Here is a 57,671-nt window from a genome sequence, read left to right as displayed (position 1 = left end):
TCTCGATCCCACAAAGAAAGCGCGCACCTATTCGAAAGGTAATCGGCAAAAGGTCGCGTTGATCGCTGCTTTTTCCCAGGACGCCGATTTCTATATCTTCGACGAACCCACCTCTGGACTCGATCCCCTGAATGAACGCCAATTTCAATTAGCCGTTCTGGCGCTTAAACAGCAGGGCAAGGCCGTTCTCCTCTCCAGTCACATTCTGTCCGAGGTTGAGCGTATGTGTGACCGAATCGCCATTATCCGCGAGGGCAGTATCATTGAAACGGGGAGCCTTGAAGAGATGCGCCACCTCACGCGAACCGTCATTAACGTGACGCTCAAGACGCCACTCGATGTCACCCAACTCACTGGCGTTCATAACGCCGAGCCGGGACAGCACGCCAACGAATGGCAGTTTTCCGTTGAGGCCAAGTCCTTACCCGCCGTCATGACGGCCCTCACCGAGCATCACATCATGGCCTTGCAAAGCACACCGCCAACTTTGGAAGATCTCTTCATGCACTATTACACGACGGAAAAGGAGTGAGCGCTATGACATCACGTTTTGCCCGCACTGGTCGCTTGACCGGGCTTGCACTGCGCCGCGACCGCTTTCGCATTCTGATCTGGGTTCTCATTCTCGCCGGCTTGATGGTCGGTGTGGCCTTCAAATTCACCGATATTTTCGGCACGCAACACGAGATTGCCGCCATCAAGGAGACGTTAAAGAGCCCCGCCATGGTCGCCCTCTTAGGCGCCTTCAAGTTCACGAACAATCCGTCGACGGCTCAAATCTTTTCTACCGAAATGGTGGTCTTCATGGCGATCACCCAAATTGTCATGAACCTTATGCTTGGTATTCACGCCACCCGTGGTGAAGAAGATCAAGGCATCACCGAACTGGTGCGTTCGCGGGCGGTGGGCCAACTGGCTCCCCTGAGCGCAGCGGCCCTGGAATTAGTCATCGTTAACGCTCTCATTGCCATCTTATATGGTGTCGGGCTGAGTTTCTCCAACATGCAGGGCATGACTGCTGACGGTAACTGGGCGGTGGCCATCGGCTTGGCCGCAGTCAGTCTGGTCTTTGGCTTTCTCGGCTTGCTGACGGCACAGCTGGCCGACCATTCCGCGAGTGCCACGGGCCTCGCCTACATGCTCTTTGGCCTAACCTATATCGTGCGCATGATGACCGATGTTCAAAATCCAGATTACACGTGGTGGTCACCCTTGGGCTGGGTAGAGAAGATCTCACCCTACCATCACCCGAATTGGTTGCCCATCCTTCTCTCGCTAGTAACGGCACTGATACTCTTTATTCTAGCCGCAACCATTAATTGGCACCGCGACCTAAATGCCGGCGCAATTGCGACGCGGCCCGGTCGACGAACGGCTTCACGCTTTCTCCGTGGTCCCGCCTCACTTCTCTGGCGCCGCGAACACAACGTGATCATCGGTTGGATCATCGGCCTGGCGATCCTCGCCATGACCTATGGGAGCATCTACAATAGTGTTGGTGATATGCTCAAGACCAATCCAACGATGCAACAGGTCTTTGGCGCAAACGTCATTCATGAGGCCAACCACGCGATGCTCGTCAGTTTTACCTCTACCTTAGTCATTCTCATGGCTGCGATGGCCGCGATTCCCGGCATCCAGTTGGTCTATAAACTCTACAGCGATGAAACCAATGGCTGGTTGGAATCCCTGTACGCCCGGCCACTTTCCCGCACGCGGCTGTTCTTCAGCTATGTCTGCACGGGGATCCTCACCAGCCTCGTGGCATACGGTGTTGCCATTAGTAGCCTCATCTTCGTGGGAAATGCCACGTTAAGTCACCCTAAAGACGGCCTCACGATCTTCGAATTCTGGCAATCAATTTGGGGGCAACTGCCCGCCATCCTAGTCTTCATCGGCATTGCGACGGCCATTATTGGGTGGTGGCCACGGATCAGAAGCCTCAACTGGCTATACTTGGGCATCGGTTTTATCTCGATCTACATGGGCGGCATGTTGAAGTTGCCGAAATGGGCCCAACATGTGTCCCCACTAGGTTGGATGAATAAGGTGCCGAGTCACGACGTCCAGTGGACCAACTTCGGCTGGCTCATCGCGTTAAGCGTTGGACTCATCCTCCTCGGGTGGTGGGGTTACCGCCGCCGCGACCTGCACATGAGCTAACATCATCTACTTTAAACATTACCGATACGGCACCCGCCACTGGGTACCGTATTTTTTTCGTAGACTAAGCATACGGGATTTTTCAATTTGGGTCAAGGGTTAACTATTTATAACGTTATTTATATTTAAATTAATCGCCTCATCATCACGGACAATCATTAGCTGACCGACGAAAAAGAGTCTGGCACAAGACGCCCAGACTCTTGGTGTTGCCGACTATAGATTGAATCGTGGGCCGGCAAACAGTCGATTCCGTTTAAAATTAATTACTGTCTATCGTAGCGTCTACGTCGTCAACCGCGCCACGTCACGCACAATCATCAATTCTTCATTGGTGGGTACCACGAGCACCTTAACCCGGCTATCATCCGGACTAATGACCCGTTCTTGGCCGCGGAAATCATTCTTGGTGGGATCAATCGTGATCCCCAAGTAGGCCAATTTATCCGCAATGGCTTGGCGCATGTCAATGCCATTTTCACCCGATCCCGCGGTAAAGACTACCGCGTCCACGCCGCCCAGTTCGGCAACGTAGCTCCCCACATACCGCACCACGCGATTGACGAACATCTCCAAGGCCAGCTTGGACTTCGGCCGGTCCGCCTGCGTCTGTTCCAAATCACGTTGGTCCGGGGAGAGTTCGGAAATCCCGAGCAATCCGGATTCGTGGTTAAGCACCGTAATCATCTCCGGCATCGTTTTATGTAACTTTTCCGCCAGAAAGGCCACCAGCGAGGCATCAATATCGCCCGAACGCGTCCCCATCATGACCCCCGCCAGTGGCGTAAAGCCCATCGACGTATCCAAGGCTTGCCCCCGGTCAAACGCCGTGATCGAAGCGCCTGAGCCCAGATGTAACGTGATTAGCTTAAGTTCGTTGAGCGGCCGGTCCAAAATCTCTGCGGTCCGCGTCGCAACGTAGCGATGGCTCGTCCCATGCGCCCCGTACTTACGCGCGCCAAAGTCTTCATAATACCGGTACGGAATGCTATACATGTAGTTCACCGCCGGCATCTGCGTGTACAGCGACGTGTCAAAAACGGCGACCTGTTGTGCCCGGGGCAATAACTGCGTGAACACCTCAATGTAGTAGGCCTGAACCGGATTGTGTAACGGCGCATAGTCTTTGAGGGCCTTGATCTGGGCCAATACGGTTGGCGTGATGACGGCAGAATCCTTAAACACTTCGCCGCCCGCAACGATCCGGTGACCTACGCCCGTAATCTCACTAAGATGGTGTAAAATGCCATACGACTTTAGCCGCGTCAACACCATTGCCGCTGCGAGTTTGTTCGTGATATTATCCTGCGTCTCTGAAATTTTTTCACCGTTGGCCAGCTTAACCTTAAAAATCGATCCCGGTAAATTCAGGCGATCGACCAATCCCGAGGCAATCACCCGCTCCTCAGGCATGGCGAATAGCTGCCATTTCAGCGTGGAACTTCCTGCGTTGATTGCTAACACTTTTGTCATAATCCATCCTCCCACTCAGTCGTTAAGTCACAGTTTATCGAAGAATGGAACCGTTTACAATTAAAACATCGCACAACTTTCCCCGCCTGTTTAGCCATTCCGTGCAAGACCGGCTGTCGCGTTGGGCTTCATACTGTCCGCCTTGCCGTTCGCCAAATTTGGTCTGGAACGCGGTGGGCAGGACGGGAAAAGCCAAACCCCTGTCTTTTCCCTCGCTTTGAGCCGAAAAGTTCGCGTCTCAAAGTCGCCAGTTTTCAAGTAAAAGCGCTTGAAAACTCCCACGGCTGAGACCAAATTTGACTCACTCTCGGCTACATAGAATGTAAGAAAATGCGTGATAACATTGCCATTCCAGCAATATTATCACGCATTTAGAGGGTCATAACCTGTGTAACTGAACGTGACCGCCGGATGTTCCGCTTCTAAGGCCACAAATGGGTCTCCACAGCGCCGGGATCTCTAGCAGGCTCAAATGACCAGCGATGCCTAATGTAATCGCACCAAATCCTATCAGCCGGAAACTAATCAGCATTCCGGACCTTCACCGCCTGATTCTTCTAAAAAAAGGATGTGACATCAGCCACATCCTTTTACCACTACCGCAGATATCGAAAACCATCTTCGACCATCCGCGTAGCCGTCTTTATTTAAACGTTAAAACCAGCCATAAGCCAACCAATGACTCTTAGCCCGTACCCAACTGCCGTAGCGGCTATGCGCATACCGATCAGCTGTCTTTTCTTGATTGGCTTTACTGTAGTCCCCCTTCAAGTATGAGCGGGTCAACTGATATTTCCCATAGTACCGGCCGTTCTTCGCCCGGTAGTTTCCCCCGGATTCCTTATTGGCAATCCAAGCTTTGGCCTTCTTCTCCGTCTTAGACAGCGTGCAAACATACTTCACGCTTGCTTCCGCCGTCGTGATACTGGCCACCGAACTGACGCTAGGCAGGATCATTGAAACGACCATTAACATAACCATGAACAGTGCTTTTAGTTTCAACGTGAGGCCCCCTAGCGAATTTGTTAAGAATAGCATAACGTTCTTAAGTTACAGGAAAGTTGTCCGAATGTTACGAAGCTGTGACAGCCAACCCCATTTTAGCTTGGGTGGGGTAAAAAACGCCCTTTTTCGCGGCTTCGTGGACGCAAAAACGACGGTCTACCCAACTTGGGGTTTACCGTCGTTTCTTCTCTTAGTTTATAAACTGATTTAATCCGAGGTTAATTCGGTTTAGTACCAGCCATTTGCTTGCCAGAAAGCCTTGGCAGCTGCCCATGACCCGTAACGAGAGGTCACATAGTTGTTGGCAACCTTTTCCTGGTTAGCGGCGGAGTAGTCCCCGTTCAAGTAAGACTTGCTCAGTTGATACTTCCCATAGTAGTTCCCGTTAGATGCGGAGTATGACCCACCGGATTCCTTGTTGGCAATCCAAGCCTTGGCTGAAGAGTCAGAGCTAGACGTTGTGGACGTACTCGTGGAAGCACTACTGGTTGTTCCAGTTGACGCTGCGGCGGTGTTGCTGGTCCCCGCATTAGCAGTGGTCGTTGACGTGCTTGGCGTCGTGGATTGAGTTGATTGCGTGGTCGTTGAAGTTGTGGTGCCAGTAGAACTTGGAACCACTAAGGATTCACCAACGTAAATCAAATTGACGTTCTTTAAACTGTTGGCCTTTTCGATTGAAGAAACGCTAGAACTGTATTGCTTAGCAATCTTTGCGACAGTGTCTCCCGACTTCACCGTTACCCGGACGTCGGCGTTAGCGGAAGTGGTGCCAGCAAATAACCCAGCACCCAACACTGCAGCAGTACCTAAAGTAGAAACTAAAACTTTTTTGATATTCATAAAAACGAATGTCCTCCTTTGACTTAAGTGAAGCGGTTTGTCTATCAATTACTTAACGAGACCTATCATAACCTGTGGACGTTACATCACCGTTGTCCCTGAGTTACACCCGCGTTAAGAAAAACCAGGTTAAATGACAAACTGTAACATGGTTAACGGTATCGCAACATTAAGCCGATTTTCGCGGGCTTCATTGCTGGGAAATGACGATTTTGACTAAATTTGCGCGCTAATTTGGCATATTTGCGGACAATTTCTCACAATAAATATCAGATTTTTCTAGTTTTTTCGACTTTTGGCCCGCACCACGGTCCGTGTTCCCCTGAATTAATTCACGCTCGACCATCTGACGAAGCGCTTCACGGCAATCTTTTAGTGACATTCTCTGCTTTTTCTCTTCTATAGGTATAGAAGGAAACCAATTTAACACGCAATCGGACGGCTAGCCTTGTATCCGTAGTCGCATTAAATCTTATCTTGGTGACCACCGTCTTCGCGCCAGGACCATTACTGGTAGTTTCTCTAAGAGGCCCAGCAAAAAAGCCCCCACGGACCTGCATCCGTGAGAGCTTACTTGATTTAAACGATTAATTTACTTTGGTTTTAGTACCAGCCGTTTGCTTGCCAGAATGATTGGGCAGCAGACCATGAACCGTAACGGGAAGTCACGTAGTTGTTGGCAACCTTTTCTTGGTTAGCGGCAGAGTAGTCCCCATTCAAGTAGGAAGCGCTCAATTGGTACTTACCGACATATTGGCCGTTCCGTGCTGAGTAAGAACCACCGGATTCCTTACCCGCGATCCAAGCCTTGGCGCTGGCTTCGGAGCCAGAAACACCAGTAGAAGCAGTCGTGTTGCTGCTCGTGGAAGCTTGGTTAGAGTATGACGTGGTTGCTTGACTAGTCGTGGATTGGCTAGCTTGGGCAGTCGTGTCGTTGCTGTAGTTTTGGCTAGCAACGTTAGCAGAAGTCGTGGACGTCGTCGTGCTGGTTGGCACGTTTAACGTTTGACCCACGTAGATCAAGCTACTGTTGGCAAGGCTGTTGGCCTTTTCAATGGCATTGACTGACGTGTTGTACGTGTTAGCTAATGACCAAACAGAATCCCCCTGCTTGACCGTAACCGTATCGGCGTTAGCCGTTTGCGTTGAAGCGAAGAGACCGGCACCGACAACGGCAACCGTCCCTAAAGTCGTAACTAAAGCTTTTTTGATATTCATAATAAATGAATGTCCTCCTTTGTTTGCTTAACGGGTATTAGAATAACTGATGGGTATTACATTCAAATTGATGTTAGATTACACGGAGGTTAAGAAAAATATTACATTATGACATTCCGTAATATTTGTAACACTCCAGTAACATAAAACGCTTTAATTAGCCATTTTTTGCCCATTTTAGCCCAAAAGGGGGAGAAATATCAGTGCGTTTTGCACTGAAAATCACGGCTTTTTTACGTTTTCAGATGATAATTTAATGAAAATTCGGTCATTTTTCGAAAAATCGGCTACTTTTTGCCGATATGCCGTCTAAAAAAAGCAGTTTTCACGGCTAAACGTATCCCTTTAACCGCAAAAACTGCTGCAAATTTTTTAACTTATAGGGGGAAATCATCCTTTAATCCCGCCGCAATCTCGTCCGGATTATTCGCCGTGAAACCCTCGCCCAGCGAAAAGTTGCCGTCGGCTGCCCATTTTTCGAGGTAAGGTAAGCTTTCGGTCACCCGACTGCTGGCGCTGGTGACAAAGGGAATCACCGTCATCCCCGTCAAATCCGTTGTCGTTAGAAAGTTCTGAATAATCCGTGGCGGCTGATGATACCACGTGGGAAACCCCAGATAGAGGGTCTGCGTATCCCCCAACGCCACGGGGTCAAATTCCGGTAATTGCGACTGCGTATTCTCGGCATCGGTTCGCGCAACCAATTGCTGAAAGCCCGTCGTCGGATACGGCTGTGCCGCCGTCAGCGCGATCGGTGTTAACTGAAGATAGCGGCCAACGGTTTCTGCGGCCGTTTGCGTATGTCCCGAGACTGAGAAATAGATCAGAGCTGTTTTCGTTTGTACCATCATGATTCCTCCTTAGATTAGTTTGCCACCTTAAGCATACGCCTTCTGCCGACCGCACGTCAGCATTATCTATATATTATAGAAGAAACCGACAAAAAAAGGCCGCCCTTCTCAGAGCGACCGTCCTGGGTTAACCGTTATTTTTCAACGTTCTTCCCATCGTATTCATCAATCATGATCTGCTTCAATTCTGAAACTAGCGGTTCCTTCGGGTTAGCGGTCGTGCATTGGTCTTCAAAGGCCAATTCTGCCAAGTGATCAACCACCTTATCAAAGTGAGCTTTGTCCACGCCGTTAGCCTTCAAGCTCAAGGTGACACCGACTGAATGAGCCAGGTCAATGACCTTCTTGACTAAGGCTTCCTTCAATTCTTCCTTGGTGCTCCCTGGCAAGCCGAGGTAACGGGCAATCTGTGCGTAATCTTCGTCGGCACGGAAGTATTCGTATTTCGGCCACATTGCCAGCTTCGTTGGTTCCTTGAAGTTGTACCGAATAACGTGTGGCAAGGTGATGGCAATCGCCAAGCCATGAGGTAAGCCGAATTCGCCACCCAGCTTATGGGCGATGGAGTGATCCACACCGAGGAAGGCATTGGCAAAGGCCATCCCAGCCAACGTTGACGCGTTGTGCATTTCTTCTCTAGCCGTGGCGTCCCCATTGTAGGAGTTGGTCAGGTTGTCCATGACCAGCTTGATGGCTTGCAAGGACCATGGCCGCGTGTAATCGGAAGCCATCGCTGACACGTAGGATTCAATGGCGTGGGTCAAGACGTCCAACCCGGAGTAAGCCACCGTCTTCTTTGGCACCGTTTGGATAAATTGTGAATCCACGATCGCCACGTCTGGCGTCAAAGCGTAGTCAGCCAACGGGTATTTCACGTGGGTCTTGGAATCGGTAATCACGGAGAATGGCGTTACTTCGGACCCAGTCCCAGACGTTGTTGGAATGGCCACGAATTGCGCCTTGTGTGGCTTGTGGAACTTATAAGTCCGCTTCCGAATGTCCAGGAACTTCTGCTTAGCCCCAAAGAAACTAGCATTCGGATCTTCGTAGAATAACCACATGTTCTTGGCGGCATCGATTGGTGAGCCCCCACCTAAGGCCACGATGGTATCCGGCTTAAACGTCCGCATCTGCGCGACCCCACGGTTAACTGTATCCGTGGTTGGGTCGGGTTCAACGTCGGAGAACAGGGAGTATTCGATCCCATCTGGTTGGCGTTTCAGTTCGTTCAAGACCGTGTCAACGTAACCCAATTCCACCATGGATGGGCTGGTTACCAGGAAGACCCGCTTGATGCCAGGCATATCGTCGAGGTAACGGACAGATGTCTTTTCAAAGTAAACTCGAGGTAATTTAATCCATTGCATATTATTTCGCCGCTTTGCAATCGTTTTGATGTTCAACAGGTCAAATGAGGAGACGTTGTGGGAAACGGAGTTCTTGCCCCATGAGCCAGTCCCCAAAGTTAATGAAGGAATCATTTCGTTGTAGAGGTTCCCAATCCCACCGATAGCGGATGGCGTGTTAACCAGTACCCGACTTGCCTTCATCTTAATACCAAATTCCGTAGCCAAGTCATCGTCCATCGTGTGGATACCGGCCGTGTGACCCAACCCGCCAAAGTGGAGGAGTTCATCACAGATCTTGAAGGCATCTTCGTGGCTCTTAGCCTTGAAGACGGACAGTACGGGTGACAGCTTTTCTTGAGAAAGTGGGAACTTAGGACCCACGCCCTTCAATTCAGCCGCCAAGACCTTCGTCGTTGCGGGAACCTTAATCCCGGCAATCTCCGCAATCTTTTGCGCGGACATCCCGGCGATAGGGCCCTTCACGCCGCCTTCCGGACGGAACATCGCGTCGGCCAGAGCCTTTTCGTCACTCTTCTTAATGAAGAAGACGCCACGATCTTCCATTTCTTGCTTAACCGTGTCGTAGATTTCTTGGTCAATCACGGCACTGTTTTCAGAGGCACACACCATCCCGTTGTCAAACGTCTTCGACAATACGATGTCGTAGACGGAACGCTTGATGTTAGCCGTCTTTTCAATGTAAGCTGGGCCGTTACCAGGACCAACCCCTAAGGCTGGCTTCCCAGTGGAGTAAGCGGCCTTAACCATGCCAGGACCCCCGGTAGCCAAGACACTGGCTACCATTGGGTGATTCATCAGCGCCGTCGTGGCTTCCAGGCTAGGCTTGTCGATCCATTGGATGACGCCCTCTGGTGCTCCGGCAGCAATTGCGGCGTCCCGGACGACCTTGGCAGCCATCACGGAAGACTTCTGCGCCTGTGGGTGAAAGGCGAAGATGATGGGGTTTCGCGTCTTAACGGCGATCAAGGACTTAAACATTGCCGTTGAGGTTGGGTTGGTCACGGGGGTTACCCCGGCTAAGATTCCGAGGGGTTCTGCGACGGTGATCAGTTGACGTTCGCGGTCATCTTTGATGATACCGACCGTCTTGTCATGCTTGATGGAGTGCCAGATTTCTTCGGTCGCGAACATGTTCTTCACAGCCTTGTCTTCCATCACGCCCCGGCCGGTTTCTTCGTAAGCGGCCTTGGCCAATTCCATATGGTGATCCAGACCAGCGATCGCCATTTGGTGCACGATGTGGTCCACTTTTTCTTGGGTAAAATCGTCCATGGCGCACAGGGCGTCGTGGGCCTTGGCGGTTAACCGGTCGATCATTTGGTCAACCGTTTCGCCGTTTTCTTCTTTTTTAGCTTTTGGATTTTCTTTCACGTTTTTTAACATGCTTATGCCTCCATTTGAAAACATCTTGTTAAGTTCTTCACGAGTTAAATCATATCACCTTTTCAAAATTCTGCAAGAGGTTTATGTTAAAAAAATCACAACTAATTGGTTTGGCGAACAAACCCGATAGCAACGCGGCTTACAGACATCAGTAATGTAAGCGCATACATATGTTTTTGGAATTTTTTTGCTGTTTTTAATGTGTGCTTTAAATCACAACCGTCGCTTTTTCTTTCATAACAGCGGCAACTATCGGCCTATTTAGGTCGTGTTCCCCGGCTTTTTGCCATAACGACCCTTTTTTCAGCCCCCGGATCACGTAGACTATGCTAAAGTAGGTTTATATCGTGTTTAGGTCGAGTTTGACCAATTATCTGCTGGAACACCTAACCTTATTAATCAGAAAGCGTGATTCTTTTATGCGGCCTTGGGCTTTTTGGCGCGATGCCAACCACCACTTCTTCAGTCATTGGGGGAGCTACGTGACCCTCGTCTTCTTGACGAACCTCGTGGTCAGTTACATTGCCGTCCCCGTCTTTACGTGGCTGACTTCGGCACTCATGCGGTGGCAGCACGTCCCCTACGTTTCTTACACCAACATTGGGTCCCTCGTTCTTAAGCATCCCCTAGCCATCGTGGGGCTAGTGTTGATTCTCCTGGCGATCGTGACCCTCATTTACTGGCAATTTGCCTACCTGTTACTGGGAATTACCAACATTCGCCACGGGCGACCGCAGACGATGCTCAGCATTCTGGGGGACACCATTCGAAGCATTGCCGGCGCCTCCCCCAGTACGTTTCTCTTCTTTATTGGTTATTTTATTATCATCATGCCATTCGGGAGTGAGCTCTTCACCACCCCCCTGCTCAACAAGGCCAAGATTCCCGCCTTTATTGTTAGCTACCTCATGGACAACAATATCTTCGCGGTGCTTCTCAGCATCTTCTATGTTGGCGCGGCCTATCTGGGGATTCGGCTCATCGCCGTCTTACCCCTGATGATGATCGACCACTACCATAGCCGCGAAGCCATTCGCCTCAGTTGGCAACGGACGCGCGGTCACTTCTGGAACTACTTTTTTAAAATTATCGTGACCCTGATCATGGTCAGTATTGTCGTGGCGTTCATTTACGCCGCACTATACGTCGGCCAGGTCTTCTTCGACAAAACCCACGTGGCATTGGTCGCGGCCACCATTAATCTATTTTTGATGGAAGTCATTACGGAATTCATCGTCTGCTACGCCACCGTGATCTTCATGATGGTGATTCTCAGTAGTCACGATATCCATCAGGCCACGCCATCCATGCTCTTTAGCTTCCGCGAACCCGCCAAGACGCGGCTCCGGACCCGCGCTTTGATTGTCAGCGGCCTCGTCATCATTAGTGCCGCGCTGGTTGGGTTCAATCTGATTTATCTCAACGGTCTCGCCATGAGCAAGCCGCTGACCATTGCTCACCGGGGCGTGGACAACGGCAATGGCGTACAGAACACGATTCCTGCCATGGTCAAGACCAGCCGAGAGAAGCCGGACTACGTCGAGATGGACATTCGGATGACTAAGGACCACCAATTCGTGGTTATGCACGATGGGAATCTAAAGACGCTGGCCGGCCTCAATCGCAAGGTCTCCTCGCTGACGCTCAAGCAGCTCACCAAAATTACCGTGACCGAAAATGGCTATCAGGCCAAGATTCCCAGCTTTGACCACTACCTCAATTCGGCCATCCAACACCATCAGAAACTCCTCATCGAGATTAAAACCGGTGGTGCCGACACCAAGGACTTACCGGAACGATTCTACCGGCAGTTTGGGGCCCGCATCCTAGCCAACCACGAGCAGGTGCATACGTTAAGCTACACCATCATGAACCGGCTGAAGGAAGACCATCCCGAGTTGTTCGTCAGCTATATCATGCCGTACAATCTCACCTTCCCCCACACGCGGGCCAACGCCTACACCATGGAGGAAACCACGCTCAACGACACCTTCATCGAACAGGCCGACCGCGAACATAAGAAGGTCTATGCCTGGGACATTGACGACGTCACCAGCATGGATCAGATGATGTTTATTGGCGTCAACGGCGTCATCACCAACAATCTCCACCTGATTCAACAAGAAATCAAAGACAACACGGATCACCCGAGCTACGCCAATTTGTTGCTGACGTTTATGAATGATTTAACGTTGGAAACACAGACGCAGTAGTCACCGAGAGAGTCAAAGGACGCGCCAACACAACTGTGCTGGCGCGTCCTTTTTGTGACCAATTCACTTATTTCTTCTCAATCTTACGAATTGGCCGCTTGATTAAGTGCAAGAGTTTTTCAGATTGCAGGCGGGCCACGACGGCATCCACCGCCACCTGCATCAACTTTTCGTTGAGATCCTTAGCCGCTGGTTGGACCTGTTCTTCACCTAAGTGATGGAGCCGGTCTTCCAATTGGCCAATAAAGTTATCGTAGGCTTGCTTGGGATAATCCCCAGCCGTAATCTGGTCGATCCCCGAACGGACCGTATCCGTTTGGAACATGGGCTTCAGGAGGCTGATCATCAAAATATCCGTTAGCTGCATCGTTTGATACTTCTTCTTGACGGGTGCCAAAATGACATGGTGCTTCACGTAGTTATTAATCATTGCCGGCGTGATGGTATCGATCCCGAGAGGTCCCAGAATGTCGTTAATCAGCGCGGTAACCTGGTCCATATAGAGGTCAAACTTCGGTAAATCGTCCCACCGTGGTAACTTTGCCTTATGCATCTGGTTTTCCCAGCGGGTGTATTGATTGTAATCAGCCATATTTCTTCCCTACCCTTCCGTTTATACCTTTCATTATAGCATATTACCTAGTTATAATGACTAGATACGGATGAATATCTCAATTTCAGCTAGCGTGTTGACGAGTTCTCTCGCAATGCCTTTAGCGCCAGCGAATACGACTCAGGATACGCTTCCCCAAAATCTCCTGTACCAGGATAAAGATGGGTTGCACACTCAGCATGAGTGGCAGGTAAATCAAGGCCAACTTCCAATTGATCAGGCTGACCAGCGAGAAAATGGGGCCCAAGAACAGGAAGATGACCGCAAACAGGCCCGCCATCAACGCAATCAGACCAATTTTGAAGCGGTTGAGCGGTCGGGCGACCATGACCAGAGCATTGAGACTAATCAGCCCGGTCATCAGGACGCTCAGCGTGGAGGTCGTCGCAAAGCTCAGGTTAAACTGCGTCCCTAGCCCCATGATGACCAGGATATAACCCACTACACAGACGGCGGCCGGGGCGGCAATCTCCATCACCTGCTTCATGAAACGGTCGGCAATCCGCGCATAATTGGGCTGCAACGCCAGGAAGAACGTGGGAATCCCGACCATCAACGAGGAGATTGGCGTCAATTGAATGGGTTCAAACGGGTAGCTCCGACTCATGAAGATGAAAATCAGCGTTAACACTACGGAATACATGGTTTTAATCAGGTAGAGTGACGCCACCCGTTCGATGTTGTTGATGACCCGGCGGCCTTCATTGAGGACGTTAATCATCGCGTCAAAGTTCGAATCGACGAGGACAAAATCGGCCAAACTCTTGGTGGCCTCACTACCGGAAGCCATCGCAATGCTACAATCCGATTGCCGCAGGGCCAGCAGGTCATTCACCCCATCCCCCGTCATGGCGACGGTGTGGCCCGCCGTTTGATAGGCCTTGATTAGCCCCTGCTTCTGCTGCGGTGTAACCCGGCCAAAGACGTTGTAAGTCGCCACCAGCTGATCGTAATCCGGTTCGGCGCCGACCTGACTCATATCGACTAACTGTTTGGCGCCGGCAATCCCCGCGCGTTCAGCGATGCTGGCGACCGTGACCGGATTATCTCCGGAAATAACCTTGAGGGCCACGTCCTGATTGGCAAAGAAACTAAACGTATCCTTGGCCCGTGGCCGCAACTCATCCGTAATTAAGATCAGGCCAATGGCTTCCGGCGCAGTCGGCTTCGGTGTGGTCAATGCGGCCACCCTCGCCAGCAGGAGGACCCGATAACCTTGTGCGGCCAACGTTTGAATTCGCTGTTGTACCGTAGCGGGTACCGTTTCAAAGATAAACTCCGGTGCCCCCATGACGTAGGCACCATCCGCCAACTGGGCGCCACTCCATTTCCGACCGGATGAGAATGGCAATACTTGGGACGCATCAACGGTCGGTGTTCCCAACGCCTGCTTGACGGCCGTGGCGGTCTCGTTATCGTCCCCCGTCGCGGCGACCAACCGAGCCAACACGGCGTTCAACTGCTCCGGCGACTGTTTCCCCACGGCTTCAACCTTTTCCAAAACCAACTTTCCGTTCGTAATCGTCCCGGTCTTATCCAGACAGAGAACATCCACGCGGGCCAACGCCTCGATCGCGGGGAGTTCCCGCACCAAAACGTGCCGGCGACCCAGGGTAAACGCCCCGGCGGCCAAGGCCACCGAGGTCAACAGGACTAACCCCTCGGGAATCATGCCGACCATCGAGGCCACGGTTCCCAGAATGGCGCGGTTCTGATCCTGACCCCGCATTAAGGCGGCAATGAATAGCCCGGCACCCAACGGAATGATGGCAAACGTTAACACTTTAATAATCCGATTAATAATGAGGAGCAATTGACTAGCCGACCGGCGTTTCTGCTTCGCGGAGTGGGCCAATTGCTTCACAAAACTGCCCTTCCCCACTGTAGTTGCCTGAACAATGGCCTTGCCGCCCAGAATGACACTGCCGGAAACCAGCCGATCGTTGGTATTCTTCACGATGGGCGTCGACTCCCCGGTAATCTGCGACTCGTCGACTTCCATCCCCACGGTCTGCCGAATGAGGCCGTCCACGGGCAACTGATCTCCCCGCCCAATGGCCATGAGATCGTCTTGAACCAGCTCGTCTTGGTGGCGCGGCGTCAAGCTTCCCTCACGCAGGACATTAATCTTGCCCTCTGATAACAGGGCTAACTTATCCACCTGCCGCTTGGACCGAATTTCCTGAAAAATCCCGATTCCTGTATTAAAGACCACAACACCTAAAAAGAGCAAATTTTTGTAGCTGCCTGTGAGCAGGACGAGGCCGCCCAGAAGCACGTTAATTAAGTTAAATAGCGTTAGTAAATTGTCCCGAAATATTTGTTTGACACTCCGCGTTAGTGGCGGTAACGGGTCATTTTTTAAGCCATCCGCCACGCGTTGCTGCACCTCATCTGCCGTGAGGCCTTGGTTTAAGGGCGGTAGGTAACGGTCTGTCATTTGGGCGTCCTCCTTTACCGATTCGTTACCCATATTGTAACCGATAATCCGCTTTCATAACGATTAATCTATTGGTTTTTTGTCGATTCTTAAGCGAAACGTTAGTCCTTAACAGCACCTGTCAGTCGTGGTTAAATAAAGAGGGAACACATTATCCAAGGGAGGTTTTATGATGAATCATAAATCATCAGCGGTTATTCTGTTCATTCTTTACATTATTTTACTCGGTTGCATGTTAGCCCACCAAGACATGTTGGCCATGTGGCTCATGACGGCCGGCATGCTGATTGAGGCGTCGATTAACCTATACGATCAGTTCAAAACCAAAAAGTAAGCGTTGCCAGTTTGACTAAATTGGCTTAACATATTATTTATATGCAGTGTTACGGATTGACCCGCAACGCCAAGGAGGAAAAATAATGACACTTACCAGTCTTGCAGATACGATCAAACTCGCCGATGGCCATGAGATCCCCGGTTTCGGCTTTGGGACTTACCTCATCAGCGACCAGGAAGCCATGGACACCACCATTAAAACGGCTTGGGATCAGGGTTACCGGTTATTTGACACGGCGATGCTCTATCGGAACGAGGACATCTTGGGTGAAACCCTGCACCGCCTCGAAATCCCCCGCCAGGAACTCTATTTGACGACTAAAGTCGCCGAAGAAGTCCAGGGCTACGATCAAACCTTGAAGTCCGTGGAAGGCTCTCTGAAACGCTTAAAGCTGGACTATCTGGACCTCTTACTCGTCCACTGGCCGGTTCGCGAACACTTCTTCGATACGTGGCGGGCCTTTGAAGAACTCAAGGCAGACGGTAAGGTCAAGTCCATCGGGGTCTCCAATTACACCGCCGCTCACTTGGATTTATTGGCAACCAAGGCTAAGGAGATGCCCGTGGTCGATCAGGTGGAATATCACCCCTACCTCAATCAGTTGGCCTTGTTAGACTACAACCAACAACACCACATCGTTACCGAGGCCTGGAGTCCCCTGGGCCGGCGCGCCGTATTGGGCGACTCCATGATCGCCAAGATTGGTCAGCACCACAACAAGTCCGTGGCTCAGACCATCCTGCGTTGGGAGCTCCAACACGGGATCTTACCGATTCCCAAGTCCCAACACGCGGAGCGGATTACGGAAAATGCGCAGGTCTTTGACTTCTCCTTGAGCGAAGATGAGATGTCCACCATCGACCTGTTGAACAAGTACCAACGAACCGGAAATGAACCGGAAATCGTTTACGAAACGGGCAAACAATACTAGTCCCCTGAGGCTCACGCGTCACCGCATCGTCGGTGACGCGGGGGCCTTTTTAAATTTCAGCTACCGTCGTAAGAATCGGGGGAAAGCCACACAGCGATTCTGCTCAACATTGGCCCAACAAAAAACGCGCGTTCCGGGAAATCCCCAGAACGCGCGCCACAGTATGATTAATTGGTATTAGTCAATATTGATTTCATGATGATCCGCAACGTCAGCTTGCTTTGGCAAGGTCAACGTCAAGATGCCATCGGTGAAGCCGGCCTTAACCTGCTTCAAATCGATATTTGGCAGGTAGAAGGAACGGGCCACATTTTGACTACGACGTTCTTGCCGTAAGATCCGACCGTTGTCGTCCTTGGCCGCTTGGCTAACTTCGGACTTCCCGGTAATCCGCAACGTATTGTCACGGTAGTCCACGTGGATATCATCCTTCTTGAAGCCTGGCAATTCAGCCGTGACCACGTAATCCTTATCGTGTTCGACGACATCCGTCTTCATCTCATTATCACCATTGAACATATCGTGACCTAAGTTGCCCACTTCATTAAAGAAATTCATTGGATCAAAGAAATCAAAGTTCCGACTCATAACATCATTAGCCATAATCAAATTCCCCTTTCTGCTTTTCTGTTTTACTTGATTACATTTTCTATAATAGTCAGTATTGGTCAGAAATGCAAATAATTAGCACTCGGTTTTTAGAGTGCTAATTTTGATGGCTTAATCCCAGCAAATCAGCATTAATTAGAATGCCAGAGTAATCGCTTAATTGTCAAAGGTCAAAAAGCTCGTCTAAAGGTCAAACTTTTTTTAAACGTCCCGATACACTTAATCACGTCAAAATTAGCGTTTTCGTTGCCCATCTTCCCTAGTCTTATCCAAACCCTTAAGCATCAAAAAAGGCTTCCAACATCTCTGCTGGAAGCCCATTACCCGAAGATCGGGATTTAATAAGTTGTTTGATCATTATCCTTAGGGACAACAACCTTTTCACCCAACGCGTCGGCTAAATCTTGCAAAGCTTCTTCACGGGTTGGCACGATGTCCATGTTAAAGAGAATGGAATCGATGTCTCCACCGGCGAAGTCAAATTGTTCGAAGTAAACGTAAGGATCGTGATCATCGTCATTTTCCAAGAAATGCTTTGTCACAGCCTTTGAAAGTGCAGTTGCCCAGGCTAAGTCATCCATCTTTGGTAGATCGCGCTTGGTCACATATCCCGTCGTCAAAATTAACTTTGCCGCCTTTTCCACGTCATCCGTTGGAATCTCAATAGTCGGTTCAATCTTTTCGTCCTTTGGTGTATCTGCCATAATCCAAATCTCCTTTGATGTTACTACATTTAGTCTAATCCTTTTCGGCGAAAACGTTAAGTATGTCATTCCCCAAAGTTAATCCAACTATTTTCCGTTGTTCGGTTGCCAGATGACCGCTTTGAGCGTAGAATTTGATTCAATCTACTCACTATAAAAAGGCGTGCAGACGCGCTATAATAAAGAGATAGAATTAATGAAATGAGGAATGATGTGTGGATAGCGGTCAGATAGTTGTGAACCTAATTATTATTTTAATTACCTTCTTCTTTGCAGCTTTCTTTGTTGCTTGTGAATTTGCCCTAGTTCAGACGCGTCCCAGTGCCCTCGAAGAAAAGATCGAGGAACTGGACAAACCGTCGACTAAGCTCAACCGGGCCATGAAAATGGTCACCAATTTAAATGAATATTTATCAACGACGCAGGTGGGGGTTTCCCTGGCCGGCATCATCTTAGGGTGGATCGGGGAATCATTCTTCGTCGATCTCCTGTTAGACGGCCTAGCACCCGCCCACCTGAACACGGCAACCACGCATACGATTAGCGTGATTGTCGGGGTGCTGCTCTTGACCTATCTTGAAGTGGTCTTCACGGAAATCGTGCCAAAGAACATTTCCATTGATATGCCCATGAAGGTCTTGATGCTAATCGTCACGCCATTGCATTACTGCCACATCCTGTTCTACCCGTTCGTCTGGTTACTCAATACCAGCGCCTCGGGTGTCGTTCGTCTAATGGGCTTGAAGGTCGCTAACGAAAGTGACGAGGTCTTCTCCCAAGCCGAAATCCTTAACCTTTCACGAAGTGCCGTGGAGGGTGGCGAACTGGAAAAGAATGACTTGGTCTACATGCAACGGGCTTTCGAGCTGAATGACAAGGTGGCCAAGGACATTATGATTGACCGGACGCAGCTGGAAGTCATTGACATCACGGCAAGCGTGAAGGAAGCCCTGAACGTTTACCTGCAGGAGCGCTTCAGCCGACTTCCTGTTGTGGCCGATGGGGATAAGGATAAGATCCTCGGCTACGTCTACAACTACGACTTGATTCGCCAGCAACAGGTGGATTCCAAGGTGCGGGTCGACAAGCTGATTCGGGATATCTCCACGACGCCCGAGACCACGCCCATCACCGAAGTTCTCCAACAGATGATTAAGAAACGGACGCCAATCGTGGTGGTCGTCGACGAATACGGGGGAACTTCCGGGATTATCACCGATAAGGATATCTACGAGGAACTCTTCGGCACGGTCCGCGATGAGATTGACGATGCCAACGACCAATACATCTTCAAACAACCTAATGGCACCTTCCAAGTCAATGGGAAGATGACGACTTACGACTTTGAACGGTATTTCAACACTGATATTAAGGGATTTGAGACGACTGAAACGGTCACGATGGCCGGCTTTATCATCGATAACTACCCGAACGTCAAGGTCAACGATGTCATTCACCTGAAGAACTTTGATCTTAAAGTGTTAGATTACGAAAACTCATTTATTAACTGGTTGGAAGTCACGGTCAATCCGCCACAGAAACAGATTACCACGACCGAAAATCAGGACGATGATCACAAGTAAAGTTGTCACGAGAAAAGCCGCCGCCCATTTCGGGTGACGGCTTTTTTCTACCGACGCTGAACGAAGCCCGCCAGCGCGTAGCCGCCGCCCCCGACCAAACAAGCCAGTGAGACCCACCAGAAGACGCTGGTTAGGCTGACCGAGATAACATTAGGCAACATAAGGCCGATGACGACTAACCCGCTCCAGAAGCGGATAGTCCGGTAAAAATGACGATTAAAAGACATCCCTTGTTCCTCCTGCGACTTAAACTTCTTCCTCACCATTGTAAGCCCACTGTCCGGTGAATGCACCGGCTAATTGACAGTGACCCCCACCTATTCTCATAATGAATGGATAGCTTTACTCAGAAAGGAAGCGTACCACCCATGGCTATTGGCCAACTCACGAATCAAATCATTTTAATGTTTCTCCTGATGGGCGTCGGCCTCCTCACCAACAAATTGGGCTTCATGCACGGTCAGACCGCGACCGATCTCACCAATATTCTGCTCTATATCGTCTCACCATGTCTGATTGTCAACGCTTTTGAACAACGTTTCTCGACCAGTCGTCTCCAAAGTCTGGGCCTGGTTCTGTTGGGGATTCTGCTGACTTATGGTTTGATGGTTCTCATCACAAATTTAGCGTTCAAACGCGTCGCCGATCCCAACTTACAACGCATCATGCGATTCGGCGCCGTCTACTCTAATGCCGGCTTCATGGGTGTTCCCTTAGCCAGTGCCCTCTTTGGCAACACCGGCGTCTTCTTCGCCGTGGCCTCACTGGCCGCCTTTAACATCTTCTGTTGGACCTACGGTATCGCACTGTTCACGCCGCGAAAACAAGGGACGCCCATCAATTGGCGCCAGATTCTCCTGAATCCCAACATTGTGGCTATCGTGGTGGGCCTGGCGATCTTCGTTAGCGGCGTTCACCTCCCCAACCTGCTCAATCACACCATCACCTACGTCAGTTCGATCAACACGCCACTGTCCATGATTGTTATCGGGAATAGTCTCGCCGCGGTGAAATTCAATCGGCAGGCGTTTAATTCTCGACTGTGGTGGCCCCTGCTCTGCCGCAATTTACTCTTTCCCATCATCGACATCGTGATTCTTCGGGCCTTCGGTATCAGCGGAATTCCGCTGTATACGACCGTCTTGATGGCGGCATGTCCCGTCGCCGGTAACGTGGTGCTCTTCACCTTAAAGGCCCACGGCGACACCAGCCCGGCCGTCACCCTGATGAGTATCTCCACCATCTTCAGCGTGGCGACCATTCCGGTGGTCTTTGCGCTCTGCAATCTCTAAGGTCGTGATCGCCGTTAGCCGGCGAGACGACCTTTTTTTGCGCTCACTTCCGCTGAAATGATTACCACCCGGGGTTATCTATTCACCGTTAAACTGATATACTAGCTAGTATTGAAACCGCTATCAACTAGGAGGAATGTTATGGCACCCTTGAAATTAACCGAGGGCCGACCGATTAAGCAGATTATTCTCTTCTCACTGCCCCTAATCGGTGGCTCCCTCTTCCAGCAACTCTATAACTTCATTGATACTCTGATTGTCGGCCGTCTGATTGGCGTGGATGCCGTGGCCGCGATTGGGGCCTACTATCCCCTAAGCTTTCTGATTATGGGCTTTGTACAAGGAACCTGCATCGGCTTCAGCATTCCGCTATCCCACAGTGTGGGCGAAGAAAACCACGCGGCCGTTCGCCAATACCTGACCAATGCCGTGTGGCTCTGCATTGTGCTGGCCGTGATTCTGACGCCATTAATGGTCGTTTTGACGCCCACCCTACTAACCGCCCTACATACGCCTAACCAGATTCTCCACATGACCATTATCTTCACGGCCATCTCATTTCTGGGGATTCCGGCTAATATTTTGTTTAACTATTCTGCCGATGCGCTCCGGTCCTTTGGTGATGCGGTTCACCCGCTTTACTTCTTAATAGCGTCTCTCGTGGTCAACGTGATTCTCGACCTGGTCTTCATTCTGGTCTTCCACTGGGGGATCGCCGGGGCCGCCATCGCGACCGTGATCAGTGAATTTATCGGGGGCCTGCTCAATCTGACCGTCTTTCCAAAGTTCCATCTCGGCTTGACCCGCAAGGACTGGGCCGTCAACTGGGCTCGAATTAAGAAGATGAACCTGATTGGCTTGCCAATGGGCTTTGAGTACTCCGTCTCCGCCATCGGGGCCATCGTGATGCAGGATGCCATTAACCTGCTGGGCACCAACATCATTGCCGCGCAATCGGCCGCCGAAAAGATTCGGCAGCTCTTCACCCTGCCGATGGAAAGCGTGGGGGCCGCCATGGCGACATACCAGGCCCAGAACTTTGGGGCCAAGCAACGTAACCGCATGAAGCGCGGGATTGTCGATGGGGTCTGGATTCAAGTCATTTACTCCGCGGCCGCCTTCATCATCATTAACCTCGCCAAGACGCCGCTGGTGACCGCCATCATTGGTTCGGGCCACCCCGACATCGTCCGCGAGGCCAACTACTACATCATCATTATCAGCTGTTACTTCCCGGTTCACGGGATTCTGATGATCTTCCGGAACACCCTGCAAGGCTGGGGTCACAGCTTCTATGCCATCTTCTCAGGTATGGGTGAGTTGATCGGACGAACCGCAGCCGGTTGGCTATCCATTGCCGGCTTTGGCTTTACCGCCATTGCGTACGCTAATCCCCTGGCCTGGGGATTAGCACTGGCCTACTGTATCTTTATGGTCTTCCGCGTGTTTCGGCGAAAGAACTTCTTGGATGAGTAGTTGTCATCTTTCATGAAACGAGCAAAAGGGATCGCAAATCAATTTCAGATTTGCGATCCCTTTCATTTACACTTAAATTGACTGTTTCACATGAAACAATTACCGATTCGCCTTCGGAATCCGCAGGGCTAGTAAGAAACCAACCACGGCCAACACAAAGGTGAAGAAGAAACCGTAGTGGGCCCCGTTAACAAAGGCACCTGCGGCATGATTGGCACCGGAAGCCATGTAGGCGGCCTGACCAATCCCCAACAGACTCGTCGCAATCGCCGTGGCAATCGCGCCAACAACCTGTTGTAAGGTGTTCATGATGGCACTCCCATCGGCCGCAATTGGCCCGGTCAGAGAGTTCAACCCGTACGTTTGTGACGGTGACATCGCCAGTGGCGCCCCGATCATTAAGATGACGTGGGCCAAGATGACGTACCAGATGGCGCTCTGCGTCGTGGTGAAGGCCAACATTAAGGCGCCGACCATTGAGATGATAAAGCCAATCCGAGCGGGCATTTGTGCCCCTACGTGATCATACATCCGACCGGAAACGGCGGAAATAATCGCGTTCATGACCCCACCAGGGAACATGATGATCCCGGTCAAGGCAACGGGGACCAACAGTCCCTTTTGAATGTACATTGGCAACAGGTACATCGCGGATAGGATAATCCCAAAGTTAATCATGACCAGACTGGCCCCAATCCGGAAACCCGGAATGGCAAAGGCCCGCAGGTTCAAGATCGGCTTGTCCATCGTCAATTGACGGTGCGTGTACCAAGCCAAGACGACAATCCCCACGATTAAGGCACTGATGACGGCGGCTGAACCCCAGCCACGGTCACTGGCCAAGCTAACGCCGAGCACTAAGCTCCCGAAGCCGACCGTCGACAAGAGAATCGATAAGAAGTCCACCTTAGGACGTGAAACTTCCGCAATATTCTTCAATGACGTCACAGCAAAGATAAAGGCAATCAGTAAGAACGGCACGAACAACCAGAAAATCCACCGCCAAGAAGCGACGCCGAGAACGATTCCGGCTAAGGTTGGCCCAACAGCGGGGGCGAACATGATCACCAGTCCGACCATCCCCATAGCAGCACCCAACTTGTAAGGCGGGAAGATTTGCATAGCCACGGTAAACATCAGTGGCAGGATCAGCCCGGTGGCGATCCCCTGAATCATCCGTCCGAAGAGCAAGACGCCAAACCCTGGTGCGATGGCCGAAATAACGGCCCCGACCATGAAGTCAACCAGCGCGAACAGGATAACCTGACGCGTCGTGAACCATTTCGTAATAATACTGGACAGTGGCAGGACAATCCCAACCATCAACATATATCCGGTGACCAACCACTGAACCGTGGCGGTCGTGACGCCTAATTGCGCCATCAATTGTGGTAAAGCAATATTCAAGGATGTTTCTGAAAACATCCCGACAAAGCCCCCGATTAGCATCCCCATCATGGCTAGCATTGGGTGAGCAACTTGCACTCGAGCTTTCTTAGCCACATTAGTTTGGCTACTTTGTACAGAATCCATTTTGTTTTCACACTCGCTTTCATTTCAAACACAATGGATTACTCTACCAGAAAAAAACCGTCTTCGTAAGCAAAAGTTATCAAAAAATTAGAGGTAATCGTTTTCATGAACAAATTCTTACCGATTCATCAGTTTTTCGTCCGTTTTGCCGCCGCAATCTGGTCGCGCAGCTCGTGTAACCGCTGGGTATCCAGCACGGGGGCCATCATCAACTGGTCATACTCAAATTGCAGGCGCGGCAGATCCGTGACCGGAACGCCCTGGGCCGTCCGTTGCGGATCGCGTAGTCGATGATCGGTTAACGTCAAGACCCGGGTGGCAACCTTCTGCCGGAACGTTTGGTCGTGGGCCACGAATAAAACGGTCCCCGGATAGCCGACCAAGAAGTCTTCCAGCGCCCGCAAAGCCGGCAAGTCCAGGTAATTTGTGGGTTCATCCAACACCAAGAGATTACTGGCACTGACTAGGATGGCCAGTAACTGGACTTTCACCCGTTCACCACCGCTCAGCTCACCAATCGGCCGATCGTAGAACTTAGCTTTGAGGCCGAACGCCCCCATTAACTGCCGCGTCCGATTGTCATCTAGGGCGGTCACGCGGCTCATCACCTGCCAGACGGTTTGTGCTGTGGGTAACGCCGTCATATCCTGATGAAAATAGCCGACCCGCGCACTAGGCGCCAGTCGAATTCCCGATTGTTGGGCCAGAATCGCCTCAATCAAGGTGGACTTTCCACTGCCGTTGGGTCCGGCCAGAGCCACGCGTTCTCCCGGTTTTACGTGGAGCTGCACGTGTTCCAACAGATCATGCGACCCGCGTTGCAGGTGTACATCCGCAACGCTAATCACGTATTTACCGGTCACCGGGGGCAGATCCGTTGCCACCAGCTTGAGGGGGGCGACCTCATGGGGCTTCGTCGCAACCGTTTGCCGATTCATCCGATCCTTGAGCGCCCGCGCCCCACGCTCCATCTTGGCGGCGTTCTGTTCACGCGTGCTCTTGGAATTCGCCCGTTCGGCTTCGCTCATGTGGCGACTGCCCTTGCGAATCCGATTGGCCTTTTCGTGGCGGGCTTGGATGGCCTTTTGTAGGCTCCGCCGTTCCTTTTGTTCCTGCTGATAACGGTCCTGGTTGTTGTGTCGTTCCTGATCACGCAGGGTGACAAAGTCCGCGAAATTCCCGTTATACTGTGTATAGACGTGATCGGCCAACGACCAAATCTGCGTTGCAACGGCCGTTAGGAGCTCACGGTCATGCGAGATCACGATCAACAAGCCGTTGAAATGCTGCAACTGCCCAATCAGCCACCGCTGATGTTGATCGTCCAGATTGGCCGAGGGTTCATCTAAAATCAAGATTTCTGGGCGTTGCGCCAAGGCCGCGCGCACCCGATCCAACATGCTCTGGCCCCCGGAGCGACCGTTAGTCGGGGCAATCTGTGGGACCAAGGTTACCGGTGCCGTCACGGTCCGTTGCCCCGTAAAATCCGTGTCGGTGCCGGCGATAATGTGCGCCAACGTAGTTTTCCCTGTCCCATTGGCCCCAATGATGCCAATCCGATCGCCGGTGTGCGCCGTCAATTGGTCTAATGTGAAGAGCGGTGTTCCCGCTACGGTTTTGGTTAAGTGATTCAAGTTAAGTTGTGTCAAAGAGTCGTCCCCCTTTTGAAAGCAGGGATCGATGGCTGGCAAATAAAAAAGTGGCCGCATTCCCCATACGGAAATGGCGCCCACTGATTGCTCTTGGCAATTCAGTCGGCGTAACCATCAATCCCAATTGCAGGCCCACTCCACCCCTAAACGGTGATGAAGCTGACAAACATTTGAGAGTGATTAGTTACGCATCGGCTGAATACCTCGTTCTTTCTTAAAGTACGACTAGAATAGCATACCGTCCGCGCTTTGACAAGGGACCCCGGCAAATTGGCCACAATGGGGGTCTAAACTTAAGAGCATTCCCCCGCGAATCCGAGTACACTAAGAGTAAGTCAACAACCGAAATTGGAGGGAACAGTCATGCAACCATTACGTCTTTTATTTATCTCTATTGAAGGAAATACCCGCAACTTCGTGGAAAATCTGACGGCCTATGCCGCTAAGCAACACGCGCAGAATGCCGAAGCGCCCGAGATTACGGCGACCGAAATCAGTGAGGCCAGCGACTTCACGGCCGAAACGCAACCGTATTTCTGCTTCGTGCCAACCTATCTTGATGGTGGCAACGGCATCGACAACGGCGTCAAGGAATTGATGACCAACGTCTTGGGTGAGTACATCGGCTACGGCAACAACGCCCAACATCTGGTGGGGGTCGTGGGGAGCGGCAACCGTAATTTTAATGAACAGTACTGCCTCACCGCTAAGCGTTACGCCGAGAAGTTCAACGCCCCCTTCATCGCCAACTACGAACTCCGAGGCGTGCCCCGCGATGAGAAGCGGGTCTACGACGCCCTCGTGGCCCGCATGAAAGAAGTGACCAACAATGACTAATCCGACACTGACCACCTTGTTAAATCACCGAAGTATTCGCCATTTTACGGACGAGAAATTAACTGCAGCCGAAGTGTCGACGTTAGTGGATGCTTCGCAACATACACCAACCAGTACCTTTTCCCAGCAATATAGCATCATCAGCGTGACCGATCCGCAAAAGCTAGCTGCTTTGGGCAAGATTACCGGTCACCACTGGCTGGAGAAATCGGGACACTTCTTCCTGTTTCTCGCCGACCAATACCGCAACGCGCAACTCATCACGGCCACACCAACGGCCGTGGCAAACCTGCACAGTACCGACAAACTGCTTGCGGGTATCTTTGACGCCAGCATCGCCGTGGAAGCTATGGTCGTGGCCGGCGAGAGCCTTGGCTTGGGGAGCACCATCATGGGTAGCGTGCTCAATGACGCGCCGCAACTAATCGATCTCTTCCATTTGCCCGAACTCACCTTCCCCGTCTTTGGATTGGCCATCGGTCATCCGGCAGAGAAACCCGAACTGAAGCCGCGCATGCCACAATCTCTGATGCACTTCACCAACGACTACCAGCCATTGACCGCGGACGACCCGACGTTAGCCGCCTACAACCAAGTGATTAATGACTATTACCAAGCTCGGGGCAGCCACCAACGGCCAGAAACCTTCTCCCACCACATCGCAACCGAACTGGCACGGGATCCCCAACAACGGGCCAAGTTAAATCAAGCCTTGGAGTATCAGGGCTTTCTACAGAAACGCTAATCTAGATCATCCCGGAGACGTATCGGCTAAATGCTGATGCGTCTTTTTTAGAACAGCGGGGAAGCAACTGCGGACTGGTACCATTAGCTTAACTGTGGCTGACACCGGTGGTGAACGATGTCAGATCCTCTAAGGAAGCTGATATTTTTCGTTGTAAGCTTCACTTAGAGACTCGGATCAAACGCCACCAGTAGCCCATGCGCATCCACCCGTGGCATTGCCCCAAAACGACCAGCCAAGTAGTCCTCTAACCAGCCCGTGGCCGGAACATCTGCCAAGTCGAATAGCGAGACGAGTTGACTCTCTCCACGATAATTTTTCTCGGCTAAGTACACCTGATCGATTCGCAAATGCTGACTCATCAACATGGGTTGGTTGGTGGTCATCACAATTTGATTCGTATTGGCCACCGAATTAAACAACGTCAGGAGGGCAGCCAAGGCCGTAGGATGAATGGCCGCCAACCGTTCATCGGTCAGAATCGTCTGTGGATGAGCGGCGTGCTGGGCCGTAATCAGTGCGAGCCCCAGGGCCACCAGTTGCCGCATGCCCGTTGAGGCGTTGTTCAACGGCAACTCTTCTCGGCCAACGACCGCGCCCTCTTCATCGTATTTTTCATAAACGAGATACAGGTCGGGCCGTGTGAAGGCGGAACCATCTAAGAATTGAATGGCCACCTTCCGCTGCGTAAGGCCCGCAACCTCACTGCCCACGGCGCGTAGGAATTGCGTCAACTGACTATGGACCCACTCGTCATCGAGGCCGGCACCGCTGGGATGGTCGTTTAAAATCACCAGGTCCTGACTGAACCACTCGAATACCGTCATCGCCGGCTGATAGTTCCAGTTCTGAAACGCATAGAGCATCAAGGCGTTGGGGCGTACACGTTGGGCCGCCGTCACCAAGCCCTCGGGAATCACCGTCATAACACCCTTCTCACGCGCAAACAGGACCTCGTAATGATCCTCGACCGCCACGCTTAACATCTCATCCACGATCCGTGTGGCCGTATAACTAAACACATAGCGATACTGGTGACCATCACGATCAAAATTCACCATAAACGTCGTCCGCTGTCCCGTCGACTCTTGGTCAAACTGGAACGGTTCGTAGGGCAGCTGATCCGTAATTTGTTCAGTCGGCGCTGTCACCATCTGGCGCATGCGTTCTAGTCCCGCCAAAACGGCACTTTTCCCGGCACCATTAGCGCCAAAAATAGCCGCACATTTCAGAACATTCAGTCCATCTGTCAACGGTACGGTATTCTCATGTTCCCACTGTTGAACGCCGCCACCACTCTCTAACGACAGCGTTGCGGTATCCTTGTATGATCGAAAATTGGTCAACGTGAAGTCAATTAACATAGCCCAGCCACCCCTTTTTCTAGCATGTTACGCCTGTTCAGCCGATAAGCAATCACTTACATTCGGATCGGCTAAATCCGCCATTGTATAGTTTATGGCAGCGCTACCAACGCTGTCATATCAACCTCAATTGTATTACCCGATTATCAATGAATACCACAACTAAATGCATGAAAAAAGCACCTGGACTAACCCGCCCAGGTACTCTGTGCTGCCGTCATTAAACTCGTCCTCAGTGCCCACGCGTTTGGGTTAAACCGCCCTCGACACCTGGGCCAAAAGACAGCCGGTTCCGCTCTTGCTTTTATTTCAGTCGCGCCTGATTTACTCGGTTACGAATCATCACGGCGGCTAAGGCCAGAAGCATCAGCAACGTCACTGAGCCGAATAGATCGCGATAACTGCCGTATTCGATCAGGAGTCCCCCGTACAGCGGGCCAACCGCCCGGCCAAACGAGATGGCCATGTTATAGATGCCTTGAAATTTCCCTTTATCGTTGTCACCAGCAAGCTTATCGATCCATGCCGGAATGCCGGGGAACCCAATCATTTCACCAATCGTCAGAATGACCATGGTTAGGACAAACATCGCGTAGGTCTTGGCGAAGACCAGAATCAGAAACGACAGGATGAAGATCAACGACCCGACCGCAATCTGCGAGCTCATCTTGAAATACTCACCCAGCCGGTTGGCGATTGGCTGACCGAACACGATCATCAAGCCATTTAACGTCCACAACAGACTGTAGTGTTCAAAGGAAATCCCCAGGTTGGTCATGTGCACGGAGATCACACTTTCCCACAGCGTATAGCTCAGATAGAGGCAGAAAACCATGGCGGCAATCAACCAGATCAGATTGAGCTGCGCGGGTTTGGCCACCTTCTGCTGGTGATGTTGCGTGGGGGTGGTCACCTTCATCCGAAAATCCGCCAGAATAATCAGTAGTAAAGCCGTGTAGCAGATGCTGGCGGCGATGAAGACCAGTTGAACCCCGTGGTCCATCAGGTAACCGACCATCAACGTCCCCACGACCACCCCGAGGTTCATTCCAATATACAGATAGTTAAAGACCTTCCGACTGCTGATGGACGTCACGTTGGCCGCAAACGAATTGACCACGGTCATGACGATCCCATCTCCTAAGCCAATGAACAGCAGCATGATGCCAAAGATTGGCCAGCCGTGGAAGAAGATCAGAATCAGCATGGGAATAAAGGAACACAGCGTTCCCACGATCGCCGATTTAAAGGGTGACCAGTGATCAAACAGCCAGCCGCCCAACCAATTGCCTAAAATCATACATAGCGACATTCCCAATAGGGCAATTCCCGCTAACGTCAAGGTTTGGTGTAACTCGTTATGCATGTAGACCGTGGTTAATGGCCACATACACGCCGCAGCTGCATTTAGCAGGAGCGTTGCCGAAAGAATTCCCACCAAACTGACTTCCTTGTTGCTTTTCCACATTGCATGTCCCTCGCTTGTCTAAATTCTGTTCTCCATTGTCGCATATTTTTCAGTGAAAGAAAACAACGCGGCTCGTTGGTCCTGATCCATCAGCGATTTCAGATTTAACTATATTCATTTTATGTATATTTCAAAAAAGATTGGCGAACTTGATCTGAGTCAAGTTTTTCTCAACCACTGGCCCGTATACTAAGTTATGTAATCAAGGCAAACGAAATTGCCAGCGATTAAGTCCACGGCGTCACCAACAAGTGCGATGCCGTTCAACCGTAACGTTAAGTAAACCACTTAGGAGGTTCTTATTATGAGTAAAGTAACGATGAAATTAGATGCCCTGACTTGCCCGTCTTGCATGACCAAGATCGAAGGGGCTTTAAGCAAAAAGGATGGCGTGGAAAACGTCAAGGTACTCTTCAACGCCAGCAAGATTAAGGCCGAATTCGATGACGATAAGGTCACCGCTGAAAGCTTAGCCGACACGGTCACCGACCTCGGCTACGTTGTCCAGAGTTCCAAAGTCAAAGCCCTCTAATCCCTCAAATACGAAAGGAAGTTTCCTAATGACCACAACGACCATGACTGTTGAAGACCGCTACGCTGCTGAACAAGCCCAAACCGACCACGATCACCACGTTCCGACGGCTGGTGCCATGACCAATCACATCTTATCCAACTTGCACATCTCCATTGTGAAGTTCCACCAAGTCCGTTGGTCCGTTAAGGGGCCGCTAGCCCTGAGCGTTCGCCAATTACTCAGCACCTACATTGACACTTACCGCCAACAATTCGACGCCCTCGGTGAACTCCTGTTAGATGAAGGCGAGATCGTTTCCACCACGACCAAGGAATTCCACGACTACAACATGCTCCAGGAAAGTGGCGCCAAGAAGTATCTGACCGCCGAAGAACAAGTCAGTGAGCTGGTTCGCGACGCAGATACACACAACCTCTTCATCGACCGGGCTATCAAGCTCGCCGAAAAGGAAGAACGCCCAGCCTTAGCCAGTTTCTTAACCACGCTACGGGGCACCAACAACCACATCATCCGCGAACTCCAAGCCGTATTGGGCAACGACGCCCGCGACGGTCTGGATGAAGAAGACGATGACGAAGATGACGACTAATCTTTAGCAGTAAAAAGCCGTGATTCCACACTGCGAGGTGGGATCACGGTTTTTTTATTTCAATTTTTGTTTTCTCAAGTGACGTTTGCTCCTCAAAAAAATGGACGCTTGATTCTCAAACCGGTGAGATCAAACGCCCATTTTTGTATAAATATTTTTTCATCACCGCACGTCAAAATTACCCCATCCGGGAAAACGTAGCCCCAACTCACGTTTAGTCTAACCGCGCCACACTATCCCGTTCCGTCACGCTCACCGACACAAAATCCGCCGCCGGTTGTCCCAGCACCTTGTTCACGCTCTGGCTGCCAATCTGATAGAAGTCCTGCGTCATGCTGGTTAGCGCGGGCGTGGTAATCTGGCAGATGATGGTCCCATCGATGCTCATGATGGAGAGGTCCGCTGGCACCCGAACGCCCTGTTGGTGGGCCGCCGTTAATAAACCCGCCGCGACCATGTCACTGGCCGCAATCACGGCCGTACTCCCCTGATCCACAACGGCTTGGAGCAGTTTTTTCCCCGCCTCATAACTATAATTACCAGATAAGACTGTCGCTGCGGGTAATCGGTTAGCCGCCATCGCATCCTGATAGCCCGCCTGCCGCTGACTCCCCGTGTGGTAGCCATCGATGCCGGCCAGACTAATTCGCGTGTGGCCGCGATCAATCAGGTATTGCGTCGCCTGATAGGCCAGCTCCCGGTTATCCGAGCTGACGGCCAGAATAGCCGTAGTTCCAAAATACAGTGACACAAAGCAAAACGGAATCCGCGACTCCTTCAACAACGTCAGATCCTCTTCATCCGGTTCAATCGCCGCCAGTAGGATTCCGGTGACCGACCGTTCCAGCGCAGTGATGATCGCCTGATGCTGAAGGGCGTGGTCTCGGTTGCCGGCGTAAAGGATGATCACGCCCTGGCCCAATTCGTCGGCGCGCTGTTGAATGCCATCAATGATCTGCGTGGAGAAGTTCGTGGGCGTGGCGTTAATAATCAGCGCAATCACGTCCGAATGTTTCTTCACGAGATCCACAGCCACCGAATTCTTCCGGTACCCCAGTTCCTTGGCAATCTTTAAAATCTTGGTCCGTGTTTTTTCACTGTACGACCCCGTCTTGTTGCCCAGCACCCGCGACACGGTGGCAATCGACACCCCCGATTTGGCCGCAATATCTTTAATGGTTGGCTTGGTCACGACGTCCACCTGACTTTCTCTATTTTTGGTGCTGGCCCTCTTCCCGTGACGACAGGCCGCACCGACTCGATAATGGTTAAATCAATTATAGCCTTATTTGGCCAAATTTCCCAGCAAAAAGAGTAAACGTTTAACTTGTTGTTGCACAGGCATTGTAAACGTTTACTTAAAGTGATACGATGTAGGCGTTAAAAGGAAATAGGCTTTAATTTAATCAAGGGGATGGCACACTATGAATCAACCAACAGCGCACGCAGCTGGGGTCGCCCAACCGACCGGAACTGCCACTAAGAAATCGACACGGATCTCAAACTCCCTGCCAAATTTGCCATTGAAGACCATATTCGCAATTACGTTTGGTTTTTGCGGGGTCAACATGGCCTTCTCGCTTCAATCGTCACAAATGAGCCGGATCTTCCAGACCATCGGGGCCGACCCCACCAACCTGGGACTCTTCTTCATCCTGCCCCCACTAGCCGGACTAATCGTGCAACCGTTAGTCGGGAAGTATTCCGACCGGACCTGGTCACCACGCTTCGGGCGGCGGATGCCGTACCTGCTGTTCAGTGCCCCGATCGCCGCATTGGTCATGGTCCTGTTGCCGAACGCCGGCTCATTTGGCTTTGGCTACGCCTCCACGGCCGCACTGCTCTTCGGTGCGATTGCCATTCTATTCATGGACCTGTCCAGTAACGTCTGCATGCAACCCTTCCGGATGATTATTGGGGACATGGTCAACGAAAATCAAAAGGACAAGGCGTGGTCCTGGCAACAAGCCTTCAGTAACTTGGGCGGGGTGTTAGCCACCTTACTCCCCTTCGTCTTAACCTACTTCGGCGTGGCCAACACCGCGAAGAAAGGTGTTGTGCCGCTGTCCGTGCGGTTAGCCTTCTATATCGGTGCCGCGATTCTGTTGGGCATTTCCGCCTACACGATCCACTCCGTTAAGGAATACGACCCGGAGACCTACGCCGACTACCACCAGATTGAGCCACAGGCCCATAAGAACCACAAGTCCATCTGGCAACTGATCAAGGAAGCCCCAAAGGCTTTGTGGGAAGTCGCCTTAGTTCAAATGTTCGCCTGGATTGGGATCCAATACATGTGGACCTACACCACCGGGGCCATTGCTCAAAACGTTTGGAACACCACCAACGCCACTTCCGCTGGTTATCAAGCCGCCGGAAACTGGTACGGGATTCTGACGTTTATCCAGTCCATGGCCGCCGTCCTCTACGGTTTCTTAGTCCTGTCGCACACGAATCCCTTTAAGCGGAAGTTCTGGTATCGTTTCGGGATTACCTGCTTTGCCGTTGGCTTAATCTGGGTCTTCTTCATTCACAACCAATACTTACTGATCCTGCCGTTCTGCTTGATCGGGATTGGCTTCTTCACCGTCCACGTGGAACCCTTCAACATCTTCACATCATCGCTGAACGGGTCTAACGAAGGCTCCTACATTGGGATTTTCAACGGAACCATCTGTTTGCCGCAAATCATCGCGTCCGTCGCCAGCTTCCTGGTCTTCCGTTTGGTCGGTAAGTCCATGCCCGGCATGATGTTAGTTGCTGGTATCTCCATGCTGATTGCGGTCGTCGCCATCAGTGTCTTGAAGCAGGATAAGCCGCAAAAGGATTTGTCTGAAGATGTACAATAGGATTAGCTTACTGAGGAGAGAATTTCTATGACATTACCAACTTATACGCAAACTAAACAGAAAATTACCTTTGATTACCCGCAGCATCCCCTAGAGCTGACCGTGATCACCCCCGCTATCGTGCGGGTCTTTGAAAATCGCGGCGACAACGGCCAATCCTACGCCATCGAGGGCAACAAGCAACAGCCGACCGACTACACGCTGACCGACGCCGGCGACCACTACACCTTAAAGACCAGTGCGCTGACGCTGAAATTGGATGCCGAGCGTCACGTAGATGTCTATGATGCTGCCGGCAACGCCTTGATTACGGACTACCGCGGTGAACGGCACCTCTTGGATAAGGGTATCGACAAGGTTCACGAACGACTCGTCGAAGCCGAGGGCCACAGCGTCACCAAGTCCACGGTGAAATCCGACACGGGCTACTACGAGGTTATCAAGTCCTTAGCCCCCGATGAACACCTCTACGGTTTGGGTGACAAGACCGGTTACCTCGACAAACGGGGCTTTGAGTACGACAACTGGAACGTGGATAATCCGGCGCCCCAACTGGAAAACTTCCCGAACCTCTACAAGTCGATTCCCGTCATGTTAGGACTGAAGAATGGCCACCCCTACGGCCTCTTCTTCGACAACACCTACAAGAGTCATTTCGATATGGGGAAAGAAGATTCCCACTACTATTTCTACTCCGCCGTTCAGGGGAACCTGGATTACTACGTCATTGGGGGCCAGCATTTAAAGGATATCGTCACCAACTACACCTACCTGACCGGGCGCGTACCGTTGCCGCAGAAATGGACGTTGGGCTATCAACAATCCCGCTGGGGCTACAGTGCGAGTCAGGCCGAGGTTCAGTCGATCGCGGACAATTTGAAGAAATACGACCTACCCTGCGATGCGATTCACTTCGACGTGGACTACATGGATGGATATCGAGTCTTTACCTGGGACAAGGCCAAGTTCGACGGCAATCCCAAGGCCTTCGTCGCCAAATTAAAGCAACGCGGCATCAAGGTCATTCCGATCATCGATCCCGGCGTTAAACAGGACCCGAACTACCAGACTTATGCGGAAGGGGTGAAGCACGACTACTTCGTGAAGACGCCCGACAACAAGATCTACATCAACAAGGTTTGGCCCGGCGACTCCGCCTTTCCTGACTTCGGTCGTCCGGAGGTCCGCAAGTGGTGGGCCACGAATAACCAATTTCTAACGGACCATGGCGTGGGCGGTGTCTGGATCGACATGAACGAACCCGCCACATTTGAGGGTGACATTCCCGATGACACAATCTTCAGCGATCAAGAGACCCCCTCGACTCACGCCAAAATGCATAACGTTTACGGTCATAACATGGCCAAAGCGACCTACGAGGGGCTGAAACAGCAACAGGGTCGGCGGCCATACGTCATCACCCGGGCGGCCTACGCCGGGACGCAGAAGTATTCGACCGTATGGACCGGTGATAACCGGAGTATCTGGCCTCACATTCAAATGATGATCCCCCAACTATGCAACCTGGGGCTCAGTGGCTTCAGCTTTGTGGGGACGGACATCGGTGGGTTTGCCTCCGACTCCAACGCAGAGTTACTGACGCGCTGGATCGAAGCCGCCATCTTTAGTCCACTGCTCCGAAATCACGCGGCCATGGGGACTCGGCGGCAGGAACCTTGGGCCTTCGGTGAACCAACCCTGTCGATTTACCGCAAGTACCTCAAGCTCCGTTACCGCTTCATCCCCTACCTGTACGACCTCTTCGCACAGGAAAGTCAAAATGGGCTACCGATCATGCGGCCACTGGTCTTAAACGACGACACCGACCCTCGGGTTCGCGATCTCAACGACGAATACATGGTGGGTGACGCTGTCCTGGTTGCGCCAGTCGTTCAAAAGTCGCAAACCAAGCGGCTCGTCTACCTGCCCGCCGGCAAGTGGATCGACTTCTGGAACAACCGTGAATACGATGGCCAACAAGATATTGTCGTCGATGCGCCGCTGGATAAGTTGCCCCTCTTTATCAAGCAAGATACCCTCTTGCCTTGGGGCGCCGCGGTCGACCACATCAGTGAAGAACCCGATACGACGATGACGTTTAAGCTCTTCGGGGATACCGGAACTTATGAGCACTACCAAGACGATGGCCTGGACTTCAACTACCAGAACGGCGAATTTAACCGCTACGCCATTACGGTCAAGGACGGCCAAGTTGCCGTTAACCTGCGGCACCATGGCTTTGCGCCGGCCTACCAGACGATCACCATCGATCTGCCAGACAGTAGCGTCACATTGACCTACGATCGGGCCAGCGATGGCTACAAGTTGGCGTAACTTAACCTCCGATGCTGGCCGCCCTGCCGTTCGCCAAATTTGGTCTGGATCGCTGTGGGCAGGACCGGGCCAAGCCAAAGAGCGGTCTTGGCCCTCGCTTTGAGCCGAAAAGTCACGTCTCAAAGTCGCCACTTTTCAAGCACCCCACTTGAAAAGTCCCACGGCTGAGACCAAATTTGACTCACTCACTGCTACATGGCAGGTGATAAATCATTGCGGTCAACTATTGTCACGCCAACGATATCGCCACCAACTTATTGGTTTTCGACTAACGTAATTGACAGTAGTTGGCGATGTAGACGGTTGTGACAATGACAGAATCTCTGGCAAAACTGCTCACCATCAAAATTTTAGAATTTAGAAAAAAACTTAGTAACCCGCCTCAGTCAGTGTAAACACTGATGGGACGGGCTTTTTGTGCGTTATATTCACCAATAATCTCTGATTTTTCCAAATAAATCGGCCAACTTGATTCGCATCAAGTTAATGGGGCCCACTTCCAGGCATAATGAATACATAAACAAGGAACGAAACATTGAAGCCAAGCAAATCAAGAAAGGATCGTTATCTTATGGCATTCCAACGTTATATTTATGCTCACACTAATCCCATTACCTTCTGGTCGGCCGGACTCATCATCCTCGGCTTTCTCAACACCTGGTTCACCAAGGTGCCTTACGTAACCGACACCGCCTGGATCATCGCCTCCGTCATCGCCGCTGCGCCCATCGTTTTACGGGCCATCAGCGCGCTGAAGGCCAAGGTCTTCAGTATTGAACTCTTAGTTGGTATCGCCGTTATCGGGGCGTTTGCCATCGGTGAATTCGAAGAATCAGCCATTGTGACTTTCTTATTCCTCTTCGGATCTTACCTGGAACAAAAGACGCTGGCCAAGACGCGGGGCGCGATTCAATCTCTGACCGAAATGGCGCCTACTACGGCACTGCTGGTCAACGCTGACGGTGGCACCGAAGAAGTCGACGTCGATGATTTGGAAGAGGGCAACGTGGTCTTAGTCAAGGCCGGGGGCCAAGTGCCCGTCGATGGTAAAGTCGTCAACGGTACTGGCTACGTCAACGAATCCTCCATTACCGGTGAATCTCGGCCCATCAACAAGGCCAACGGTGATGGCGTCTACTCCGGTGCCATGGTCGAAAGTGGGACCTTACAGATTGAAGCGACCCAAGTTGGGGACGAAACGACCTTCTCCAAGATTATCGAACTGGTCGAAGAAGCCCAAGACACCAAGTCACCAGCCGAAAAGTTTATTGATAAATTTGCCCAATACTATACGCCGGCCGTTCTGGTCATTGCCATTCTGGTCTACGTCTTCTCTCAAGATTTACGGTTAGCCATCACGGTTCTGGTTCTGGGTTGCCCTGGGGCCTTGGTTATCGGTGCCCCCGTCTCCAACGTGGCTGGGATCGGTAACGGTGCGAAGAATGGTATCCTGATTAAGGGTGGCGACGTGGTCGATAGCCTCTCCAAGGTTGATACGATTGTTTTCGACAAGACCGGGACCTTAACGACGGGTAAAATGGACGTTGCCGGCATGAAACAATACACGGACGACGACAGTCTGCTGGGTGCGGTCGCTCAGGTTGAACAAACCTCCGACCATCCACTGGCCACGGCGATCACCACGCATCTGGCCGGTAAAATGGACAGCGATGCCCCAACCATGACCACGGAAACCATCAAGGGTCGCGGCATGATTGGTCAATGGCACGATGCACCCCTCTACGTTGGGAACGCCGCCTTATTGAAGGACAACGGCATTGATTTAACCGACGCCCAACTGGTTGATTTACACGACATGCAAGACGACGGCCAATCCACCGTATTAGTTGGTTACCAAGGCAAACTGGCCTTCATTCTCGGCATCGCTGACACGGTTCGGACCGAAGTCCCTGCCGCCCTCGCTGCTCTGAAGCGTCAAGGAATCAAGCACCTAGTTATGTTAACCGGTGACAACCAAGCCACCGCCCAGGCTGTTGCGGAATCCCTGGGTATCGATGAAGTTCACGCCGACTTACTCCCAGCCGACAAGGTTACCTTCGTTAAGAAATTCCAAGACATGGGTCGCAAAGTGGCCTTCGTCGGTGACGGGATTAACGATAGCCCGTCCCTCGCAACCGCTAGCGTCGGCATCGCCATGGGTGGTGGGACCGACGTCGCCATTGAAACGGCGGATGTGGTCCTGATGCAATCCAGTTTCACCGCGCTGAATCACGCGGTTGGCTTAGCCAAGAAGACGGCGGCCAACACCAAGGAAAACATCACCATCGCCATTGCCACAGTGCTCTTCTTGCTGATTGGCCTGGTCTACGGCTACATCTACATGGCCAGTGGGATGTTCGTCCACGAAGCCTCCATCCTCGTCGTTATCTTCAACGCGATGCGCCTGATTGGTTACCATCCCCACGTTGACAAGCCAACGAAGCAACCCGTTCAACAGTTGGCCACGAACTAAAGCATTTAAAACAGTTGAATAGAAGTCAAAAAGGGCCACCAAACGTTGCGTTAACCGCGTTTGGTGGCCCTTTTAATGGTTGATTTCGCGTTTCTTTTTAGCCGTAATCGTTGATGATTCCGGAGAAGTACGACTTGCCGTTGACCGTGTAATTGTCCCAGCTACCACCCCAATAGTCATCGCCAAAGGAACGTTGACCGGTCGTTTTCAGATTTTTAATCTTAATCTGATACGTGTGCTGGCCAATCTTTTTGCCGGGTAGTCCTTTGACGTATTTGTTATAGCGAACCGTGGTGGTGTTGCCCTTCACCGTGGTCTTGGTCATCTTGGCCGAGGCGGTTGGCTTGTAGACTTCCATCCCGTTGCCAAATTTAACCTGCATGGTTCCCCCATTATCGTATTTATTCATGGCCGCGCGACTGTAGTATTGGATATAGTTATCCAGCGTCAGATAAAACATAGGAGACGCAAAACTGCCGTTGCGGTCGACTTCAAACCCATTTCCTTGTCGCAGGACCGTGCCGCGAATCGGCGCCTTTAGGCTGACCTTTTTGAAGTTGGCCTTCGTGAGGGGCACTGAATCCGTCATGGTAAATGCCAAGTTTTTCAGCCGATTGTAGTGCACCGCTCCGGACGTAAATGAAGCCTTAACGACTGGACTGCCCTGGTTCTGCGTGGAGCTCATCACAAACAGTAAGGACCCCTTCTTCTTGAGCAACGGGCGATAAGTCCGGCCGTGCTTCTGCGAGATTCCCACGTAAACGTTACGTTTAGCCCGGACGTACGTGCCAAACTGCGGTTTCAAATACTTGCTGGATGCCTGGGCCGTCGTGGTTGTCGTAGCGATTCCCATCCCCACGAGCGCACCGGCTAATACGGCCCCCGTAGCCAGTTTACCTCTAAGATTTAACAATGCTAATTACCCCCTAGAATATATGTGTTACACAACCATTGTACAGCGTGACGAGCCGTTCAATGCGATTTATTTCAAAAAAAGTGAGAGCCAACGTTCCTTCCCAGAACGTTGGCTCTCACCCGTTAATCTCTGTTATTCAGTTAAAACTCAAGCTTACTTCGTGAACGTCCACTTAGCAGCTGGGGCAACGCCGGCCTTAACGGCAACGACCTTGTTCTTGCTGTTAACGATCTTGAACTTCTTAGCAGAAGTGAACCGTAAGTAGAGCGTCTTGGACGTCTTGGAACCCTTAGGCGTGTAAGTAATCTTCCAGAACGTAGGGGTCTTGGCATCTACACTGTACTTGGCGTAAGAAACCAACGTCTTAACCTTCTTACCATTCTTGTAGAGGTATTGGTTAAAACCAGTCTTTTGGCTGAAGACCATCTTTTGAGAATACTTGTTAGCCGTGTTGGACTTCCAAGTTCCAGTAGGCGTCTTTACCGTAAAGCTAGCAGCCTTCTTGGTTGTGGCTTTCTTAGTAGCAGTCGTCTTTTTAGTTGTTGTCTTTTTAGCAGTTGTCTTCTTAGTCGTGGTCTTCTTGGTCGTTGCCTTCTTAGTGGCAGCGGCTTGAACCCGGATAATCCGGTAGAAGGACGTCTTGGTCTTTGGGTTCGTGGCGTAAACGTAAACGTTGGCGTTCTTCTTCAACGTCTTCGCTAACTTAACCGTGTATTTGCCAGTCTTCTTAGAAGCCGTTGCGCTCCCAAGGTTAGCCTTAGCGTTCTTGCTCTTCTTAACCGTGATCTTAGACCCTTTAGTGGCCGTCCCCGTGATCGTCTTCGAACTGCTGTAGACCGCCTTAACACTTAAGTTAGGCCCCACATGCGTTGCGGCATGTGCCGTCGTAGCGGGCGTAAGCGCCGTAGCGGGAACCGTAGCACCAATCGTAAATAACGTGACTAAACCAGTCATCGCAACCATAAATTTCTTCATTGTTTTCCTGACCCCTTATAATGGCCGGCAAAAGTACCGGCGAAGTATTTTATAACCGCCTTGTAGTATAACAGATTTTGGGCTAATTAGTGACAAATTTATAATCAGGTGGCGGCTTCTTTAACAACACTTAAAACAAATTAACCTGTTATCCATTCTTTAGCCGCGGATTAGCCAGGCATCCCCGGTACATCAGCCTCACACGCGAGTGCTTGATTTTTACTGGCAGCGCTTTCGCATTGTGTTAAGCTAAGGCTGTACGCCCTCGGTTTTATCCCGATTTGTAACACAGCTTATCAGAAAAGGAGTGTGGTTCTCTTATGAAAATTAATATCCTGGACACTGCCGAATACGCCGAAATTAAGATGAACGCCACCGCCACTATTCAAGCGGCCATTGATCAATGTGCCGCCGCAGCTGGCGGTGAGGTCACCATTCCCAGCGGGCAGTACATCATTGATGGCCTCCAGCTCAAGACTGGCGTGACGCTAAGTCTCGAAGCGGACGCCATTCTGCAGGGCAGCGGTCATGAGACCCGGTACACCCATCGGCCCGGTCCCTTCGAACTGAACCGCAATCAAACGCCGATTTCTGCCCTGATTTACGCCAAGGGTCAGCGCAACATCGGGATCACCGGTGAGGGCCAGATCGACGGGAACTATCGCGCCTTTATCTATCCCGACCAGACCGCGGCCGTCCATCTTAAATCCTACAAATATCCCCGACCCATGACCATCTACTTTGAAAATTGTACCAACGTCACCCTCCAACAACTGACCATCACGGACGCCCCCTTCTGGACGATCCATCTGGTGGGTTGCCACAACACGGAGATTAGCCACATTGCCATTCACAATGAACTACGCATGCCGAATACGGATGGTATCGACGTTGATCGTAGCCAGAACACCTACATCCACGACTGCGAAATCATCACCGGTGACGACGCCATCTGTCCCAAATGTACGGAAGAAACCGCCCAATATGGGAATTGTACCGACCTACTGGTGGAAAATTGTTTCTTAAAGACGCAGAGCGCCGCCGTAAAATTCGGTAGCAGTAGCTTCGGCAACTTTGAGAATTGTCAGTTTCGCCACCTGACCATCAAAGATACCAACCGCGGACTGGCCTTCCAGCTTCGCGATCCCGGGAGCGCCAGCAACATTCGGTTTGAGGACATTACGATTGCGACCAAGCCGTACAGTCAAGAGTGGTGGGGCGCCGGTGAGCCAATTTACATCACGCTTCTTCCACGAGATGCGACCACCGACCTTAGCCAGCAGACCATTCGCAACGTCATCTTCAAAAATATCACGTGTGAAGCTGACAACGGTATTCTGGTCGCCGCCGACGTTCCCGCCGCGCTGAACCAGATTACCTTTGAAGACGTGACACTTACCCTCCGACACAACGTCGAGACCCCCGTGGCCTTCGACCTGCGTCCCTGGCAAGGCGCGGCGAAGATCTATCGGCCGCTGCGGTTAGTAACCAATCTGGCGGGGGCCGACCTGACCTTTAGGAACGTCCAGGGACGGTTCCCGAATCGGTTGACGGTAACGTTGCCGTAATTAAAAATCAAAATGTTTGTATCCCCCTCACAAAAAGTCTATCTTAATCATCAGACAAAAAATAAAAGGGTGGTTCGATATTTGATGGAAAAAACATTTACTTTCGATAATGAGCTAACAGTCAATCGCTTGGGCTACGGCACCATGCAGCTCCCTGGCAAGGGTGTCTGGGGGCCTTCCGCCGATCCCGACAACGCACCTAAGGTAATTGAGACGGCGATCGACAACGGCGTCAACTTCATTGATACCGCCGATGCATACGGTCCCTTCTATTCCAACCTGTACTTACGGACCGCGTTACAAGCGCGTCCGGACAGCCACGTCATGGTGGCCACCAAGGTCGGTCAAACCCGTCAAGGTCCCGACCAATGGACGCCAACCGGTGTGCCCGCCTATCTGCGCCAACAGGTTGAACTCAACCTATTCACGTTAGGCCTCGACCACCTCGACTTACTCCAACTTCACCGGGTTGACCCTACGGTACCGTTTGAAGACCAGATTGGCGTCCTCAAGGACATGCAAGACGAGGGAAAGATTAAGCACATCGGGCTCAGCCAGGTCTCCGTTGACCAACTCAAGGCCGCCCAGAAGATCACTCCGATCGCTTCCATTCAAAACATGTACAACCTCAGCAATCGCAAGGATGAAGACGTCTTAGACTACGCCGAATCCCAACACATTGCCTTCATCCCGTGGTTCCCACTCGCGACCGGTCAGCTCATCACCAACCCAACGCTGACCAACATTGCCAAGAAGTACGATGCCTCACCGGCACAAATTGCCTTGGCCTGGTTACTGAAGCGTTCCGACGTGATTCTGCCTATTCCCGGGACCAAGTCCAACGAACATGAATTACAAAACATTCAGGCCCAAAACATCGACCTCAGTCAAGCCGACTTCGATGCCTTGAAAGCCTTAGCCGACTAGTCACTTAGCAAGTTCAGGCAACTTACTGGTGGGCCGCTGAAAATGCTGACGGCCCGCAATGACGATGCCCCGCAAAAATTTTTCATGAAAGTAATGACCTTCATCAACTCGTCCAACGTTACTTGGGCGAGTTTTTTTGTTAGACTATGGGTGATAGCGATTTCATAGTCAGCGTTGGTCTGGCCCGCTTCCATGAGTTTTCAGTCATGACGATTTGGCTTTCATGAAAACGAATAAATCGTGAAATCGTTGTTTTCACAGCATTGCAACCGGTTGTCTATTTTTTAAATTCTTGGTTTAAAAAGGTCGCATTTCACGACAAAGGGGCGTATAATAACTTCCGAAGTGGTCTAGACATACTTTCTGGACAACTCGCGGATTCCCGAATGGTTGCCCCCATTCGTGGATAACCGGTGTAACAGTCAATTTTTGGTAGACACTGCTCATATAACGGATTTAAACACTTAAGGAGTGACGATCTCGTGGCAACTGAACGTAAAGCTGTATTTCTATTCTTCGGGGGTACTGGTGACTTAGCTTACCGGAAACTCTACCCAAGTCTCTTTAATCTCTATCGCAAAGGTAACTTGCGATCCCATTTCGCCGTCATCGGGACTTCCCGGGCTAAGATGGACGATGATAAGTTCCGCGCAGCCATCAAGAAATCTCTGGCTGACAGTGGTAACCGGACAGATTCTAAAGAAGCCAACGACTTTGTTTCCCATTTCTACTATCAAGACCACGATGTGACCGACACGGCCCACTACGCCGTCTTGAAGGAACTCATGGACAAGTTAGACAAGAAGTACAAGGCAGAAGGCCACCGGATTTTCTACCTGTCAATGGCGCCACAATTCTTCGGCACGATTGCCCAAGACTTGAAGACCCAAGGCTTACTGTCCGACGACAAGGATGCCTTCAACCGTCTGGTGATTGAAAAGCCATTCGGTCGGGACTATGATTCCGCTAAGTTATTAAACGATGCCTTAAGCAAGTCCTTCGACGAAAACCAGATCTTCCGAATCGACCACTACTTGGGTAAGGAAATGATTCAAAACATCGAAGCCCTGCGTTTCGGTAACACCTTGGTTGAATCATTGTGGAACAACCGGTACATCGACAATATTCAGGTTACGTTGTCTGAAAAATTAGGTGTTGAAGAACGGGCTTCTTACTATGATAACAGTGGGGCTTTACGGGATATGGTTCAAAACCACATCATGCAAATCGTTTCCCTGTTAGCCATGGAACAACCCGTAGCCTTTACCGACACCGATATTCGGGCTGAAAAAGTCAAGGCCTTACGAAGTCTCCGCGTTTACAACGTTGCCGACGCCGCCACTAACTTTGTTCGCGGTCAATACGGCGCCGTCAACGAACAAGCCGACTACCGTCATGAAGACAATGTTCCTCACGACTCTACGACTGAAACGTTCGTTGCCGGGAAATTGTTGTTCGACAACTACCGTTGGTCTGGTACCCCATTCTACATTCGGACTGGGAAGATGCTGGCCGACAAGTTCACCCGGGTCGACGTCGTCTTCAAACGGCCACTCGTGGATATCTTTGCCTTTCCACAGAGCCAAAATACGCCACTGGCTGCCAACGTCTTAACGATCTTCGTTGAACCACACGCTGGCTTCTCTCTGCAACTGAATGCCAAGACCAACGACACCGGCTTCTCAACGGAACCTATCAAGTTGGACTACCTGGTTGACGCCCAGAAGTCGAAGGACACGCCAGAACCTTACGAACGTCTCCTGCATGACGTCTTGAAGGGCGATGGGACCAACTTCTCCAGTTGGCCAGAAGTTTCCTACGCTTGGAAGTTCGTGGATCAAATCCGTCGTGTTTGGGACTTACAAGAACCACAATTCCCGAACTACACGCCACATTCCATGGGCCCAGCCGCCGCTGAAGAACTTATTCAACGCGACCACCGCGAATGGGTTTACCGTTTGAATAACTAATTTAATTCATCTGACAACAAAGCCTTACGCCGATCATCGTTGCGATGACTGACGTAAGGCTTTTCTGTTTATTTCAAGAGTTGACAGCACTCATTCATAACATCTATGCTAACCGCAACTATCTCACGGAGGTCTTTCACATGGAATTTAACGTTCAACGCGACGGCCTAACTCTAGCCGGGATTTACGAACCCGCTCCACAGCCTAACGGCACCATCGCCATCCTCATGCACGGCTTTACCGGCAATCGCGGCTACACCCCCATCGAACTTCTGGTTCAATTGGCCGCGCGCCTGCGTGCCGTGGGAGTGGGCACCGTACGCTTCGACTTTAACGGTCACGGCCACAGCGATGGGCATTTCGCCGACATGACGGTTCTCAACGAAATTGCCGACGCCCAAGCCGTTTTAACCGCCGTCCAAGCGCGGCTGCATCCCCAGCACATCGACCTGCTCGGCCACTCCCAGGGTGGCGTGGTCGCCAGCATGTTGGCGGGCTATTATCCCGATCTGATTCACAAGCTGGTGTTGATGGCGCCCGCCGCCACGCTCAAGGATGACGCGCTGGCCGGCCATACACGCGGACTGGACTACGATCCCCACCACATTCCAGCAAGCCTCCCCTTAACCGAAGACTTGACGCTCGGCGGCTTTTATCTGCGGACGGCTCAGCTGCTCCCAATTTACGAAACGGCCCAGGCCTTCACGGGCCCCGTCTGCCTGATTCACGGCGATGCGGACCAGATTGTCGCTCCCAATGCTTCCGAGCGTTACGATGCCGTCTACCAAGACAGTACCCTTCACCTGCTTCCCGGTGCCAGTCACCGACTAGACGGTGATGCCCGTCCAACCGTTTTGCAGTTAGCCACCGACTTTATTGGCAATTAGCCTACCAATCGATTCAGTGCTTGTTTGTCCATTCGAATGTGGGGCGTGCTGTGAAAATTAAAGACTGCGCCCTGTGCCTGGTACCCGAACTTTTCGTAGAATCCCCGCTTATCGACCTGGGCCTCAATGCTGATGGGCAGCCCCGGATAGTCGCGGCCAATCTCGGCTTCAATCTGCGCCATGAGTTGGCGACCCAGGCCCTGACCACGAACTTCGGGAATGGTCAGCACGCGGCCAAACGTCACGTGGCCCTGTTCCGTAAAGATACGGGCATACGCGACCAGCCGACCGTCTTGAAAACCCATCACGTGGTGGGCAACGGGATCGGTTTCGTCAATTTCTTGGTAAACGCGATCTTGGGCAACCACAAATGTCCTAATACGTTCATATGCAACTTTATACAAATTTTCTGCTGATAGCTCCGCAAAAGTATTTATCATCCATTTCACTGTCATGTTCGGCCTTCTTCGTGTTAAAATATGTGTACTAGCATCCCATATTTTAATTTCAAACGCAACTAAAAGGAGAAACTATGCCTAATTCTTTTCGCAGCATCGGTCTGATTGCCCGCGCCACCTCGGAGATCGGCAATCAACTTTTCCAACGGGCCGACTTGCAAAACAACCAATTTATCTACCTTATGCGGATTGTCGAAAACCCCGGCATCACCCAAACTGACCTGGCCACACAACTCTATGTCGACCCGTCAACTTGCCTGCGTGCCGTGCGCAAGCTCATCGATCATCAGTACGTGACGCGCCAAATGGATGCCCGCAATAAGAAGGCCCGACCGCTGATAGCAACTGCTAAGGGGCGATCCGTCTACCCCGAATTACAGGCGTACGAACAACAGATTTTAGCCATCGGGACCCACGGCCTATCCGCGGGCGAAGCACTTCTATTAGCGGAACTGCTCGCCAAAGTAGCGACCAATGTTCAGGAGTATCAAGCCACTCAGGACGAATAAGTTGCGGGGCAACGAAATTTTTTTACAAAAAGATTAATTATTTTGAAAAAAACCAGTCAAATCAGTTTCCTTTTAAATTGTTCAATGCTACACTAGGAGTTGGTAAAACCGAAATCAATCTTAACAAAGTAAAGGAAGGTTTCTAATGGCAGAAAAAGCTAATATTGGTGTTGTTGGTATGGCTGTCATGGGCAAGAACTTAGCCCTGAACATTGAAAGCCGCGGATACACGGTTGGTATCTACAACCGCTCCGCCAACAAGACGGAACAAGTTATGAAAGACCACAGCGAAAAGAAGTTAGTTCCAAGTTACACGGTGGAAGACTTCGTTAAGTCTCTGGAAACGCCACGGCGGATCCTCTTGATGGTTAAGGCTGGTAAGCCAACTGACGCCGTTATTCACGAATTACTTCCTCTGTTGGACAAGCACGATGTCCTCATCGATGGTGGGAACACGAACTTCCATGACACGATGGCACGTAACGCCGAACTGGACAAGTCCGGTATCAACTTCATCGGTATGGGTGTTTCCGGTGGTGAATTAGGTGCCTTACAAGGTCCTTCCTTAATGCCAGGTGGCCAAAAGGAAGCTTACGACTTAGTTGCCCCAATCTTAGAAAAGATCGCCGCTAAGGCTGACCAAGACGGCAAGCCATGTGTATCTTACATCGGCCCTAACGGTGCTGGTCACTACGTTAAGATGGTCCACAACGGTATCGAATACGGTGATGAAGAGCTGATCGACGAAAGCTACAACATCATGCGTAACGTTGCGGGTATCTCCATTGACAAGATGGCTGACATCTTCAAGGAATGGAACAAGGGTGAACTTGACAGTTACTTGGTTGAAATCACTGCTGACATCCTGACTCGTAAGGATGACTTAGGTGACGACAAGAACTTGTCCATCTTGGATGCCATCTTGGACCGTGGGAACAACAAGGGTACTGGTAAGTGGAGTTCTGAAGATGCCTTAGACGTTCAAGTTCCACAATCAGTCATCACTGAAGCCGTTTACGCCCGTTACATTTCTATGTTAAAGGACGAACGGGTTAAGGCTTCTAAAGTCTTAGCACCTGCTGAAAAGCAAGGCAAGGTTAACATTGGTGACGAAACTGAATTCGTTGAAAAGGTTCGCCAAGCCCTCTTCTTTGGTAAGTTAATGAGTTACGCTCAAGGCTTCGAACAACTCCGGTTTGCTTCTGAAAAGAACAACTGGGACTTGAAGTTCGGTGAATTAGCACAAATCTGGCGTGCCGGTTGCATTATCCGGGCCCAATTCCTGCAAAACATCACGGATGCCTTCGACAAGGATCCTAACTTGACCAACTTACTCTTTGATGACTACTTCAAAGAAGTTGCTGCTAAGTACCAACAATCAACGCGTGACGTTGTTGCGATGGCCGTTCAAGCTGGTATTCCTGTACCTAGCTTATCCGCTGCTATCACTTACTACGACAGCTACCGTGCTGAAGTCTTGCCAGCTAACTTGCTGCAAGCACAACGGGACTACTTCGGTGCCCACACCTACGAACGGCGTGACCGCCCTGGTGACTTCCACTACTCATGGTACGAAGAACAATAAATCATTAAATCTGATTGAAAAAGACGCCGTTATGGCGTCTTTTTTGTTGCGTTCGAAACCTTACTAAAGGTTGAAAGATAGAAAACAGCTAGGATTCCTGGTGTGACAAGGATAATAATCATTATTATGATAGTCGCGTACTGGCCGCCTTATCGTTCGCCAAATTTGGTCTGGAACGCTGTGGGAAGGATCGGGAAAAGCCAAAGTGCTGTCTTTACCCTCGCTTTGAGCCGTCAGCCCGCGTCTCAAAGACGCCATTTACCAAGAAAAATCGCTTGGTAAATCCCACGGCTGAGACCAAATTTGACTCACTCACGACTACATGAGATGTAACCAATTATTAAGCTGATCGGATGTTGCCATTCCAGCGATGTCACCACACATTTAGTGGCTTTCAACCATCGTAACCGGAGGCAGGCAGAGATGTAGGTAGCCGTGACAGCGGTGTTAGCTGTGCAACAGCTTACAGCGCGGGACGTGTTTGGAGACTGATGGTTTTTATCAGGCTTCAAACCGAGCCGGAGGACCGCTTCTCAGGCCGCAGGCGGTCCCCACAGCGCCGGAATCTCTGGCAGCCGCAGGTGGTCGGTGATGATTAATTTTATGGCGATAAGCCTTATCATCTGGGGACTGGGACATGTTCGTGAACTTTCAACCTTTAGGCCTTATTAAAAAACGGGTCGCCCTTTTCCAATTGGAAAAAGACAAACCCGTTTTTGACTTTCATTGATAAGCTTGAAGATCGATGCGTATTGACCACCTACTGCCGCGTATGGCCGCGGTAAGTCGTCCCGGCAAGATTATCCGCTAACGCCATTTGAAGCGCGTGGAGGCTCTCCCAGTGGTCAATTTCAGTAGCTAACCCCGCTTCCCACTGGGCCTTCTGTCGGCTCTTTTCGATAAACCGATCCCAGTCACGGTCCGCGGTCGTGGTATCGGCTGTCTGCCGCCACTGCGCCCATTCATTCAGGTGTTCAGCTAAAATTTCAGCTTCAGGTGGAGCGATCAGTAATTTATCAGTCATGGTCGTCGCCTCCTTTGGCAAATACGAAAGGATAGGTTACTTTCTACTATGTCTTAATTATAGCATACACAGTAAACCATTGCGACTAATAGACTTACAACCGCTGTAAAACGGTCGCAATCGGGGTGTCCCCCTGCAGGAGCGGAATCGTCTTACCAATCGTCTGGGGGGCATGGAGCGCCGCCACTAGGAAGGCCGCTAAGTCCGCCCGGGGAATACTCCCCACGGCAAGCGGATCACTCTTAACTTTCCCTGTCCCCGGGTGAAAAGATAACGCCCCGGGTTGAACGATGGTGTAATCTAGCGTGGTCTGATGCACCAGCCAATTATCCGCGTAAAATTTCGCGGCGTATAGCGGTTTAAGCGGATCGGCCCAGCGGTTACGGTCCTCAGCAAACAACATGCTAATCATCAAGAAGCGTGACACGCCGGCAATTTCCGCGGCCTGCATGGTCTTGACGGTGCCATCCAAGTCAATCAGCAAGGTCATGTCATCCTTCGTTCGCCCACCGGAACCGGCCGCAAAGATGATGGCATCACTGTCCATCAAGGCCCGTGCGATCTTCTCTGGTTTTAACAATAAGTCCAGCCGACGCACCGGAATCCCTTGATCTTCCCAATCTTCACCGTCTTCATCGGGTCGTAATCCCGCAATCGGGGCATCCCCTCTCGCCTTCAATTGGGTCACGAGCTTTCGGCCGGTCTGACCGTTGGCTCCCACCACGAACACACGCATTACAGGTCACTTCCTTCATCAATTCTTCTGTTACCAGTATACACTAGTTCGTGATTGATCTTGAGCGCCGAAAGAACCCGCTAATCTCATCCCCATCAGCGCAGAAAAGACAATGATAGCGTTTTAATTGATTTACACCAAAAAAATTTAGGTGAGTTTCCTTTACGCACGGCCAAAATGTGCCATAATAAAAAAGGGGCACCGATCGACTAACGACCGATACTCACGGCAACACAGAATTTGAGGAGGTCTCCACTTTGCAAAACCAAGATTTAACGATTACCGATCTGGACGAACACGCCCAATTAACCGCGCTTACTGATTTCGTCCACTTCTATCTTGAACATTATCGGACCAACGATCTCGAAATCTTATCACAGTTCAAAGTCGACTATGCCATGAACGATATCAACATGTACCTTTACGCGAACCGGAACTTCAGCCCAGACCAACTGGCTAGTGGCGTCCTGACTTACGAAAAGGGCCTGTTCATGGCGATTATAAAGACCATTAACCTACCCTTCAACGAAAATGGCTCACTCAAGGAAAACACTTGGGACGGCTGGTATCAACAAGAATACGCTAAGATTCCGCAAGGCAAATAGGCCTTGGCGGAATCCCCGCTCCCCACAAGACGCGATGAGTACCCTCGGTGCTGGCCGCGTTTTTTCGTGGAATTAATGAATTCGTTTTCATTTAACGGCAAAGAACCGTATACTTAAAGGTGACAACTAATGGTGTACGTAGACGTTCAGCTTATGTGATCGTACACCAGATTGATTAATGGAGGTATTTCTATGTATTTAGCAGATGCACACCGTTACGACGCCATGCAATACCGGCGTAGCGGCAACAGTGGCCTCAAGCTCTCCGCAATTGGCTTGGGCTTCTGGCACAATTTTGGGAGTGTCGATCCCTTCGACAATCAACGGGCCATCGTCCACACGGCCTTCGACGCGGGGATTACTTACTTTGACTTAGCAAACAACTACGGTCCGGAACCCGGCAGCGCGGAGACCAACTTTGGGCGGATTATGGCTCGCGACATGCGGCCTTACCGCGATGAAATGGTGATTACCTCCAAGGCCGGTTACCTGATGTGGCCCGGACCTTACGGCGAATGGGGCTCTCGGAAAAACATTATCGCCAGTGCCAACCAGAGTCTGAAACGGCTCCAATTGGACTACGTGGATATCTTCTACTCCCACCGTCCCGACCCGAATACACCGCTGGAGGAAACGGCGCTGGCCCTCGACCACTTGGTCCATCAGGGTAAGGCGCTTTACATCGGAATTTCCAACTACAATCCCCAACAAACCCAGGAAATTAAGGCAATCTTTGACGACTTACATACACCATACATCGTGCACCAGAGTCGCTACAGCCTGTTCGACCGGCACATTGCGGATAATGGCTTGTTGAAGACGTTGGCCGAAGACCAGACCGGCCTGGTTACCTTTAGTCCCCTAGCCCAAGGCCTACTGACCGACCGCTACTTAAATGGGATTCCGGCCGATTCGCGGGCCCACCGGTCATCCAGTCCCTTCCTGCACGAGGACAACGTGGAACACACAATTACAACGGTGAAGGCGCTCAATGAGATTGCCCAGCAACGCGGCCAGTCCCTCGCTCAGATGGCCATTGCATGGCTGCTCAGCCAGCCCGTGGTCACCTGTGTCCTTGTGGGTGCCAGCCGTCCCAGTCAGCTACAGGACAACCTGAAGGCCTTTGCCAACACCACGTTTAGTGCTGACGAAATCGAGCAGATTCAGCAGTTACTGGACGCAATGCCGCAAGCATAGGTCGTTTTAAACATAACGTGGTCACCTCAACAACGAGATGACCACGTTTTTTAAATCATTATTAGACAAGTTTAAATCTTACCAACCAAATCCGTCCCCGGATTCAAGGTCTGTTCGCCCTTATGCCAGTTGGCCGGGCAAACGCGATCGCCGTGTTCCGCAACGAATTGGGCCGCGGTCAACGTCCGCAGCACTTCCGCGGCATTGCGGCCGATACCCATATCATTAATGGTATATGAACGGACCTTACCCTCGGGATCAAGGATGAAGACGCCCCGGTAGGCCTGCCCCGCATCTTCGTCCAGCACATCAAAGTGACGGGCCAAGACCCCGGCCGGATCGGCAATCATCGGATAGATGACTTGGCCGACTTCGGTACTCTGTTCGTGCCAAGCCTGATGGACAAACTCGGTATCCTCGGAAACACTATAGATTTCTGCATTATTTTGTTTGAATTCTGAATAGTGAGCCGCCAAGTCCCCTAGCTCCGTGGGGCAAACAAATGAAAAATCGGCTGGGTAAAAGAAGATGATGGACCAGTGGCCTAACAGGTCATCCCGCGTTAAGGCCTTTACCTCGCCATTCTGAAACGCATTTACAGTAAAATCGGGTAATGCTGAACCAATAAAATTCATGATACTAACTCCCCTCATTTGGCAAATTTCGAATCATCCTTAGCATACCCGCTTGGCTAGCCAAAATCAAGAATGATTCTAAACTAGAAAAGGAATTACCAGCTCCGCGTCTTTATTAATAGTTTGTTATTATAATTATTATACGTTTTTCATGAGGCTTTCTGGTTGCAATTTTTCAGAAAATACTGTAAAGTATGATTATAGAATAAATCAGAAGCTGTTAGGTGAGGCTCCTATACGGAAAACGCTACTGCTCAGAAACGTCGAGAAACGCCAATGAGTCAGCTGTGCAGGTCAAATTAAGGCCTGTTCTAATGTAGCTGTTAAAGAAACACTAACTACGCCGTATAGTGCTAAAACTCAACGACTGGCTATCAGTTCACACACGCTTTTTAATGTGCGCTTAGCTAGTCGTGGCTAAGCGCTTTTAATTTATTCGCAGTTGTTACTGTCGATTAGATTATAGGAGGTGATTGAACATGACAACGCAGCATATAGATGACCCTGGAGCGTGTTATCACTCGCCGGTGGGAAAGTTGCAGTCAGTTCACGCCTCTTGGTTGACGCTTTGAGGAAAACTGCCCTCTAGCTTTCCCTTTCCCGGACCCCGTAGCTTGATGCGGAGGTTCGACTGGTAGACTTTAAACTGAATCAACTGGCCACTTTAACTCAGCCGCTGTCGGCGTTGTACCCGACTGAATCGCGGCTGACCTTCCCGAATTCGTTCGTGTGCCGGTGGGATTCAAACCACTTAATGGAAAACGCAAGCTAGAGTTACTCAGTTTTTCTCGGCCCTATGACAACTATAATGCATTGACGTGCTAGTTAAATAGCCGCTTCACCGTTGGGGGAACCTAACTGGGGAGGAAGACATTCGTAACTGACGCCGATTCAACTAGGCTGGTTTTTAAGCTCTAATAGTCGATATGAACATGACACAATTCCAAAAAACTAATCCTGATTATCACGTGTTGTGGTAACGCCATGGGCTGATGGGAATCACCCCGCAAGGTTACTCGAACACCGTTAATCTGGTTTCTGCCATTATCAATAGCCCCCGTCATTCACGCAGAATGATGGGGGCTATTTTGATGCATCACTTAATTTCGCCGGGAGGCCCGTGGCAAGTCTAAAGCCGGCCATCAGCCATAAACTATCGGCACTAGTAATTCGAAGATTAATGCGAGCGCACAAACAACCGTCATAAAATTGACGCCATTTCTCTGGTAGGACTTGTACGTCAGGTATCCCCAGAGACTGTCTAACAGGATAAAGACCAATACGTCCATCCCCCCTTTTTGCCATGATCTACGCAAGGTTTCGGCTTGTTGCTGTATGTAATGCAGTTGAACATCTTCAGGAACTAGTCGTCATCATCGACCGTGAAGTCATACTTGACCGCCCCATTCTCCGTAATGTACAAATAGCGGTCCGTATTCTCGGGATTCATGAACTCTACGCGGACATCCTTCAAGTCGGTGGGCATTAGCGGGGACATGGCCGTGGAAATCTTCTTGAATTTACCAACGTATGGCGACAAGCTGTCCAGATCACCGTACCCGGAAACGCTGTCCTCGGCCCGGTCGTACAGCCGGGTCCCCGACTTGGCTTCCATGGTCAATTCATTATCACTTTTATCGTAATAAACCGAAACGTTGCCACTGCCTAAATACTTCGCGGCCACGCCATCCCCTATGTCGGCAATCTCTTGTTCCGTCAGGTGGTTACGCTTGTAGGTGCTGTAGCCATAATAGCCGCCAACGCCTAGCGCCATCACAACCACCGCGCCAATCACTAGCAGGAGCGCTCGTAGCCCATGACTGGCGACTGGCGCTGCCGGTTGTGTGAACTGGGTCTGAGGTTGTCCTGCAGGTTGTGGCACCCTCGTGGGTTGCTTATCAGTCGGGGGTGTGGCGGTCGATGCAACGGCAGCGGTCGGCCGCTGCTTCGCCCCACAATTCGTGCAGAACAGTTGGTCATCCTTTAGTTGATGGCCACATTTCGTACAATATTTCATCTTTATCACTCCATTTAAACTAAGCTAGTCCACCGCCTGCAGGTGTCGAATTTCCCGCAAGCCGGCGTTGATTAACACGAGAATGACCACCCACGCCACCACAATCAGCAAGCCGAGTTTGGCCAGCTCGGGCAGCGGTAAGGGCATGTCCCACAAGGCATGTAGACAGACAGTTAGGCCCAAGAAGCGTAGAAAGCGGCCGTCTTGAAACGCCGTCATCGTCAGCGGTTGTGCGCCCTTCACCATCACCAGGGCCGCACCGTTGATCGCGCCCCACACCGTATGGGTTCCGAGTGCGCCCACACTGCGTAACAGCAAGACGCCGAGACCGAAGTCTTCAGCGTACCCCGCCGTTTCGAAGGTCGCGAAACCAGCACCAATCGCCGCCCCAATCAGTAACCCATTCAGGATAAAGCGGGCTTGCGTGCGTTTGACATAGTACGCAATCATCACTAACTTTCCCACCTCTTCAATCACGGCAATCACGATCGCTGTCACCACGGTTAAATTTTGAATATTAACGACCTGATAAAGGACCATGCTGGTTAGTACCGAGGACACGCCGCCGACCATAAAAATTTTAGTCACCTTGAAGAGACTGAGGTTGCGGAACGTATTAATTTCAAAAAACATGATCAATAGCGAAAACGGGACGGCCAAGGCGCTCATGAAAATCAGACCGTTATACATCTTCTCACCGTCAAATAGAAACAGGCTCCCCGCTAGAATGGCGATTGTGAGGCCGAACACGGCCAGCACCCGCGTAAACAGCCAGGGCTGAACCGGCGAGGCACTCACCACCGTTAACGATGGCGTGGTCGTCCGCGTTCCGCCGATGAAGAGCGCCTCCGCCTCGGCTTCCGTGTGGGATTTAAAGACCTCACTGAATATGCTCCCCAGCTTAATCGGGACTTTGCGCCGCTGACCTGTCCAACTATTCAATTGCGCCGTGGCGGAGTCCAGCAGGTTGGTCTTGGCCTGCGGCTGTGGCGAGGCAGTCGCGGTCGTGTCCTGAAAGGCGCGGAGATCGTAGCCACACCGTGGGCAGAATTTAACGCCTGGTTGCTCTTGATGCCCACAGTGCGGACAAAATAGTTGATTAGCCATGATTGTCACCTAGCCGAAACGGTTGGCGGTTTGGTCGCCGGCTTTAAGCAATAAGACCAGAACGTAAATGCTACCAATGATTGGAATCAAGCTCCATAGGCAGGCCCAGCCAGAATGATTACTGTCATGTAACCGTCGAACTAAGCTGGTCAGGTTTGGCAAAAGTAGTGCAATTCCTTCAAAGTAATAGGGAACATAACTTCCAGTAGCATAGGTTAGTATCCCGGCTACCAGGGCAATGAGCACCGCCGCCAAGTAAGACCACCAATAGTTCGCCCGACTCATTCGACCACTAAAGTTGACATAATTGACGAAGTACTGCTTGGTTGCGCCAATGAATCCCAGATTACTCTGATAGTTACCGTCTGGGTTGCCCGCAGTCGTTCGGGACAGCGGCGGCACCGTGGTTATCGCTTGGGGGACCGCCTGAACGGGCGCCCCCGCCGCTGTTCCAGGGACCACTCTTGCCTGTAAATTAAACCCACACTTGGGACAAAAGAGGGCCCCCTCCTCAATCTGAGCACCGCATTTTGGACAAAAATTCATGATCTTACCTCCCATTTTGTTTCACTTTTGCAAGCACTTGTATCGACTTTCATCTTCAACCGGTCCGGTGAGTGATCGCCGTTGTCAACACGCCAATCCCAACGGGCACCTAGCCTAAATCAAAATTCATCTCACAACAATCGTGATTAGCCACTGTTCACAAAAGTTAACTTACCATTAAGTATAAGTCGGTTGTTTTACTTTTGCAATCGCTTTTGCCTTTTTTTACGCCTCGATGCCTAGGCCCCACCAAGGATTCGTTGCTATACTAGTTAGATATAAATGGGGTGAAAACGATGCCGGAACCAACGTTTGGCGAAAAAATTAAAGAAATTCGACTTAGCAAAGGTGATTCCATTCGCAAGATTGCCTTATATGCTGGTATTTCAGCATCGTACTATTCCCAAGTCGAGAACAATAAGCGTCGGGTTCCTAAGCCGACGACTCTGCGCAAGATTGCCAAGGGACTGCGGATTTCAGATGTGGCGATTTATAAATTAGCGAATCTGATTCCCGAAGACTTGTCGGCCACCGACCAACCTGCGCAAAAAAAACAACCGACGGCTAAGTCGAAACCTATAAGCGTGAAGGTGCTGGGCGTTAGCGACGCCGATACTTCCCCCGACACCTCACCCAAAATTGATCTGATTAATAGTCGGCTGAAATTACAGGTCCCCGCCAATGCCCACGTTCATACCCAGTTATCTCAGTACAGCGTGACACGGGCGGATCTCACTTGGCTACGAATCACGGAGACCAACCTCCTATCGCTCGGTATTTTAAAGGGTGACTTGGTCGTTGTTGATACCACCATGGCGGCTACCCGCCTCGCCACTGAACACCCGAAGTTAGTGGCCGTGAATCTTACGACGTCCAAAACCACCGTTCGTCGCGCCATCCCGGTGACCAACGATCGGGTGATGCTCACAACCGGAATGCCAAATGAACCGGCAACCTTTCTGTCCGCAAAGGCTTACGACCAGCAATTAGCGGGTGCCGTGGTTAACATTTATCGCGATGTTCATTAGAACGTAAGCACCGAGTAACTGACCGTATTGAATTGTAAATTAAAAAGAGATGGCCCGTCCTCGGTTTTTGAGGGCGGGCCATCTCTTCCATGCTTTAAGCG

General features: G+C 51.1%; 49 protein-coding genes and 1 riboswitch (1 of these 50 running past the window's edge). Of the genes, 24 read left to right on the top strand and 25 right to left on the bottom strand.

Annotation, left to right across the window (positions count from 1 at the left end; genetic code table 11):
* Positions 1-532 carry the 3' portion of an ABC transporter ATP-binding protein gene (locus HEQ50_RS04465; RefSeq protein ID WP_168899321.1) on the top strand. Its footprint begins 368 nt before the window's first position, so 532 of the gene's 900 nt are visible here — the last part of the coding sequence; its start codon lies beyond the left edge, outside the window; its stop codon occupies positions 530-532.
* A gap of 5 nt (positions 533-537) precedes the next feature.
* Complete coding sequence (locus HEQ50_RS04460) at positions 538-2,163, top strand: ABC transporter permease (RefSeq protein ID WP_168899320.1); 1,626 nt, start codon at positions 538-540, stop codon at positions 2,161-2,163.
* A gap of 285 nt (positions 2,164-2,448) precedes the next feature.
* Here the strand turns inward: HEQ50_RS04460 and HEQ50_RS04455 are convergent, their stop codons facing one another.
* The 6 genes from HEQ50_RS04455 to adhE form a co-directional block, all read right to left on the bottom strand.
* Positions 2,449-3,636, bottom strand: a complete 1,188-nt coding sequence (locus HEQ50_RS04455) for an acetate/propionate family kinase (RefSeq protein ID WP_168899319.1) — start codon at positions 3,634-3,636, stop codon at positions 2,449-2,451.
* 654 nt (positions 3,637-4,290) lie between these two features.
* A complete protein-coding gene (locus tag HEQ50_RS04450) occupies positions 4,291-4,638 on the bottom strand; it encodes an aggregation promoting factor surface protein (protein WP_168899318.1) in 348 nt (115 codons plus the stop codon).
* A gap of 231 nt (positions 4,639-4,869) precedes the next feature.
* The gene (locus HEQ50_RS04445; RefSeq protein ID WP_168899317.1) at positions 4,870-5,481 is read right to left on the bottom strand and encodes a LysM peptidoglycan-binding domain-containing protein; all 612 of its coding nucleotides are present in this window, start codon (positions 5,479-5,481) and stop codon (positions 4,870-4,872) included.
* A 603-nt stretch (positions 5,482-6,084) separates the two neighbouring features.
* Positions 6,085-6,699, bottom strand: coding sequence for a LysM domain-containing protein (locus tag HEQ50_RS04440; RefSeq protein WP_168899316.1), 615 nt, complete (start codon positions 6,697-6,699; stop codon positions 6,085-6,087).
* Positions 6,700-7,076: 377 nt separating this feature from the next.
* Positions 7,077-7,547, bottom strand: coding sequence for a flavodoxin (locus HEQ50_RS04435; protein ID WP_168899315.1), 471 nt, complete (start codon positions 7,545-7,547; stop codon positions 7,077-7,079).
* Positions 7,548-7,684: 137 nt separating this feature from the next.
* The gene (gene adhE, locus HEQ50_RS04430; RefSeq protein ID WP_168899314.1) at positions 7,685-10,303 is read right to left on the bottom strand and encodes a bifunctional acetaldehyde-CoA/alcohol dehydrogenase; all 2,619 of its coding nucleotides are present in this window, start codon (positions 10,301-10,303) and stop codon (positions 7,685-7,687) included.
* A 347-nt stretch (positions 10,304-10,650) separates the two neighbouring features.
* Here adhE and HEQ50_RS04425 point away from each other — a divergent pair, with 347 nt between their 5' ends.
* The gene (locus tag HEQ50_RS04425; RefSeq protein ID WP_334427324.1) at positions 10,651-12,516 is read left to right on the top strand and encodes a glycerophosphodiester phosphodiesterase; all 1,866 of its coding nucleotides are present in this window, start codon (positions 10,651-10,653) and stop codon (positions 12,514-12,516) included.
* A 67-nt stretch (positions 12,517-12,583) separates the two neighbouring features.
* Here the strand turns inward: HEQ50_RS04425 and HEQ50_RS04420 are convergent, their stop codons facing one another.
* Together HEQ50_RS04420 and HEQ50_RS04415 are read right to left on the bottom strand one after the other, a co-directional pair.
* Positions 12,584-13,108: a DUF1836 domain-containing protein gene (locus HEQ50_RS04420; RefSeq protein WP_057732142.1), complete on the bottom strand. Its 525-nt coding sequence runs from the start codon at positions 13,106-13,108 to the stop codon at positions 12,584-12,586.
* A 121-nt stretch (positions 13,109-13,229) separates the two neighbouring features.
* On the bottom strand, positions 13,230-15,569 hold the full coding sequence (locus HEQ50_RS04415) for a cation-translocating P-type ATPase (protein WP_168899313.1): 2,340 nt from the start codon (positions 15,567-15,569) through the stop codon (positions 13,230-13,232).
* Between the two features lie 172 nt (positions 15,570-15,741).
* Between HEQ50_RS04415 and HEQ50_RS04410 the strand changes: the two genes are divergently transcribed.
* Positions 15,742-15,903 carry a hypothetical protein gene (locus HEQ50_RS04410; protein WP_211089200.1) on the top strand — a complete coding sequence of 54 codons (162 nt, stop codon included), beginning with the start codon at positions 15,742-15,744 and terminating at the stop codon, positions 15,901-15,903.
* Between the two features lie 85 nt (positions 15,904-15,988).
* Positions 15,989-16,837 (top strand): aldo/keto reductase, encoded by an 849-nt coding sequence (locus HEQ50_RS04405; protein ID WP_168899312.1) that lies wholly within the window; start codon positions 15,989-15,991, stop codon positions 16,835-16,837.
* A 177-nt stretch (positions 16,838-17,014) separates the two neighbouring features.
* Here the strand turns inward: HEQ50_RS04405 and HEQ50_RS04400 are convergent, their stop codons facing one another.
* Together HEQ50_RS04400 and HEQ50_RS04395 are read right to left on the bottom strand one after the other, a co-directional pair.
* On the bottom strand, positions 17,015-17,440 hold the full coding sequence (locus tag HEQ50_RS04400) for an Hsp20/alpha crystallin family protein (protein ID WP_168899311.1): 426 nt from the start codon (positions 17,438-17,440) through the stop codon (positions 17,015-17,017).
* Positions 17,441-17,784: 344 nt separating this feature from the next.
* Complete coding sequence (locus HEQ50_RS04395; RefSeq protein WP_168899310.1) at positions 17,785-18,150, bottom strand: hypothetical protein; 366 nt, start codon at positions 18,148-18,150, stop codon at positions 17,785-17,787.
* A gap of 215 nt (positions 18,151-18,365) precedes the next feature.
* Here HEQ50_RS04395 and HEQ50_RS04390 point away from each other — a divergent pair, with 215 nt between their 5' ends.
* The gene (locus HEQ50_RS04390) at positions 18,366-19,733 is read left to right on the top strand and encodes a hemolysin family protein (protein ID WP_168899309.1); all 1,368 of its coding nucleotides are present in this window, start codon (positions 18,366-18,368) and stop codon (positions 19,731-19,733) included.
* Positions 19,734-19,780: 47 nt separating this feature from the next.
* Here HEQ50_RS04390 and HEQ50_RS04385 read toward each other — a convergent pair whose 3' ends face one another.
* A complete protein-coding gene (locus tag HEQ50_RS04385) occupies positions 19,781-19,960 on the bottom strand; it encodes a hypothetical protein (protein ID WP_168899308.1) in 180 nt (59 codons plus the stop codon).
* 141 nt (positions 19,961-20,101) lie between these two features.
* On the opposite strand from HEQ50_RS04385, the gene HEQ50_RS04380 reads away from it, so the two are divergent.
* Positions 20,102-21,025 carry an AEC family transporter gene (locus HEQ50_RS04380; protein ID WP_168899307.1) on the top strand — a complete coding sequence of 308 codons (924 nt, stop codon included), beginning with the start codon at positions 20,102-20,104 and terminating at the stop codon, positions 21,023-21,025.
* Between the two features lie 141 nt (positions 21,026-21,166).
* Positions 21,167-22,501 (top strand): MATE family efflux transporter, encoded by a 1,335-nt coding sequence (locus HEQ50_RS04375; protein ID WP_168899306.1) that lies wholly within the window; start codon positions 21,167-21,169, stop codon positions 22,499-22,501.
* 99 nt (positions 22,502-22,600) lie between these two features.
* Here the strand turns inward: HEQ50_RS04375 and HEQ50_RS04370 are convergent, their stop codons facing one another.
* Positions 22,601-24,034: a DHA2 family efflux MFS transporter permease subunit gene (locus HEQ50_RS04370; RefSeq protein WP_168899305.1), complete on the bottom strand. Its 1,434-nt coding sequence runs from the start codon at positions 24,032-24,034 to the stop codon at positions 22,601-22,603.
* Positions 24,035-24,162: 128 nt separating this feature from the next.
* On the bottom strand, positions 24,163-25,683 hold the full coding sequence (locus HEQ50_RS04365; RefSeq protein WP_168899304.1) for an ABC-F family ATP-binding cassette domain-containing protein: 1,521 nt from the start codon (positions 25,681-25,683) through the stop codon (positions 24,163-24,165).
* Between the two features lie 366 nt (positions 25,684-26,049).
* Here HEQ50_RS04365 and nrdI point away from each other — a divergent pair, with 366 nt between their 5' ends.
* Both nrdI and HEQ50_RS04355 read left to right on the top strand, forming a co-directional pair.
* The gene (nrdI, locus tag HEQ50_RS04360; protein WP_168899303.1) at positions 26,050-26,523 is read left to right on the top strand and encodes a class Ib ribonucleoside-diphosphate reductase assembly flavoprotein NrdI; all 474 of its coding nucleotides are present in this window, start codon (positions 26,050-26,052) and stop codon (positions 26,521-26,523) included.
* Positions 26,516-27,268: an NADPH-dependent oxidoreductase gene (locus HEQ50_RS04355; protein WP_168899302.1), complete on the top strand. Its 753-nt coding sequence runs from the start codon at positions 26,516-26,518 to the stop codon at positions 27,266-27,268. Before nrdI ends, HEQ50_RS04355 begins: the two co-directional genes overlap by 8 nt.
* A 164-nt stretch (positions 27,269-27,432) precedes the next feature.
* Here the strand turns inward: HEQ50_RS04355 and HEQ50_RS04350 are convergent, their stop codons facing one another.
* The gene (locus HEQ50_RS04350; protein WP_168899301.1) at positions 27,433-28,632 is read right to left on the bottom strand and encodes an ATP/GTP-binding protein; all 1,200 of its coding nucleotides are present in this window, start codon (positions 28,630-28,632) and stop codon (positions 27,433-27,435) included.
* 304 nt (positions 28,633-28,936) lie between these two features.
* On the bottom strand, positions 28,937-30,100 hold the full coding sequence (locus HEQ50_RS04345) for an MFS transporter (protein ID WP_168899300.1): 1,164 nt from the start codon (positions 30,098-30,100) through the stop codon (positions 28,937-28,939).
* A gap of 304 nt (positions 30,101-30,404) precedes the next feature.
* Between HEQ50_RS04345 and HEQ50_RS04340 the strand changes: the two genes are divergently transcribed.
* Both HEQ50_RS04340 and HEQ50_RS04335 read left to right on the top strand, forming a co-directional pair.
* The gene (locus tag HEQ50_RS04340) at positions 30,405-30,632 is read left to right on the top strand and encodes a heavy-metal-associated domain-containing protein (RefSeq protein WP_168899299.1); all 228 of its coding nucleotides are present in this window, start codon (positions 30,405-30,407) and stop codon (positions 30,630-30,632) included.
* 28 nt (positions 30,633-30,660) lie between these two features.
* Positions 30,661-31,224 carry a DNA starvation/stationary phase protection protein gene (locus tag HEQ50_RS04335; protein ID WP_168899298.1) on the top strand — a complete coding sequence of 188 codons (564 nt, stop codon included), beginning with the start codon at positions 30,661-30,663 and terminating at the stop codon, positions 31,222-31,224.
* Between the two features lie 214 nt (positions 31,225-31,438).
* On the opposite strand, the gene HEQ50_RS04330 is transcribed toward HEQ50_RS04335, so the two are convergent.
* A complete protein-coding gene (locus HEQ50_RS04330; RefSeq protein ID WP_168899297.1) occupies positions 31,439-32,416 on the bottom strand; it encodes a LacI family DNA-binding transcriptional regulator in 978 nt (325 codons plus the stop codon).
* 232 nt (positions 32,417-32,648) lie between these two features.
* Here HEQ50_RS04330 and HEQ50_RS04325 point away from each other — a divergent pair, with 232 nt between their 5' ends.
* The 3 genes from HEQ50_RS04325 (at position 32,649) to HEQ50_RS04315 (ending at position 38,880) form a co-directional block, all read left to right on the top strand.
* Positions 32,649-34,073, top strand: a complete 1,425-nt coding sequence (locus tag HEQ50_RS04325) for an SLC45 family MFS transporter (RefSeq protein WP_211089199.1) — start codon at positions 32,649-32,651, stop codon at positions 34,071-34,073.
* Between the two features lie 27 nt (positions 34,074-34,100).
* On the top strand, positions 34,101-36,407 hold the full coding sequence (locus HEQ50_RS04320; RefSeq protein WP_168899296.1) for a glycoside hydrolase family 31 protein: 2,307 nt from the start codon (positions 34,101-34,103) through the stop codon (positions 36,405-36,407).
* A 571-nt stretch (positions 36,408-36,978) separates the two neighbouring features.
* A complete protein-coding gene (locus tag HEQ50_RS04315) occupies positions 36,979-38,880 on the top strand; it encodes a heavy metal translocating P-type ATPase (RefSeq protein WP_168899295.1) in 1,902 nt (633 codons plus the stop codon).
* A gap of 97 nt (positions 38,881-38,977) precedes the next feature.
* On the opposite strand, the gene HEQ50_RS04310 is transcribed toward HEQ50_RS04315, so the two are convergent.
* Both HEQ50_RS04310 and HEQ50_RS04305 read right to left on the bottom strand, forming a co-directional pair.
* Positions 38,978-39,793, bottom strand: a complete 816-nt coding sequence (locus HEQ50_RS04310; RefSeq protein WP_168899294.1) for a hypothetical protein — start codon at positions 39,791-39,793, stop codon at positions 38,978-38,980.
* 156 nt (positions 39,794-39,949) lie between these two features.
* Positions 39,950-40,771, bottom strand: a complete 822-nt coding sequence (locus tag HEQ50_RS04305) for an Ig-like domain-containing protein (RefSeq protein WP_168899293.1) — start codon at positions 40,769-40,771, stop codon at positions 39,950-39,952.
* A 320-nt stretch (positions 40,772-41,091) separates the two neighbouring features.
* Here HEQ50_RS04305 and HEQ50_RS04300 point away from each other — a divergent pair, with 320 nt between their 5' ends.
* The 4 genes from HEQ50_RS04300 (at position 41,092) to HEQ50_RS04285 (ending at position 46,123) form a co-directional block, all read left to right on the top strand.
* Positions 41,092-42,339, top strand: a complete 1,248-nt coding sequence (locus HEQ50_RS04300; protein WP_168899292.1) for a glycoside hydrolase family 28 protein — start codon at positions 41,092-41,094, stop codon at positions 42,337-42,339.
* 84 nt (positions 42,340-42,423) lie between these two features.
* The gene (locus HEQ50_RS04295) at positions 42,424-43,266 is read left to right on the top strand and encodes an aldo/keto reductase (protein WP_168899291.1); all 843 of its coding nucleotides are present in this window, start codon (positions 42,424-42,426) and stop codon (positions 43,264-43,266) included.
* Positions 43,267-43,748: 482 nt separating this feature from the next.
* Complete coding sequence (gene zwf, locus HEQ50_RS04290) at positions 43,749-45,236, top strand: glucose-6-phosphate dehydrogenase (RefSeq protein WP_168899290.1); 1,488 nt, start codon at positions 43,749-43,751, stop codon at positions 45,234-45,236.
* Positions 45,237-45,376: 140 nt separating this feature from the next.
* Positions 45,377-46,123 (top strand): alpha/beta hydrolase, encoded by a 747-nt coding sequence (locus HEQ50_RS04285; RefSeq protein ID WP_168899289.1) that lies wholly within the window; start codon positions 45,377-45,379, stop codon positions 46,121-46,123.
* Here HEQ50_RS04285 and HEQ50_RS04280 read toward each other — a convergent pair.
* Positions 46,120-46,578, bottom strand: a complete 459-nt coding sequence (locus tag HEQ50_RS04280) for a GNAT family N-acetyltransferase (protein WP_211089198.1) — start codon at positions 46,576-46,578, stop codon at positions 46,120-46,122. The genes HEQ50_RS04285 and HEQ50_RS04280 overlap by 4 nt on opposite strands.
* 77 nt (positions 46,579-46,655) lie before the next feature.
* On the opposite strand from HEQ50_RS04280, the gene HEQ50_RS04275 reads away from it, so the two are divergent.
* A complete protein-coding gene (locus HEQ50_RS04275; RefSeq protein WP_168899288.1) occupies positions 46,656-47,090 on the top strand; it encodes a MarR family winged helix-turn-helix transcriptional regulator in 435 nt (144 codons plus the stop codon).
* Positions 47,091-47,235: 145 nt separating this feature from the next.
* Positions 47,236-48,675: an NADP-dependent phosphogluconate dehydrogenase gene (gene gndA, locus HEQ50_RS04270; protein WP_168899287.1), complete on the top strand. Its 1,440-nt coding sequence runs from the start codon at positions 47,236-47,238 to the stop codon at positions 48,673-48,675.
* Positions 48,676-49,435: 760 nt separating this feature from the next.
* Here gndA and HEQ50_RS04265 read toward each other — a convergent pair.
* Both HEQ50_RS04265 and HEQ50_RS04260 read right to left on the bottom strand, forming a co-directional pair.
* Positions 49,436-49,699: a hypothetical protein gene (locus tag HEQ50_RS04265; protein WP_168899286.1), complete on the bottom strand. Its 264-nt coding sequence runs from the start codon at positions 49,697-49,699 to the stop codon at positions 49,436-49,438.
* 94 nt (positions 49,700-49,793) lie between these two features.
* Complete coding sequence (locus tag HEQ50_RS04260; RefSeq protein WP_168899285.1) at positions 49,794-50,435, bottom strand: SDR family oxidoreductase; 642 nt, start codon at positions 50,433-50,435, stop codon at positions 49,794-49,796.
* Between the two features lie 257 nt (positions 50,436-50,692).
* Here HEQ50_RS04260 and HEQ50_RS04255 point away from each other — a divergent pair, with 257 nt between their 5' ends.
* On the top strand, positions 50,693-51,040 hold the full coding sequence (locus HEQ50_RS04255) for a hypothetical protein (protein ID WP_168899284.1): 348 nt from the start codon (positions 50,693-50,695) through the stop codon (positions 51,038-51,040).
* 192 nt (positions 51,041-51,232) lie between these two features.
* Positions 51,233-52,237 (top strand): aldo/keto reductase, encoded by a 1,005-nt coding sequence (locus HEQ50_RS04250; RefSeq protein WP_168899283.1) that lies wholly within the window; start codon positions 51,233-51,235, stop codon positions 52,235-52,237.
* 71 nt (positions 52,238-52,308) lie between these two features.
* On the opposite strand, the gene HEQ50_RS04245 is transcribed toward HEQ50_RS04250, so the two are convergent.
* From HEQ50_RS04245 to HEQ50_RS04230, 4 genes are all read right to left on the bottom strand, one after another.
* Positions 52,309-52,872 carry a redoxin domain-containing protein gene (locus HEQ50_RS04245; RefSeq protein ID WP_168899282.1) on the bottom strand — a complete coding sequence of 188 codons (564 nt, stop codon included), beginning with the start codon at positions 52,870-52,872 and terminating at the stop codon, positions 52,309-52,311.
* Between the two features lie 209 nt (positions 52,873-53,081).
* Positions 53,082-53,251, top strand: a riboswitch (M-box (ykoK) riboswitch).
* 984 nt (positions 53,252-54,235) lie between these two features.
* Positions 54,236-54,889, bottom strand: a complete 654-nt coding sequence (locus tag HEQ50_RS04240) for a zinc ribbon domain-containing protein (RefSeq protein ID WP_168899281.1) — start codon at positions 54,887-54,889, stop codon at positions 54,236-54,238.
* 24 nt (positions 54,890-54,913) lie between these two features.
* Positions 54,914-55,996, bottom strand: a complete 1,083-nt coding sequence (locus HEQ50_RS04235; RefSeq protein WP_168899351.1) for a PrsW family intramembrane metalloprotease — start codon at positions 55,994-55,996, stop codon at positions 54,914-54,916.
* Positions 55,997-56,005: 9 nt separating this feature from the next.
* On the bottom strand, positions 56,006-56,542 hold the full coding sequence (locus HEQ50_RS04230) for a DUF805 domain-containing protein (RefSeq protein ID WP_168899280.1): 537 nt from the start codon (positions 56,540-56,542) through the stop codon (positions 56,006-56,008).
* A gap of 296 nt (positions 56,543-56,838) precedes the next feature.
* Here HEQ50_RS04230 and HEQ50_RS04225 point away from each other — a divergent pair, with 296 nt between their 5' ends.
* Positions 56,839-57,570: a helix-turn-helix domain-containing protein gene (locus HEQ50_RS04225; protein ID WP_168899279.1), complete on the top strand. Its 732-nt coding sequence runs from the start codon at positions 56,839-56,841 to the stop codon at positions 57,568-57,570.
* Positions 57,571-57,671 lie beyond the last annotated feature (101 nt).

It is taken from the genome of Lactobacillus sp. HBUAS51381 (assembly GCF_012641095.1).
In the GTDB taxonomy this organism is placed as follows: Bacteria; Bacillota; Bacilli; order Lactobacillales; family Lactobacillaceae; genus Levilactobacillus.
Note: the sequence above shows the minus strand (reverse complement) of the source record. Positions and strands in the feature narration are given on the sequence as shown.

Bases quoted from the DNA above. Each gene is read 5' to 3' on its own strand.
- HEQ50_RS04260 (WP_168899285.1), bottom strand. From the start codon at position 50,435: ATGCGTGTGTTCGTGGTGGGAGCCAACGGTCAGACCGGCCGAAAGCTC.
- HEQ50_RS04415 (WP_168899313.1), bottom strand. From the start codon at position 15,569: ATGACAGACCGTTACCTACCGCCCTTAAACCAAGGCCTCACGGCAGAT.
- HEQ50_RS04380 (WP_168899307.1), top strand. From the start codon at position 20,102: ATGGCTATTGGCCAACTCACGAATCAAATCATTTTAATGTTTCTCCTG.
- HEQ50_RS04265 (WP_168899286.1), bottom strand. From the start codon at position 49,699: ATGACTGATAAATTACTGATCGCTCCACCTGAAGCTGAAATTTTAGCT.
- HEQ50_RS04295 (WP_168899291.1), top strand. From the start codon at position 42,424: ATGGAAAAAACATTTACTTTCGATAATGAGCTAACAGTCAATCGCTTG.
- gndA (WP_168899287.1), top strand. From the start codon at position 47,236: ATGGCAGAAAAAGCTAATATTGGTGTTGTTGGTATGGCTGTCATGGGC.
- nrdI (WP_168899303.1), top strand. From the start codon at position 26,050: ATGCAACCATTACGTCTTTTATTTATCTCTATTGAAGGAAATACCCGC.
- HEQ50_RS04275 (WP_168899288.1), top strand. From the start codon at position 46,656: ATGCCTAATTCTTTTCGCAGCATCGGTCTGATTGCCCGCGCCACCTCG.
- HEQ50_RS04375 (WP_168899306.1), top strand. From the start codon at position 21,167: ATGGCACCCTTGAAATTAACCGAGGGCCGACCGATTAAGCAGATTATT.
- HEQ50_RS04325 (WP_211089199.1), top strand. From the start codon at position 32,649: ATGAATCAACCAACAGCGCACGCAGCTGGGGTCGCCCAACCGACCGGA.
- HEQ50_RS04340 (WP_168899299.1), top strand. From the start codon at position 30,405: ATGAGTAAAGTAACGATGAAATTAGATGCCCTGACTTGCCCGTCTTGC.
- HEQ50_RS04405 (WP_168899312.1), top strand. From the start codon at position 15,989: ATGACACTTACCAGTCTTGCAGATACGATCAAACTCGCCGATGGCCAT.
- HEQ50_RS04240 (WP_168899281.1), bottom strand. From the start codon at position 54,889: ATGAAATATTGTACGAAATGTGGCCATCAACTAAAGGATGACCAACTG.
- HEQ50_RS04350 (WP_168899301.1), bottom strand. From the start codon at position 28,632: ATGTTAATTGACTTCACGTTGACCAATTTTCGATCATACAAGGATACC.
- HEQ50_RS04335 (WP_168899298.1), top strand. From the start codon at position 30,661: ATGACCACAACGACCATGACTGTTGAAGACCGCTACGCTGCTGAACAA.
- HEQ50_RS04250 (WP_168899283.1), top strand. From the start codon at position 51,233: ATGTATTTAGCAGATGCACACCGTTACGACGCCATGCAATACCGGCGT.
- adhE (WP_168899314.1), bottom strand. From the start codon at position 10,303: ATGTTAAAAAACGTGAAAGAAAATCCAAAAGCTAAAAAAGAAGAAAAC.
- HEQ50_RS04315 (WP_168899295.1), top strand. From the start codon at position 36,979: ATGGCATTCCAACGTTATATTTATGCTCACACTAATCCCATTACCTTC.
- HEQ50_RS04300 (WP_168899292.1), top strand. From the start codon at position 41,092: ATGAAAATTAATATCCTGGACACTGCCGAATACGCCGAAATTAAGATG.
- HEQ50_RS04305 (WP_168899293.1), bottom strand. From the start codon at position 40,771: ATGAAGAAATTTATGGTTGCGATGACTGGTTTAGTCACGTTATTTACG.
- HEQ50_RS04435 (WP_168899315.1), bottom strand. From the start codon at position 7,547: ATGGTACAAACGAAAACAGCTCTGATCTATTTCTCAGTCTCGGGACAT.
- HEQ50_RS04445 (WP_168899317.1), bottom strand. From the start codon at position 5,481: ATGAATATCAAAAAAGTTTTAGTTTCTACTTTAGGTACTGCTGCAGTG.
- HEQ50_RS04280 (WP_211089198.1), bottom strand. From the start codon at position 46,578: ATGACAGTGAAATGGATGATAAATACTTTTGCGGAGCTATCAGCAGAA.
- HEQ50_RS04345 (WP_168899300.1), bottom strand. From the start codon at position 30,100: ATGTGGAAAAGCAACAAGGAAGTCAGTTTGGTGGGAATTCTTTCGGCA.
- HEQ50_RS04400 (WP_168899311.1), bottom strand. From the start codon at position 17,440: ATGGCTAATGATGTTATGAGTCGGAACTTTGATTTCTTTGATCCAATG.
- HEQ50_RS04320 (WP_168899296.1), top strand. From the start codon at position 34,101: ATGACATTACCAACTTATACGCAAACTAAACAGAAAATTACCTTTGAT.
- HEQ50_RS04225 (WP_168899279.1), top strand. From the start codon at position 56,839: ATGCCGGAACCAACGTTTGGCGAAAAAATTAAAGAAATTCGACTTAGC.
- HEQ50_RS04460 (WP_168899320.1), top strand. From the start codon at position 538: ATGACATCACGTTTTGCCCGCACTGGTCGCTTGACCGGGCTTGCACTG.
- HEQ50_RS04285 (WP_168899289.1), top strand. From the start codon at position 45,377: ATGGAATTTAACGTTCAACGCGACGGCCTAACTCTAGCCGGGATTTAC.
- HEQ50_RS04420 (WP_057732142.1), bottom strand. From the start codon at position 13,108: ATGGCTGATTACAATCAATACACCCGCTGGGAAAACCAGATGCATAAG.
- HEQ50_RS04235 (WP_168899351.1), bottom strand. From the start codon at position 55,996: ATGGCTAATCAACTATTTTGTCCGCACTGTGGGCATCAAGAGCAACCA.
- HEQ50_RS04410 (WP_211089200.1), top strand. From the start codon at position 15,742: ATGAATCATAAATCATCAGCGGTTATTCTGTTCATTCTTTACATTATT.
- HEQ50_RS04440 (WP_168899316.1), bottom strand. From the start codon at position 6,699: ATGAATATCAAAAAAGCTTTAGTTACGACTTTAGGGACGGTTGCCGTT.
- HEQ50_RS04230 (WP_168899280.1), bottom strand. From the start codon at position 56,542: ATGAATTTTTGTCCAAAATGCGGTGCTCAGATTGAGGAGGGGGCCCTC.
- HEQ50_RS04455 (WP_168899319.1), bottom strand. From the start codon at position 3,636: ATGACAAAAGTGTTAGCAATCAACGCAGGAAGTTCCACGCTGAAATGG.
- HEQ50_RS04245 (WP_168899282.1), bottom strand. From the start codon at position 52,872: ATGAATTTTATTGGTTCAGCATTACCCGATTTTACTGTAAATGCGTTT.
- HEQ50_RS04370 (WP_168899305.1), bottom strand. From the start codon at position 24,034: ATGGATTCTGTACAAAGTAGCCAAACTAATGTGGCTAAGAAAGCTCGA.
- HEQ50_RS04355 (WP_168899302.1), top strand. From the start codon at position 26,516: ATGACTAATCCGACACTGACCACCTTGTTAAATCACCGAAGTATTCGC.
- HEQ50_RS04395 (WP_168899310.1), bottom strand. From the start codon at position 18,150: ATGGCAGATACACCAAAGGACGAAAAGATTGAACCGACTATTGAGATT.
- HEQ50_RS04385 (WP_168899308.1), bottom strand. From the start codon at position 19,960: ATGTCTTTTAATCGTCATTTTTACCGGACTATCCGCTTCTGGAGCGGG.